General features: G+C 68.1%; 61 protein-coding genes and 1 pseudogene. 31 read left to right on the top strand and 31 right to left on the bottom strand.

The annotated features are described in order from the left end of the window. Positions 1–84: 84 nt before the first annotated feature. The 3 genes from NS2_RS37240 to NS2_RS07815 form a co-directional block, all read right to left on the bottom strand. Positions 85–225 carry a hypothetical protein gene (locus NS2_RS37240; protein ID WP_228102880.1) on the bottom strand — a complete coding sequence of 47 codons (141 nt, stop codon included), beginning with the start codon at positions 223–225 and terminating at the stop codon, positions 85–87. Positions 226–699: 474 nt separating this feature from the next. After that, positions 700–1155: a flavodoxin family protein gene (locus NS2_RS07820; protein ID WP_033086597.1), complete on the bottom strand. Its 456-nt coding sequence runs from the start codon at positions 1153–1155 to the stop codon at positions 700–702. A gap of 52 nt (positions 1156–1207) precedes the next feature. After that, positions 1208–1630 (bottom strand): hypothetical protein, encoded by a 423-nt coding sequence (locus tag NS2_RS07815; RefSeq protein ID WP_033086598.1) that lies wholly within the window; start codon positions 1628–1630, stop codon positions 1208–1210. A gap of 66 nt (positions 1631–1696) precedes the next feature. Here NS2_RS07815 and NS2_RS07810 point away from each other — a divergent pair, with 66 nt between their 5' ends. Continuing rightward, positions 1697–2182: a DnaJ family domain-containing protein gene (locus tag NS2_RS07810; RefSeq protein WP_033086599.1), complete on the top strand. Its 486-nt coding sequence runs from the start codon at positions 1697–1699 to the stop codon at positions 2180–2182. Here NS2_RS07810 and NS2_RS07805 read toward each other — a convergent pair. Next, on the bottom strand, positions 2179–2649 hold the full coding sequence (locus tag NS2_RS07805) for a VOC family protein (RefSeq protein WP_052086142.1): 471 nt from the start codon (positions 2647–2649) through the stop codon (positions 2179–2181). The genes NS2_RS07810 and NS2_RS07805 overlap by 4 nt on opposite strands. A 70-nt stretch (positions 2650–2719) precedes the next feature. Between NS2_RS07805 and NS2_RS07800 the strand changes: the two genes are divergently transcribed. Next, on the top strand, positions 2720–3370 hold the full coding sequence (locus NS2_RS07800; RefSeq protein WP_045436712.1) for a TetR/AcrR family transcriptional regulator: 651 nt from the start codon (positions 2720–2722) through the stop codon (positions 3368–3370). Positions 3371–3392: 22 nt separating this feature from the next. Here the strand turns inward: NS2_RS07800 and arsM are convergent, their stop codons facing one another. Next, positions 3393–4187 carry an arsenite methyltransferase gene (gene arsM / locus NS2_RS07795; protein WP_033086600.1) on the bottom strand — a complete coding sequence of 265 codons (795 nt, stop codon included), beginning with the start codon at positions 4185–4187 and terminating at the stop codon, positions 3393–3395. Between the two features lie 108 nt (positions 4188–4295). On the opposite strand from arsM, the gene NS2_RS07790 reads away from it, so the two are divergent. Beyond that, entirely contained in the window at positions 4296–4661 is a 366-nt protein-coding gene (locus NS2_RS07790) for an ArsR/SmtB family transcription factor (RefSeq protein WP_045436713.1), read from the top strand. Positions 4662–4674: 13 nt separating this feature from the next. Here NS2_RS07790 and NS2_RS07785 read toward each other — a convergent pair whose 3' ends face one another. Genes NS2_RS07785 through NS2_RS07775 form a run of 3 tightly spaced genes read right to left on the bottom strand, consistent with a single transcriptional unit; the run spans position 4675 to position 7232 of the window. Next, on the bottom strand, positions 4675–5163 hold the full coding sequence (locus NS2_RS07785; protein ID WP_045436714.1) for a nucleoside deaminase: 489 nt from the start codon (positions 5161–5163) through the stop codon (positions 4675–4677). Next, entirely contained in the window at positions 5160–5732 is a 573-nt protein-coding gene (locus NS2_RS07780) for a DUF6817 domain-containing protein (RefSeq protein ID WP_045436748.1), read from the bottom strand. The genes NS2_RS07785 and NS2_RS07780 overlap by 4 nt, the downstream gene beginning before the upstream one ends. Before the next feature lie 51 nt (positions 5733–5783). Continuing rightward, positions 5784–7232, bottom strand: a complete 1449-nt coding sequence (locus NS2_RS07775; protein WP_081985740.1) for a DHA2 family efflux MFS transporter permease subunit — start codon at positions 7230–7232, stop codon at positions 5784–5786. A gap of 86 nt (positions 7233–7318) precedes the next feature. On the opposite strand from NS2_RS07775, the gene NS2_RS07770 reads away from it, so the two are divergent. The 6 genes and pseudogenes from NS2_RS07770 to puuE all read left to right on the top strand — a co-directional run bounded on the left by NS2_RS07770 (position 7319) and on the right by puuE (position 12621). Continuing rightward, positions 7319–7765, top strand: a complete 447-nt coding sequence (locus NS2_RS07770) for a MarR family winged helix-turn-helix transcriptional regulator (RefSeq protein WP_033086601.1) — start codon at positions 7319–7321, stop codon at positions 7763–7765. Positions 7766–7842: 77 nt separating this feature from the next. Next, positions 7843–8577, top strand: a pseudogene (locus tag NS2_RS07765) (GntR family transcriptional regulator). A gap of 75 nt (positions 8578–8652) precedes the next feature. Next, the gene (locus NS2_RS07760; RefSeq protein ID WP_033086602.1) at positions 8653–9399 is read left to right on the top strand and encodes an aspartate/glutamate racemase family protein; all 747 of its coding nucleotides are present in this window, start codon (positions 8653–8655) and stop codon (positions 9397–9399) included. Then, positions 9396–10610, top strand: a complete 1215-nt coding sequence (locus NS2_RS07755) for a DUF6986 family protein (protein WP_033086603.1) — start codon at positions 9396–9398, stop codon at positions 10608–10610. The genes NS2_RS07760 and NS2_RS07755 overlap by 4 nt, the downstream gene beginning before the upstream one ends. After that, positions 10607–11635, top strand: a complete 1029-nt coding sequence (gene alc, locus NS2_RS07750; RefSeq protein ID WP_033086604.1) for an allantoicase — start codon at positions 10607–10609, stop codon at positions 11633–11635. The genes NS2_RS07755 and alc overlap by 4 nt, the downstream gene beginning before the upstream one ends. A 65-nt stretch (positions 11636–11700) precedes the next feature. Next, positions 11701–12621, top strand: coding sequence for an allantoinase PuuE (gene puuE, locus NS2_RS07745; protein ID WP_096490648.1), 921 nt, complete (start codon positions 11701–11703; stop codon positions 12619–12621). A gap of 119 nt (positions 12622–12740) precedes the next feature. On the opposite strand, the gene NS2_RS07740 is transcribed toward puuE, so the two are convergent. Together NS2_RS07740 and NS2_RS07735 are read right to left on the bottom strand one after the other, a co-directional pair. Next, positions 12741–12950, bottom strand: a complete 210-nt coding sequence (locus NS2_RS07740) for a DUF397 domain-containing protein (RefSeq protein WP_033086605.1) — start codon at positions 12948–12950, stop codon at positions 12741–12743. Next, positions 12947–13837 (bottom strand): helix-turn-helix domain-containing protein, encoded by an 891-nt coding sequence (locus NS2_RS07735; RefSeq protein WP_033086648.1) that lies wholly within the window; start codon positions 13835–13837, stop codon positions 12947–12949. Before NS2_RS07735 ends, NS2_RS07740 begins: the two co-directional genes overlap by 4 nt. Positions 13838–14015: 178 nt before the next feature. Here NS2_RS07735 and NS2_RS07730 point away from each other — a divergent pair, with 178 nt between their 5' ends. The 4 genes from NS2_RS07730 to NS2_RS07710 all read left to right on the top strand — a co-directional run bounded on the left by NS2_RS07730 (position 14016) and on the right by NS2_RS07710 (position 16930). Further along, entirely contained in the window at positions 14016–14243 is a 228-nt protein-coding gene (locus NS2_RS07730; RefSeq protein ID WP_143161260.1) for a hypothetical protein, read from the top strand. Continuing rightward, entirely contained in the window at positions 14230–14532 is a 303-nt protein-coding gene (locus NS2_RS07725) for a hypothetical protein (protein ID WP_033086607.1), read from the top strand. Before NS2_RS07730 ends, NS2_RS07725 begins: the two co-directional genes overlap by 14 nt. 988 nt (positions 14533–15520) lie before the next feature. After that, positions 15521–16078: a GNAT family N-acetyltransferase gene (locus tag NS2_RS07715; protein WP_081985741.1), complete on the top strand. Its 558-nt coding sequence runs from the start codon at positions 15521–15523 to the stop codon at positions 16076–16078. 75 nt (positions 16079–16153) lie between these two features. After that, entirely contained in the window at positions 16154–16930 is a 777-nt protein-coding gene (locus NS2_RS07710; RefSeq protein WP_081985742.1) for an ATP-grasp domain-containing protein, read from the top strand. A 13-nt stretch (positions 16931–16943) separates the two neighbouring features. On the opposite strand, the gene NS2_RS07705 is transcribed toward NS2_RS07710, so the two are convergent. Next, positions 16944–17978, bottom strand: coding sequence for an AurF N-oxygenase family protein (locus NS2_RS07705; protein ID WP_045436717.1), 1035 nt, complete (start codon positions 17976–17978; stop codon positions 16944–16946). Between the two features lie 159 nt (positions 17979–18137). Between NS2_RS07705 and NS2_RS07700 the strand changes: the two genes are divergently transcribed. The 5 genes from NS2_RS07700 to NS2_RS07680 all read left to right on the top strand — a co-directional run bounded on the left by NS2_RS07700 (position 18138) and on the right by NS2_RS07680 (position 23283). Continuing rightward, complete coding sequence (locus tag NS2_RS07700) at positions 18138–19682, top strand: flavin-containing monooxygenase (RefSeq protein ID WP_081985743.1); 1545 nt, start codon at positions 18138–18140, stop codon at positions 19680–19682. A 343-nt stretch (positions 19683–20025) separates the two neighbouring features. Beyond that, on the top strand, positions 20026–20610 hold the full coding sequence (locus NS2_RS07695; RefSeq protein ID WP_186817584.1) for a flavodoxin domain-containing protein: 585 nt from the start codon (positions 20026–20028) through the stop codon (positions 20608–20610). A gap of 58 nt (positions 20611–20668) precedes the next feature. Further along, entirely contained in the window at positions 20669–22078 is a 1410-nt protein-coding gene (locus tag NS2_RS07690) for a PAS domain-containing protein (RefSeq protein ID WP_158544104.1), read from the top strand. Positions 22079–22123: 45 nt separating this feature from the next. Continuing rightward, positions 22124–22351 carry a hypothetical protein gene (locus tag NS2_RS07685; RefSeq protein WP_033086611.1) on the top strand — a complete coding sequence of 76 codons (228 nt, stop codon included), beginning with the start codon at positions 22124–22126 and terminating at the stop codon, positions 22349–22351. A 209-nt stretch (positions 22352–22560) separates the two neighbouring features. Then, a complete protein-coding gene (locus NS2_RS07680) occupies positions 22561–23283 on the top strand; it encodes a sigma 54 modulation/S30EA ribosomal C-terminal domain-containing protein (RefSeq protein WP_052086148.1) in 723 nt (240 codons plus the stop codon). Positions 23284–23296: 13 nt separating this feature from the next. Here NS2_RS07680 and NS2_RS07675 read toward each other — a convergent pair whose 3' ends face one another. Genes NS2_RS07675 through dapB form a run of 3 tightly spaced genes read right to left on the bottom strand, consistent with a single transcriptional unit; the run spans position 23297 to position 25265 of the window. After that, positions 23297–23944 (bottom strand): hypothetical protein, encoded by a 648-nt coding sequence (locus NS2_RS07675; protein ID WP_052086150.1) that lies wholly within the window; start codon positions 23942–23944, stop codon positions 23297–23299. A gap of 56 nt (positions 23945–24000) precedes the next feature. Next, complete coding sequence (locus tag NS2_RS07670) at positions 24001–24513, bottom strand: membrane protein (RefSeq protein WP_045436721.1); 513 nt, start codon at positions 24511–24513, stop codon at positions 24001–24003. After that, entirely contained in the window at positions 24510–25265 is a 756-nt protein-coding gene (dapB, locus tag NS2_RS07665) for a 4-hydroxy-tetrahydrodipicolinate reductase (RefSeq protein ID WP_228102881.1), read from the bottom strand. Before dapB ends, NS2_RS07670 begins: the two co-directional genes overlap by 4 nt. Before the next feature lie 157 nt (positions 25266–25422). Here dapB and NS2_RS07660 point away from each other — a divergent pair, with 157 nt between their 5' ends. Further along, positions 25423–26991, top strand: a complete 1569-nt coding sequence (locus NS2_RS07660; protein WP_033086613.1) for an esterase-like activity of phytase family protein — start codon at positions 25423–25425, stop codon at positions 26989–26991. Between the two features lie 109 nt (positions 26992–27100). Here NS2_RS07660 and NS2_RS07655 read toward each other — a convergent pair whose 3' ends face one another. Next, positions 27101–27595, bottom strand: a complete 495-nt coding sequence (locus NS2_RS07655) for a P-loop NTPase family protein (RefSeq protein WP_145961839.1) — start codon at positions 27593–27595, stop codon at positions 27101–27103. A 148-nt stretch (positions 27596–27743) separates the two neighbouring features. Continuing rightward, entirely contained in the window at positions 27744–28859 is a 1116-nt protein-coding gene (locus NS2_RS07650) for an alcohol dehydrogenase catalytic domain-containing protein (RefSeq protein ID WP_033086615.1), read from the bottom strand. Positions 28860–28954: 95 nt separating this feature from the next. Here NS2_RS07650 and NS2_RS07645 point away from each other — a divergent pair, with 95 nt between their 5' ends. After that, complete coding sequence (locus tag NS2_RS07645) at positions 28955–29605, top strand: class I SAM-dependent methyltransferase (RefSeq protein ID WP_045436723.1); 651 nt, start codon at positions 28955–28957, stop codon at positions 29603–29605. On the opposite strand, the gene NS2_RS07640 is transcribed toward NS2_RS07645, so the two are convergent. The 3 genes from NS2_RS07640 to NS2_RS07625 form a co-directional block, all read right to left on the bottom strand. After that, on the bottom strand, positions 29606–30373 hold the full coding sequence (locus tag NS2_RS07640) for a hypothetical protein (protein ID WP_033086616.1): 768 nt from the start codon (positions 30371–30373) through the stop codon (positions 29606–29608). 321 nt (positions 30374–30694) lie between these two features. Further along, on the bottom strand, positions 30695–32131 hold the full coding sequence (locus tag NS2_RS07630) for a pentapeptide repeat-containing protein (protein WP_045436725.1): 1437 nt from the start codon (positions 32129–32131) through the stop codon (positions 30695–30697). A gap of 166 nt (positions 32132–32297) precedes the next feature. Then, the gene (locus tag NS2_RS07625; RefSeq protein WP_230464769.1) at positions 32298–33518 is read right to left on the bottom strand and encodes an MFS transporter; all 1221 of its coding nucleotides are present in this window, start codon (positions 33516–33518) and stop codon (positions 32298–32300) included. An 81-nt stretch (positions 33519–33599) separates the two neighbouring features. Here NS2_RS07625 and NS2_RS07620 point away from each other — a divergent pair, with 81 nt between their 5' ends. From NS2_RS07620 to NS2_RS07615, 3 genes are all read left to right on the top strand, one after another. After that, positions 33600–33917, top strand: coding sequence for an ArsR/SmtB family transcription factor (locus NS2_RS07620; protein WP_033086617.1), 318 nt, complete (start codon positions 33600–33602; stop codon positions 33915–33917). A 79-nt stretch (positions 33918–33996) separates the two neighbouring features. Beyond that, positions 33997–34146, top strand: coding sequence for a hypothetical protein (locus NS2_RS35880; protein ID WP_155239788.1), 150 nt, complete (start codon positions 33997–33999; stop codon positions 34144–34146). A gap of 11 nt (positions 34147–34157) precedes the next feature. Then, positions 34158–34811, top strand: coding sequence for a class I SAM-dependent methyltransferase (locus NS2_RS07615; RefSeq protein ID WP_228102882.1), 654 nt, complete (start codon positions 34158–34160; stop codon positions 34809–34811). 494 nt (positions 34812–35305) lie between these two features. Here NS2_RS07615 and NS2_RS07610 read toward each other — a convergent pair whose 3' ends face one another. Next, the gene (locus NS2_RS07610) at positions 35306–36685 is read right to left on the bottom strand and encodes an FAD-dependent monooxygenase (protein WP_147207117.1); all 1380 of its coding nucleotides are present in this window, start codon (positions 36683–36685) and stop codon (positions 35306–35308) included. A 35-nt stretch (positions 36686–36720) separates the two neighbouring features. Between NS2_RS07610 and NS2_RS07605 the strand changes: the two genes are divergently transcribed. Further along, entirely contained in the window at positions 36721–37407 is a 687-nt protein-coding gene (locus NS2_RS07605) for a TetR/AcrR family transcriptional regulator (RefSeq protein WP_033086619.1), read from the top strand. Here NS2_RS07605 and NS2_RS07600 read toward each other — a convergent pair whose 3' ends face one another. The 6 genes from NS2_RS07600 to NS2_RS07575 form a co-directional block, all read right to left on the bottom strand. Next, positions 37408–38115, bottom strand: a complete 708-nt coding sequence (locus tag NS2_RS07600; protein WP_045436729.1) for a pyridoxamine 5'-phosphate oxidase family protein — start codon at positions 38113–38115, stop codon at positions 37408–37410. A gap of 73 nt (positions 38116–38188) precedes the next feature. Beyond that, a complete protein-coding gene (locus NS2_RS35875) occupies positions 38189–39934 on the bottom strand; it encodes a serine/threonine protein kinase (protein ID WP_036545919.1) in 1746 nt (581 codons plus the stop codon). A 132-nt stretch (positions 39935–40066) separates the two neighbouring features. Next, positions 40067–41383 (bottom strand): M16 family metallopeptidase, encoded by a 1317-nt coding sequence (locus NS2_RS07590; RefSeq protein ID WP_373867306.1) that lies wholly within the window; start codon positions 41381–41383, stop codon positions 40067–40069. 130 nt (positions 41384–41513) lie between these two features. Beyond that, positions 41514–43775 carry a polyribonucleotide nucleotidyltransferase gene (locus NS2_RS07585; RefSeq protein WP_033086621.1) on the bottom strand — a complete coding sequence of 754 codons (2262 nt, stop codon included), beginning with the start codon at positions 43773–43775 and terminating at the stop codon, positions 41514–41516. A gap of 396 nt (positions 43776–44171) precedes the next feature. After that, positions 44172–44441 (bottom strand): 30S ribosomal protein S15, encoded by a 270-nt coding sequence (gene rpsO / locus NS2_RS07580; protein WP_033086622.1) that lies wholly within the window; start codon positions 44439–44441, stop codon positions 44172–44174. A 151-nt stretch (positions 44442–44592) separates the two neighbouring features. After that, the gene (locus NS2_RS07575; protein WP_033086623.1) at positions 44593–45552 is read right to left on the bottom strand and encodes a bifunctional riboflavin kinase/FAD synthetase; all 960 of its coding nucleotides are present in this window, start codon (positions 45550–45552) and stop codon (positions 44593–44595) included. Positions 45553–45703: 151 nt separating this feature from the next. Between NS2_RS07575 and NS2_RS07570 the strand changes: the two genes are divergently transcribed. Next, positions 45704–46456 (top strand): metal-dependent transcriptional regulator, encoded by a 753-nt coding sequence (locus tag NS2_RS07570; protein WP_370737284.1) that lies wholly within the window; start codon positions 45704–45706, stop codon positions 46454–46456. A 4-nt stretch (positions 46457–46460) separates the two neighbouring features. Here NS2_RS07570 and NS2_RS07565 read toward each other — a convergent pair whose 3' ends face one another. Continuing rightward, positions 46461–47195: an SDR family oxidoreductase gene (locus tag NS2_RS07565; RefSeq protein ID WP_033086662.1), complete on the bottom strand. Its 735-nt coding sequence runs from the start codon at positions 47193–47195 to the stop codon at positions 46461–46463. An 82-nt stretch (positions 47196–47277) separates the two neighbouring features. Next, positions 47278–47637: a hypothetical protein gene (locus NS2_RS07560; protein ID WP_143161258.1), complete on the bottom strand. Its 360-nt coding sequence runs from the start codon at positions 47635–47637 to the stop codon at positions 47278–47280. 137 nt (positions 47638–47774) lie between these two features. Here NS2_RS07560 and NS2_RS07555 point away from each other — a divergent pair, with 137 nt between their 5' ends. The 4 genes from NS2_RS07555 to NS2_RS07540 all read left to right on the top strand — a co-directional run bounded on the left by NS2_RS07555 (position 47775) and on the right by NS2_RS07540 (position 50568). Beyond that, the gene (locus NS2_RS07555) at positions 47775–48185 is read left to right on the top strand and encodes a hypothetical protein (RefSeq protein ID WP_033086625.1); all 411 of its coding nucleotides are present in this window, start codon (positions 47775–47777) and stop codon (positions 48183–48185) included. Positions 48186–48397: 212 nt separating this feature from the next. Then, positions 48398–49072 (top strand): 4'-phosphopantetheinyl transferase Npt, encoded by a 675-nt coding sequence (gene npt / locus NS2_RS07550; protein WP_033086663.1) that lies wholly within the window; start codon positions 48398–48400, stop codon positions 49070–49072. Continuing rightward, the gene (gene truB / locus NS2_RS07545) at positions 49072–50025 is read left to right on the top strand and encodes a tRNA pseudouridine(55) synthase TruB (RefSeq protein WP_045436736.1); all 954 of its coding nucleotides are present in this window, start codon (positions 49072–49074) and stop codon (positions 50023–50025) included. Before npt ends, truB begins: the two co-directional genes overlap by 1 nt. 147 nt (positions 50026–50172) lie before the next feature. Continuing rightward, positions 50173–50568, top strand: a complete 396-nt coding sequence (locus NS2_RS07540; RefSeq protein WP_033086626.1) for an ester cyclase — start codon at positions 50173–50175, stop codon at positions 50566–50568. A gap of 33 nt (positions 50569–50601) precedes the next feature. On the opposite strand, the gene NS2_RS07535 is transcribed toward NS2_RS07540, so the two are convergent. The 3 genes from NS2_RS07535 to NS2_RS07525 all read right to left on the bottom strand — a co-directional run bounded on the left by NS2_RS07535 (position 50602) and on the right by NS2_RS07525 (position 53338). Beyond that, positions 50602–51198 carry a hypothetical protein gene (locus NS2_RS07535; RefSeq protein WP_033086627.1) on the bottom strand — a complete coding sequence of 199 codons (597 nt, stop codon included), beginning with the start codon at positions 51196–51198 and terminating at the stop codon, positions 50602–50604. After that, positions 51126–51542 (bottom strand): hypothetical protein, encoded by a 417-nt coding sequence (locus NS2_RS07530; RefSeq protein WP_143161256.1) that lies wholly within the window; start codon positions 51540–51542, stop codon positions 51126–51128. The genes NS2_RS07535 and NS2_RS07530 overlap by 73 nt, the downstream gene beginning before the upstream one ends. A gap of 161 nt (positions 51543–51703) precedes the next feature. Continuing rightward, positions 51704–53338, bottom strand: coding sequence for an AraC family transcriptional regulator (locus NS2_RS07525; RefSeq protein WP_052086158.1), 1635 nt, complete (start codon positions 53336–53338; stop codon positions 51704–51706). A gap of 259 nt (positions 53339–53597) precedes the next feature. On the opposite strand from NS2_RS07525, the gene NS2_RS07520 reads away from it, so the two are divergent. After that, positions 53598–53957, top strand: coding sequence for a BlaI/MecI/CopY family transcriptional regulator (locus NS2_RS07520; RefSeq protein WP_033086628.1), 360 nt, complete (start codon positions 53598–53600; stop codon positions 53955–53957). Continuing rightward, positions 53954–54940 (top strand): M56 family metallopeptidase, encoded by a 987-nt coding sequence (locus NS2_RS07515; RefSeq protein WP_052086159.1) that lies wholly within the window; start codon positions 53954–53956, stop codon positions 54938–54940. The genes NS2_RS07520 and NS2_RS07515 overlap by 4 nt, the downstream gene beginning before the upstream one ends. The last annotated feature ends 191 nt before the right edge of the window (positions 54941–55131 follow it).

Raw genomic sequence — 55131 nt, 5'->3', positions numbered from 1 at the left:
CCCATCGAGTATGACGGCCCACCCACCGGATGCGTCAGCCACCAGAATTCGGGGGAAGGCGCAGATCACCCGGATCGTGAAGCACTAGCCGGTGCGGTTGGCAAACGGCCGCTTGCCGTGCATCGCCACGAACTCGGCGATCATCGCCTTCTCCAGCGCGCGAGCATCGACAACCTCGCGCCAGCCCACCAGCAACTCGTCGCTGTCGGCGAGCTGCCAGATCAACCCGCCTCCCCAGTGCCCGGCCCGCCGCCCGGCACCGTGCCGCCGATATTCATCCAGCCGCCTGCGCAACCCGCGACGGCCCGACACCCCGGGTCCGCCTTCCCGATATAGACCACCGGTTCCCCGGCCACCCACGCGGCTCGCAGTTCCGCGAGCGAAACCGAAGGATCCCCCTTGGTCCAACCGGCGGGGCTGCACGCACGGAACACCGGCGCTGTCACCGCAGTCCGTATCACCACGTAAACCCCGGCCCCCGCCGGAACCGCCGGGGTCGGCAACGCACCGAAAGGCACAAACCCCTCGAATCCATCCAACGGGAAGGCCATACCGGCATCATGCCGTCAGGCACCGCAACAGGCAGACGTTCCAGTGCACAACATCCTCCCAATCGATTTCGTGGCGAGCGTATGCCTCACGGCAGTTCCGGGATCTCGTCAGCGAGCGCGTTGATCGGCGCTACATGCGGCTCGCGGCTCAATCCCCCATCAGCTGAGCGGCGACTGTGGCGCCGAGTTCCCAGCACGCTTCGATGTCGCCCTTCGACGGTTTACCCGAGACCACTACGTACTCAGCGGCTTTCGCCCAGCCCAACCCGGTGGTGATGGAGGTGACGCCCTTCTCCGCGCCCTCGGTGCCCTCGTTGCCGTGGATGTAGAGCCCGTACGGCCGTCCCCGGGTGGAGTCCAGGCACGGGTAGTAGATGGTGTCGAACGCATGCTTGAGCGCCCCGCTCATGTACCCCAGATTCGCCGGAGTCCCCAGCACATAGCCATCCGCCGCCAGCACATCGCTCACCGTCACCCCGAGCGCCGCCCGCCGAATCACTTCGACGCCTTCGATTTCCGGGTCGGTCGCTCCGGAGACCACGGCCTCGAACATCTCCTGCATGAACGGCGACGGCGTGTGATGGACGATCAGCAGGGTCGGCATCGGCCGAGCGTATCCGAATTCGCGCTGGTCGATTCGTTTCGCCGAGGCTGCGTCAGGTGTGGGGGGTGGGGGTGAGGTCGTAGGGGGTGGCCATCCAGCGGTTGGCGGGTGGGGAGAAGAGGAGGGTGAGGACTGTTGTGGCGAGGAGCGCGAGGGGGAGGCCGTTGTCGAGGTGGCGGGTGGTGAGGGAGAGGGCGGAGAGGCCGAGTAGGAGGATTTGGGTGATGGTCGCGACAGTGCGGGGCCACCAGCGGCCGCGGATGAGTTCGATGCCGGACAGGAGGACGGCGGCCGCGAGGGCTATGAGCAGGGCCGCGGTGAGGACTGCGCCGACCGGATGCGCCCCGCTCATCAGTCGCGCGCCGGTGTGCACCGCCGCTGCCAGCGCGAGAGCTCCTTCGGCGGCTACCAATACACCCGCCACGCGCACCGTTACCGGCACCCCACCGCGTCCCCCGGGTTTCCGCTCGGCCATTCATCCAGGGTAGGGCAGAGCGGTCGGGCGGGCGGTGCGGTCGGCGATCGCCGGTAGGATCGGGGCATGACCGAGCGGAAGACGCCCGGGATCTCCTTCGAATCGTGGATCGACAAGCAGGTTCGCGAGGCGGTGGAGCGGGGCGAGTTCGACAATCTGAAGGGTGCGGGGCAGCCCATTCCGGCGGGTGCGGCCGATGAAGACTGGTGGCTGCGATGCTATTTGAAACGTGAGAGGGTCGGCGGGGACGCGCTGTTGCCGGAATCCATCGTGCTGCGGCGGGAACGCGAACGGATGCCGGAAACCGTCCGGGGCATGGGGTCGGAGAAGGAAGTTCGGGCTGCCGTTGCCGAGCTGAACGAACGCATCGTGGAATGGCTGCGAATGCCCACCGGGCCTTACGTTCCGATCGGACCCCTGAAGGTGGAGGACGTCGTCGAGACGTGGCGCGCGGAGCGTGCGGCCGCCCGTGCGGCACGTGAGCCGATCGCGCCGGTTTCGGCACCGCCCACCGAATCCCCTTGGTGGCGACGGCTTTTCGGAAGGCGCTAGCGAGCGCCGCCGCGTTCGAGGGCCTCGGCTGTTTCCCGGGGATTATCGATGGTGAGTTTGTCCTCGCCGAGTTCGGTGTGGGATTCGACGGTGTAGAAGCGGATTTCGTGCCCGTCCGGGTCGTGTAGTTCGGGCAGGATCCAGCCGAGCGAGGCCTGGTGGACGCCGGCGTGGGATTCACCCAGGGATTCCAGGTGCCGGGCGAGCGCCTCGATTGCCGGGCGATCGGGCACGCCGATCGAGAAATAGTCGAATCCGGCTGCGGCGGCGGCCCTTTCGGGGGACAGCCGCAGGCCGAGCATGGGACCGCCGACGGGATGGTGCAGGACGCCACCCCTCAGGACGCCCTGCTCGGTGAATTCGACGCCGACGGTGTAGCCGAGCCGCGTGCGGTACCAGTCGATCGAGCGCGGCAGATCCGAAACGGGAAGTTTGAGGTGATGCACCCCGGCCAGAATGGGGATCATTGCTGGTATCCTCTGCAGTACAGATGCAATAGTGCAGTATCACGGTAGTGATGCAGTAAGGATGCAGCGAATGAGCCGTGGTGTCAAGAAGACATCTCCGCTATGGGATGCCCGCAAGGCCGAAACCGAGCGGAGGATCCTCGACGCGGCCGCGCGGCTGTTCATTGCCGACGGCTACGCCGCCACCTCGCTGGCCGCGGTCGCCGACGTCGCCGAGGTCGGCGCCCGTACCGTCTATCTACGCTTCGGCACCAAGGCCGAACTCCTCAAGCGCGCCATCGACGTGGCCATCGTCGGCGACACCCAGGAAATCGATCTGGCCCACCGCGATTGGCACATCCTCGCCGCGACCGCGCCCACCCTCGAGGAACGCATCACCGCCTACGCCCACGGCGCGGCCGGTCTCATGGAACGCGCCGCCCCGCTCATCGCCGCCGCGGCCGCCGCCGAACCCAGCGAACCCCTCATCGCCGAGGCCGGTCACGCGGGCCGCATGGCCACCCAGCAGCACATCGCCGACATCTGGCGCGCTATGCGTGCCGACGGCCTGCTGCACCCAGAGGCCGACCTCGACTGGATCATCACCACCGTCGGCCCCCTCGGACAGGCCGACACCTACAACCTCATGGTCCGAACCCTGGGCTGGAGCTCGGCCGACTACGCGCGCTGGCTGCACGACACCTGGCTGCGCCTGGCCACCATGCCCTCGACGCTCCGATAGCCTACGGACGCCCCGATAGCGTTCAGCAGCAGTCACTTCCACAGCAGGCGGGCTTGACGGCCTTGATGATCGCCGAGTGCATCCCGTCGGCCACCGCATGGGTCGGTTCGATCTCGATCGCCTCGAATCCCGCCTCCGCCAATTGATTCCGGTATTCGGAGAACGACTGCGCACCCGCGATACACCCGACGTAGTCGCCGCGCTCACCGCGCTGAGCCGGAGTCAGGTCATCATCGGCGACCACGTCGGCGATCCCGATCCGACCGCCGGGCACCAGCACCCGCGCCATTTCGGCGAACACGGCGGGCTTGTCGGTCGACAGGTTGATCACACAGTTGGAGATCACCACGTCGATGCTGTTGTCCGGCAGCGGAATCGCCTCGATCGCCCCCTGCAGGAACTCGACGTTGACGACACCGGCCTCGGCCGCGTTGGCCCGCGCGAGTTCGAGCATCTCGTCGGTCATGTCGACCCCGAATGCCTTGCCCGACTCCCCGACTCGGCGCGCGGACAGCAGCACATCGATGCCGCCGCCCGACCCCAGATCGAGCACGGTCTCACCGGCGCGCAGCTCCGCGACGGCGGTCGGATTCCCGCAGCCCAGCGAGGCGGCCACGGCCTGGATCGGCAGCTGGTCACGTTCGGCGGCCCGATACAGGCTCGCCCCGAAGTTCTCGTCGATGTCGATCGCCCCGGTCGCACAGCAGTCGCCGCCCCCGCAGCAATCCTCGGCCGTGCCACCCCCGGCAACCGCGACGGCCGCGGCCGCATACCGCTCGCGCACGGTCTCACGCAGCTCGTTGCCCTGCTCGGACATGGGTCACTCCCTTCCGAAAACCCGGGCCGCGCACCGGCCGACCGGGTTGTATCGATATCTGTCGAATCAAGCTTGCCGCCATGCATCGATATCTGTCAATATTGATGAGTGTCGAAACAGGAACTCCCGGTGATCGCCGCGGCGGACTGCTGCGTCCCATTGTCCGCGCGCCTGGCCCCCGAGGCCGCGACCGCTCTGGCCGCCTCGTTCAAGGCGCTCGGCGATCCGGTCCGCCTGCGACTGCTGTCCCTGATCGCCGCGGCCGACGGCGAGGAGGTCTGCGTCTGCGAACTCACCCCCGTCTTCGACCTCTCCCAGCCCACCATCTCCCACCACCTGAAGGTGCTCCGGGAAGCGGGCCTGCTCACCTCGCAACGCCGCGGCACCTGGGTCTACTACCGCCTGGTTCCCGCAGCCCTGCAACGACTTTCCGACACCCTGGACCCCACCGGCCGCATCCCCACGCCCGCGTGAGCGCCGAGATCCGCTAGTCCCAGAACCCCTCGTGCACGGCACGGGCCTCGGCAAGCTCGACCGGGCCGAGCACCGGGAGCACTCGCTGCCCGGCGGCGAAGACGACCCGGCACGGCAGAGACATGGTGGGGTTGTCCGGGTTGGCTCCCGTCATGGCAAGCAGTTCATCCTCGCCCAGGGCGTACACGACGCGTCCGATATTGCCCCAGTAGATCGCCCCCGCGCACATGGCACAGGGTTCGGTGCTGGTGTAAAGCGTGCAGCCGCGCAGGAATTCCGCTTCGTAGGCGGCGGTGGCCAGCCGCACCAGGTTGGTTTCGGCATGCCCGGTGGCGTCGCGTGCGGTGGTGACGGTGTTCTCGGCCTCGAGCAGCATCGCGCCGTCGGCTCCGACGAGCAGTGCGCCGAACGGGTGATTCCCCTTGCGGCGGGCGCGTTCCGCGATTGCGACGGCGGCACGCAGATGGGCGGTGTCGGCGGCGGTGGCCGGAGTGGTGGTCATGGCCCGCGATGGTAGCGGGCCAGCTGCGCATGGCAGGCGGACCACGCGGCGGGAGTCAGGTGCGGGCGGGCGCGAGCGAAGAGGTCGTAGAGGCCCGCGCCGTGTTGTGTTGCGAGGTCGGCGTTCTGAGCCATGACATCGAGTTCGTTGGCCACCGTCAGTTCCAGGAAGGCGGCGAAATCGGTGGGTGCGGGTTCGAATTCGCGGGCGGTGAATCGGTCTCGGAAGCGCGCTGTGGTGGCGTCGATGCGGGGGTAGAGGGCGGAGCGGTCGCAGCAGGCGTAGAGGTAGATCAGCGCTTCGGCGCGGTCGCCCACGAGATCGACAACCGTTGAGCGGTCCGGCGATTCGACCAGATGCCGGTCGAAACCGTCGGTGCCGTAGACGGCGTGGGCGAGACCGGCGAGTTGGAGGTCGGCGTCGTGACCCCAGGCGGCGAGGGTGTCGGCGACGCGGCCCAGGTGGGCGAGCAGGGTGCCGCCGGGGTGGTCGATGGTGTCCGCGCCGCGATCCCGCAGGAAGCGCTCGACGCGGATCCTGCGGGAGGCGAAGGGGTCTGGATCGTTCACATTCTCAGTGTCGCGCCGCACCCCCGTGGCGGACCGTTGTGTTCGCCACGTTCACGCGCGGCGCTGGTGGCCGTAGAGGACGGTCGAGGCGGCCGAGGCCACCACCGACAGCGCCGCCAGCACGCCGAAGGCGAGATGGTAGCCCGAGACCGGGGACCAGCCGGATGACGCTGCGCGGGAGAGGATCACGGCCACCACGGCCACCGCCACCGCGCCGCCGACGCGCTGCAGGATGTTCACGAACGCGGTCGCGTCGGGCAGCTGTTCGCGGCGGACCGACGCGTAGGCGGACGAAACCAGCGGCATGGCACCGACACCCGTCGCCATCCCCGCGACGAACAGCAGGGACTGGATGAGGACGCCGTTCGCATCGGCGGGCAGGAAGGCGAACGGCAGCACCGCCGCCGCGATGGCGAGGTTGCCGATCACCGCGACCCGGCCGCCGCCGAATCGGTCGGTCAACCGTCCGCCCAGCGGCAGCATGACGATTCCGCCCAGACCGTAGGCGAGCAGATCGACGTCGGTGCAGACGAGGCCGGTGCCGTGCAGGACCTGGAAGTACAAGGGCAGCAACACCATTACCCCGAACATGGCGCCACCGGCGAAGAAGCTGGCGGTGTTGGCGATCCGGAAGGCGCGATTGCCGAACAGCCGGATGTCGAGCAACGACTGCTCGGTCCGCAGGGCGCGGGTCAGGAATCCAGCGAGCCCGGCGAGCCCGAGCACGACCGGCAGCCACACCGACGCGGAGGTCGCCGAACCGGTCACCGCGATCTCACCCAGCCCGTAGACCACCGCGGAGACACCGCCACCCGCGAGCACCACGCCCACGATGTCCAGCTTCTGCGTCGGCATTCCGCTGCTGCGCGGCAGATACCGCGGCCCGAGCGCCAGCCCGGCCAGCCCGAACGGAATGTTGATCAGGAACAACCACTCCCAGCTCCAGTGCGCCAGCATGAGCCCGCCGATGGTCGGCCCGATGGCGGGCGCACCGACCACCGCGATTCCGACCACGCCCATGACGCGGCCCATGCGCTGCGGCCCGGCCGCCTGACCCAGGATGGTCTGCCCGGCCGGAATCATCAGCCCGGCCGCGAGACCCTGCAGAATGCGCGCCCCGATCAGCCATCCCGCGGTTGGCGCGAACGCGCACAGCACCGAGGTGAGAGTGAACGCGACCAGCGCCCCCAGCCACAGCCGCGTCACGCCCACCCGCCGGGCGAGCCAGCCGCACACGGTCAGCGAAACCCCGAGGGCCAGCAGATACGCGCTCGCCACCCACTGGATGGTGGCCAGCGACGCGCCCAGATCCGCGCCGATCGTGCGCAGCCCGATATTCACCAGCGAGGTGTCGAGCATGCCCATGACCGCGCCGAACACCACCACACCGGCGGTGCGCCAGACATGCGCGGGGATCTTGTCGGAAGCGGCGGGGGCCGCGGGCTCGACGGCCACTCCCCCGCTGCCGGATGCCTTTGTGTCCGAACGCATCTGCGTCATCGGACCTCTCCTTCATCAGTAGATGAGCAACTCAATTGCAGACAGTATCAATGATTGATCTACTCAACAATAGATATAATCGGCGGGTGACCGAGGAACCCAGCGCCGCACCCGACTTCCACCCCGCCGGCCTGCTGCGACACCCCACCTACGCACTGGGCAAGCTGCACAAGGCCGTGCACACCAAGCTCGACACGCCGCTGCGCGAGCACTGGGTGCTGACCTATCTCGCCGAGCGCGCCGAGGTCTCCCAGCAGGAGGTGGCCAACACCATGGAGATCGACCGCAGCGAGGTGGTCCGGCTCATCGACAGCCTGGAGAAGGCCGGACTGGTCACCCGCACCCGCGATCCGGAGGATCGCCGGAAATACCGTTTGGCTATCACAGCCGCGGGCAATCGACTGCGGGAGGAAACGGACGCGAAGATCTTCGAGGCCACCGATGTCCTGCTCGCGCGCCTGACCCCGGCGGAACGTGAAACGCTGCACCGGCTTTCGCTCAAGGCCCTCGGCTACGAGGCCGGGGAGAGCTGACCCACACGCATCGACACGATCGGCCCCGACCGGTCGCGGCGTCCGGGCCCGATCGGCGACGCGTTAGGGTTGGGTCCGTGCCTTCTCGCCCCCGCCTACCTCGTCTGCCCCAGCTCAACCCGCCCTTGGACGCCCGCCGCGGCTATTCCCAGCAGGAGATTCTCGGTGAATTGCGCCGGATGATCCTGGAGGGAAATCTGCCGCCCGGCACCGGTCTGCCGCTGGGCGAGATCGCGCGCGCGTTCACGGTGAGTGCGATCCCGGTGCGCGAGTCGCTGCAGACGCTGATCGGCGAGGGCCTGGTCGAACATCGCCCCAACTTCGGCTACCAGGTGACCATGCTCACCGCCGACGAGTTGCGCTAGCTCTACATCGTGCGCGAGCGGCTGGAGTCCGCGGCGCTGGCGGCGGCCGTGCATCACGCCACCGAGGCCGATCATGAGCTGGCCCGCGAGATCCACGCCCGGCTCGAGCAGGCGGTGCTCACCGAGAACGCGGTCGCCTATCACCGCGAGACCCGCAACTTCCACCTCGCGCTGGTGCGCCCGTCGGGTATGCCGCGCGTGGTGCACATGCTCGAATACGCCTGGAACATCACCGAGCCCGTGCAGCCCATGGTGCACGTGACGACCATGGACCGCGTCGTGCTGCACGCCGATCACAGCAAGCAGTTGCAAGCCTTCCTCGCCAGGGATGCTGAAGCGTTGCTGGCAGCCACCGAGCTACATCACTCACGGCTCAACGGTGTTCTGGAACACCTGCCCACCGACACCGGTTTGTTCGCCGAACCCGCAGGTGAAGAAGATATATAACCCCTGAGCCAGGGGCTTTCGAACATATACGGTTCAGGCAACCGCAAAGCCATTCCTGTTCGATAGCGTGGTCTCATGCGGATCCGGGTCATCAATCCCAACACCACCGCCGCGATGACGGCTCTCATCGGGGAAAGCGCGCGTTCGGTCGCGGCCCCCGACACGGTGATCGAGGCCGTCAACCCGCAGATGGGTCCCGCCTCCATCGAGAGCCACTACGACGAGGCGCTGTCGGTGCCCGGGCTGCTGGCCGAGATCGCGCGCGGCGAGGCCGAGGGCGTGGACGGCTATGTCATCGCCTGCTTCGGCGATCCCGGATTGGACGCGGCGCGGGAGCTGGCGCGCGGCCCGGTCATCGGCATCGCCGAGGCCGGTATGCAGTACGCCAGCCACCTGGGCCGCAGGTTCAGCGTGGTCACCACGCTCGCCCGTACCGCGGGCCGGGCCTGGGAGCTGGCGGAACGCTATGGGATGGAACGTTTCTGCGCGAACGTGCACGCCTGTGAGATCCCGGTGCTGGAGCTCGAGGATCCCAAGGCGCGCAAGGTCATCGCCGACGCCTGCCGCGAGGCGGTGGCCGCCGACGACTCCGACGCGGTCGTGCTCGGCTGCGCGGGGATGGCGGACCTGTGTGAATTCCTGACCGCCGAGGTCGGGGTACCCGTGGTGGACGGCGTCGCCGCCGCCACGCTGACCGTGCAGTCGCTGGTCACCATGAAGTTGCGTAAGTCCGGCCGCGGGGAATTCGCGGCCCCACTACCGAAGAAGTACGTGGGATTGCTCGCCGATTTCGGCATCGAAGAAAAGGAGGCGCAGGCGTGACGCTGCCACCGGAGACATTGAGCGGGATCGAATCCCGTTTGCAGGCTGTGGATTCGGAGCTGTCGCGGCTCTACCCGGGTGACCGTCCGGGCCAGCCGATCCACACCGCGTATGTATCCGGCGCGGACGCCTCCGTCGACACTCCGCGTGAATGGGGTTCGGCCGCCCTGGAACTCGCCGAGAACCAGCGCGATCTGCTGGTCGCGCTGGCCAGGGAAGACACCGTGGCACGGGTTTTCGAGACCCTGCGCGAGCGGCCCATCCAGGATCTGCGCTTCGATTTCGAGGACGGCTACGGCACCCGCCCCGACGACGTCGAAGACGCCGCGGCCCTCAATGCCGGTGCGGTGCTGAAAGCCCTTCCGGCCGAGGTGCGTTCGCGCGGCATCCGCACCAAGGGCCTGACCACCCTGGAGTGGGCGCGCGCCATCCGGACGCTGGAGAAGGTCCTCGAAGGCGCGGGCGGGGTGCCCGAGGGCTTCGTGTTCACCGTGCCCAAGATTCGCCACGTCGAGCAGGCCGATCTCACCGTGCAGGTGTGCGAGGCCCTGGAAGCCGCGCACGGCCTGCCGTCCGGGTCGCTGAAGTTCGAGCTGCAGATCGAGAGCCCGCAGGCCATCATCGCCGCCGACGGCAGCTCGCCGGTGTCGCAGCTGATCCAGCGTTCCAACGGGCGCTGCACCGGATTGCACTACGGCACTTACGATTACAGCGCCGCGCTGGGTATCGCGCCGAAGTTCCAGTCGCTGGAGCACCCGGTCGCCGACCACGCCAAGGCCGTCATGCAGGCCGCGGCCGCCACCACCGGCGTGTGGGTGTGCGACGGGTCCACCCAGGTGCTGCCCATCGGCACCGACGAGGAGGTGCGCGCGGCGGTGTCGCGCCACTTCCGCCTGGTCACCCGTTCGCTCGAGCGCGGCTACTACCAGGGCTGGGACATGGGCGCGGGCCACCTGGTGACCCGCTGGCTGGCCACCTTCGCCTTCTTCCGCGAGGGCCTGGGCATCGCCGCCCCGCGCATCGGCCGCTACCTGGATCGCCAGGGCGGCGCGGTCATGGACGAGCCCGCCACCGCGCAGGCGCTTGCCACCGTGGTGCTGCGCGGATTGGAGTGCGGCGCTTTCGATCCCGCCGATGTCACCGCCATCGCCCCCAAAGCCTCTGTCGACGTACTGAATCAACTGCGAGAAAGGAAGATTCCGGCGCTATGAGCGACGACTTCACACTGCTTCCCGATCTGGCCGTGCGCACCCTGGGTGGCGCGGTGCTGTGGGCCAATGACGAGTCCTTCGCCGAGCGCGAGAATCTCATCCGCCCGCAGGCGGCCACCTATTCCCCCGCCACCTTCGGTCACAAGGGCCAGGTGTACGACGGCTGGGAGACCCGCCGCCGCCGCGGCGACGATGGCGGTCACCCGGCCGGGGACGACTGCGATTCGGCCATCATCCGCCTCGGCGTGCCCGGTGTGATCAAGGGCGTGGTCGTGGACACCGCCTGGTTCAAGGGCAACTACCCGCCCGAGATCACAGTGGAAGCCATTGCGGTGGAAGGACATCCGTCGGTCGACGAGCTGGTCGACGCCGAGGGCTGGACCACCATCGTCGAGCGCGCCGAGGTCGCGGGCGACTCGAAGAACCCGTTCGCAGTGGAGTCGGCCGAGCGCTGGACCCACGTGCGGCTGCGCATGTTCCCCGACGGCGGCATCGCGCGGCTGCGCGTGCACGGCGTCGCCAAGCCGGATCTCGCGTGGCTGGAGTCGGGCCCGTTCGACCTGGCCGCGATCGCGAACGGCGGCCTGGTCGCCGACTGCTCCAACATCTTCTTCTCGCACCCGCAGAACATCCTGATGCCGGGCCGCGCCGCCAGCATGGGCGACGGCTGGGAGACCGCGCGCGGTCGCGACAAGACCACCAACGACTGGGTGCTGGTGCAGCTGGCCGCCGAGGGCGTCATCACCGCCGCGGAGATCGACACCTCGTACTTCCTGTTCAACAGCCCCGGTGCGGGTTCGCTCACCGGCATTCGCGCCGACGGCTCCGAGGTGGAGCTGCTGCCGCGTACCCGCCTGCAGCCCGACACCCGCCACCGCTTCCTCATCGACGCCGCCGAGGCGGTCGTGCGGGTGCGCTTCGACGCCTTCCCCGACGGCGGCATGGCCCGGCTGCGGTTGTTCGGCACCCTCACCGACGAGTCTCGCGCGCGCCTGCGCGCCGAGCTGGAAAATGAACTGGCATGAGCGAGCGTAGCGAGCGAGAAATGGACACAGCCGAGCCATCGCTCGTGCCGGAGCGCAGCGGAGGCATGAGCGATTTCGACCTGAACTACCCGCGGGACATGGTCGGCTACGGCCCCAACCCGCCGCACCCGCACTGGCCCGGTGATGCGAACATCGCCGTCAACTTCGTGCTCAATTACGAAGAGGGCGGCGAGAACAACCCGCTCGACGGCGACGAGGGCTCCGAGGCGTTCCTCACCCCCGACATCGTTCCGGGCGCGGCCTTCCCGAACCGCCACCAGAGCGTGGAAACCATGTACGAGTACGGCTCCCGAGCCGGACTCTGGCGAGTGCTGCGACTGTTCGAGCAGCGCGACATCCCGCTCACCATCTTCGGCGTGGCGCGGGCCCTGGAACGCAACCCCGAAGCCGTAGCGGCGTTCAAGCGCCTCGGCTACGACATCTGCTCCCACGGCCTGCGCTGGTTCACCTACCAACTGGTGGACAAGGAGACCGAGCGCGCCCACATGGAAGAGGCCGTCCGCATCATCACCAAGCTCTTCGGCGAAGCACCGAAGGGCTGGTACACCGGCCGCGACTCCCCCAACACCCGCGACCTGGTCGTGGAACACGGCGGCTTCGTCTACGACTCCGACTCCTACGGCGACGACCTCCCCTACTGGGTCAAGGTCGGCGACCAGAACCAACTGGTCCTCCCGTACACGTTGGAAACCAACGACATGCGCTTCTCCTCCCCCGCCGGCTTCGCCAACGGCGAGGAGTTCTTCTCCTACCTCAAGGACGCCTTCGACGTCCTCTACGCCGAAGGCGCCGCCGGTGCCCCCAAGATGCTCTCGGTGGGCCTGCACTGCCGCATCATCGGCAAGCCCGCCCGCGCCAAGTCCCTGGAACGTTTCCTGGACTACGTCCAGTCCCACGAAAAGGTCTGGCTCGCCCGCCGAATCGACATCGCCGAACACTGGTGCACCGTCCACCCGGCCCCGTAACCCGCTGGCAGCCGGGCTGATCGCACGAAATCATCCCGCCCCACCAGCAACCCGAGTGTGGCCCGGAACCAACAGGTTCCGGGCCACACTCGCATTTCCGAACCGAAAGCCTTTGCCCCCTACCGGAACCTATCGAATACACCGGCGGCGACTCCGGCGGCGAACGCGTCCCACTCGCCGGGAGCGAAGACCAGCGCGGGCCCGGTCGGATTCTTGGAGTCGCGTACGCCGACCGAATCCCCCGCAAGCCAGGCCACCTCGACGCAGTCGGTCTGACCGCTGCTGCGGCTGCTCTTGAACCACCGCGCCCCGGACAAGTCGATCTTCATGCCGCGTAACTCCTTGCTACCTGCCGTATCAGGTCTCGCGTCCGTGTCTCGGTCAAGGCCGTATTCCGGATGGCCGAAGCGATTTCATGGTAGCGCCGCACGTCATCGGCGTTCTCCATGTAGAAGTCCGGCCGTCCGGCACCCTCGAGATACACGAGCGGCGGCTCGATCGGGCGTCCCTTGGCGTCGTCACCGAACTCGAGGATCACGAATGGGCCGTGCAGGAGACCCCTGCTGCAACCGCTGCTGAATGGCTGGACGCGCAGCGAAACATTGGGCAGCTTTCCGATTTCCGCCAGATGCCGCAACTGTGCCGCCATCACACGGTGGCCTCCGAACACGCGGTGCAGCGCCGACTCGTGAAGCAGCAGTTCGAGTTTCACCGGAGCGGCCTTGCGCGTGATGATCGTCTGCCGCTCGAGTCGCAGCTCGACCCGGCGTTCGATCTCATCGTGACTGCTGACGTCGTAATACCCGCTGATCAGCGCACGAGCATAGTCGGCAGTCTGCACCAGCCCGAGCATGATCTCATGGTAGGCCGACAATCGGCTCGCGGAGGCGGCCAACCCGACGTACATGTTGAATGTGGCGTCGCCATAGAGACCCGCGAAAGCGGTGTACCACGACGCGGTCTGGGCTTGCTTGGCCAGCTCCACGGCGCGGTCGGTGTCTGCCGGGGTAACTTCGTAAATCTCACACAGTGCTCGAATGTCGCGCAGCCGCAGCTTCTTCACCCCGCCGGTCTCGATGCGATGCAGGCCGGTCTTGCTCAATTCCGCCAGCTGCGCCGCCTTGTCCATCGCAAGTCCACGGTTGTCCCGAGCCTCGCGCAGAAACCGCCCCAACTGCCGCCGAGGCAGGGTCGATGGTTCGTCGTCGCTGGTCATGTCGGCGCCCTCCGCATTATCGGAACGGAAACACACGCCATCGCGGAATAGACGATACGCCGAAGAGAAACTCGCCCTGGCAGTTTGGACCAATCAGTCAGGAACGTCCGGATTTGCTGGTTCCAGCAGAGTGCCGGTGGTGTGCTGGGACCACGGCAACGCCAGAGAGGCAGACGCTATGTCCAGCGGCAACCAGTGGTCGGTGCAGGCGATCATCGACCGACTAGAGCGCGAGAAGCGGGAGACCGCGACCGACGAATTGACCGCCGCACAAGCACTTCAGGCCATCCAATTGCGCCTGGCCAAACCGGCAACGAGGACGCGCAAGTCCTTGTTCACGCTGTTGCGAACCGCGATGTTCGGTTGCGGCACACTGTTTCTCGGAGGCCGCCATGCCCTCCGATGAGCCCGATCAGATCGAAATCCAGGTGATCGTCGACGTCCTCGAAGCCGTGGAATCCGCACTGCGCGATCGCGAACGACACGGCTGGCACCCGACCGTCCCCCGGTCCCGCATCTACGCGATCATCCTGCACTCCGTCATCCTCAGCGCCCGCGCCCACTCCTACCGCAGCACCCTCGACGCCGCCGACATCCTCGACACCATCTTCGACGGCACCGCCCCCTCCCACCCCACCACCTCCGGCCAACCAATCGAAGACACGATCAGGAAACACACGGTGCAGGCGAACTGATCACGGCGGGTTGCTTCGATCCCGCTGCGGGCGCTGCTGAGTCGGCGCACCCGAAACGGCCAAGAAAAGCTGCGGCACAGAAGCATCCGCAACAGCCGAGTTCCGAATACCGGCCTGATCGCACACTTTCCGCCGCCGCACAGGGCAAGTAGGCCGAATCCGCTGCAATAGCGCGCGATCAGGCCGGATGATCTTGCCACAGTCCGCACGCACCAACATCCGCACCAGCCGCGTGGCGTACCGGTTGTATCGGGCAGCGGATGATGTCGGTGCCCGCGTCTACGTTCGGCGCGGGAGGACACCATGAGCCTGACCGAGATGGGCAAAGGTTTCGTCCTCGCCCTCTCAGCACGACGGCCGCAACCCGAACGCGCCTACCGGGACTGGTACCAGCAGCGCGAGTCCAACGACTTCGGCCTGGGCGCGGCACAGTTCGTCCAGGTCGCACCGAATCTCCACGTAGCCAACATGATCGGCCAACACCGCATCCGACCGACCGCTGGCAAACCGCCGATCCGCTATGAGGCCGTCGACCAGACCCTGAAGAAACTCGCCGAATTCGCAACGCCATCAAACGCCTCGATAGGGACTGCCACGAATCGGTTGCGGACTGGCAGGCGGAACCTGGAACCAAACCGAACCCCTCATCCACGCCCGCCTATCCACCCGCGGCCTCAGCGTCCTCGTGCACAACCTGGAATGTCCCCAGCCCCTATAACATCCGGAACCACTAACCAAACTCTCCAGCGTAACTCGGCCGAACACCAACAGGCGGAATCGATCCGAAACCGGTGGACTCCCCCACCCACCGAGCGCCGAGTGGCACAAAATTCGTGATGAAATCGGACGAAAGCCCCAGGATTGTGCCACTCGACGATGAGGAACGGCTGTTGGTTGTGGGGGGCTGCGGCGGGGGTATCGCACGAGTGGTCAGGGGCCGGCGGGTTTTGGGATCGGCACATGCCGCGAAAAGGTGTGGGCGGGAGCCATGCGCTTCTGGTTGTCTTGTTCCATGGCCGGACATCGGCGGAGCGGGGGGGTAACGGGGGAAATCGAGATCCGGCCGGCGCGACCGCGGGATGTCGATGCGCTGGCTGGGCTGGGCATGGCACTCCATCAACTGCATGTCGATGACAGGCCCGATGTCTTCCGGGCAGTGGATCTCAGTGCGCTGCGAGAGTTCTTCAGATCCCAGATGGTCGATGGGATGCATGTTCTGCTCGCCTCGATCGGGCCGGAGGCGGTCGGATACCTGCTGGCCGAGCATCGTCGTCGGGAGGCGGATGCGTTCAGGCAGGAGTTGTCGATTCTGTACATTCATCACCTCGCCGTCTCGCCGAGCGCACGGCGCAACGGCATCGGCGGCCGGCTGATCGACGCGGCGGCTGCGGCGGCTCGTGAGCTGAAGGCGTCGGGGCTGCGTCTCGACGCCTGGCAGTTCAATACCGCTGCTCACGACTTCTTCCGGGCGCACGGATTCTCTCCGATGAATGTGATCTTCGAACGTGACCTACCCCGAGGTCCGCAGCCGTCGGGGGCCGAATAGGGCCAACCGGATCAACGCACTCACCTTTCAGTGGTCGCGCGGTGGTCCCGTCCCGCTCTGTGGTTTCATCGCGGCATGCGACCGCAGTGGCTTATCGATCTTCATGAGGAATTCCCAGGGTCCGCTGTCGTCGCGGGCGCGCTCGAGGATGCTTTGGTTGTCGATGCGCACGATGCGATGTTGGGGCGCTGGCCCGTTGTCGAAGAGGGGCGGGCGGTTGTGGGGTATGGGACTATGCCGACGATGGGGCGGTTGCGGCGGGCGGGGCGGCTCGGTGAGGCGGTCTTCGATGAATATTCGGTGCTGCGGTGTTCGTTCTATTACCGGCATGTCTACGATCTCCTCGGTCGTATCGCCGTGCTGGTGCCGTTCTCGGCGGTGCCAGGTCTGCCGCTGCGGCGAATGTTCGGCGGTGATCAGGTTTTTCTGCGCAGCGATACGAACTTCAAGCTGTTTCCCGCAGGGGTCCATGCGATTTCGGAGCTGGGGAGCTGGCTCGAGACTTACGATCAGTACCGGGACGAGCTCGTTGTCGTGTCCGAGGTGGTGACGTTCGAGCGCGAGTACCGCTGCTTCTGCCGCGACGGCGGATTCGTCTGCGGGAGCTCGTATCCGAACGAGCCCTACCTACCCGTGCCCGATCGCGTGCGCGACTTCGCGGAGACCGCGGCGGCGCGGCTGCTCGCCCACGGTCCCACGATGGTCACCGTCGATGTCGGCGTCGGGCCCGACGGCGCACTCAGGCTGGTCGAGCTCGGGGGCGTGAACAGCTGGGGCATCTACGGTTCCGACGTCGCCGACTTCATCGCCGCGATGGAGGCCGAGGCCCTCGCTCGCGCGGAGGTGTGGTGAAACACGCTGTCCGTCAGATGATTTCGGGCTGGATGGTGCGGTTCGGGGCCGACCGGTAGCGGCTGGCCGGGCCGTCGATGCGCAGCAGCTTCCAGACGCGCTCGGCGACCGGATTCATCAGCCCGAGCTCGGCGGCGAGCGCACGGACGTCGATGAAGTAGTCGCTGAAGACCTGGCGGGCCTCCTTCGAACCGTAGAACAGCTCATTGCGCACCTCGTCGGGGATGTCGAATTCGGTGAAGAACGCCTTGGGCGGCGTCGCGATGGAACGGCCCAGGATCCACATGACGATCGGCATGGCGATCGACAGCGCTGCCCGGCTCACCGGCTTCCGCTGCGGCACATGATGTTTGAGGAACTCGTGCGCGAAGGAGATGTGGCGCGCCTCCTCCGCGATGTGAATGGCCATCACACCCCGCATGATCGGGTGCACGTCCTCGCCGGAGCGCAGCACATCCTTCTGGATGTGGTCGATGGGCTCCTCACCCGCCAGCACGGCCATGAAGAACAGGCTCGGGAACGCGATCGCGACCGGCACGCCGAGGTAGCGCAGTTGGCGTACCAGCGGCCCCATTCCGGGGACGTCGACGCCGACGCGGTTGACCATCTCCTGGAACATGAGGGTGTGGTAGCGCTCCTCGATCATCTCGTGGGAGCAGTAGCGGAATTCGGGTGAGCCGTTCGGCAGGCCGAAGACGTGCTGTTGCATGCCGCTGATCAGGATGGATTCGAACTGCAAACCGACCTTGGCGATATTGGCCTGCCGGTACTTACCGATGGCGATCTTGCGCTCCTCGGGCAGGGCGAGGTACCAGGGGTGGCGGCCGAGCGGATCCGCGGATTCGGGCAGGATCCAGCGCTGCGGGTCGGCGTCGGGATCGAAATCGGGGTTGTCCCAATCGATGTCGACGAACGGGTCGAAGTGCTTGTGCACCGAGCCCTCCGAGAGCAGCAGGAGCTTGCCCGCGTATTCCTGCGCCTCGGCGACCAGCGGGTCCGCATCGGATGTGGTTACCGCGGACGTCGGTGTGGTTGCTACGGACGTCATTGTCACGACCTCTCTGCGAAGTGGATACGTCCGTAAGGCTGCGTCGCGACGAGGCCCCGGGAATAGGGCCATTGGTCACTATACGTGACTGCTATTCACAGATACCTTCTGTTCACCCGCGCAGCGAACACCGGGCACGACCGACGAAATGAGACCTCAATGACGCGGCACGTCGATGTACTGATCATCGGAGCAGGCCTCTCCGGCATCGGCATGGCCTGCCACCTCACCCGCGAGCGAACCGGCCGCAGCTACCTGATCCTGGAGCGCCGCACCGCCATCGGCGGCACCTGGGATCTGTTCCGCTACCCGGGTATCCGCTCCGACTCGGACGTGTGCACCTTCGCCTACAATTTCCGCCCCTGGCCCGGCACCAAGGTGCTCGCGGACGGCCCGCACATCCGCCGCTACATCGAGGACGCGGCCACCGAACACGGCGTGACAGAGCACATTCGATTCGGCCGCAAGGTCGTCACCGCGAACTGGTCCAGCCGCGACCACATCTGGACCGTCACCGCCCTCGACGAGCAGACCGGCCACACCGAGACCTACACCGCCGACTTCCTCGTCGGCTGCACCGGCTACTACGACTACGACCACGGCTACCGCCCGGAATTCCCCGGCGAACACGACTTCCGCGGCCGCATCGTGCACCCGCAGCACTGGCCCGAGGACCTCGACTACCGCGGCAAGCGGGTCGTGGTGATCGGCAGCGGCGCGACCGCCATCACCCTGGTCCCGGCCATGTGCGAGGACACCGCGCACATCACCATGTTGCAGCGCTCCCCCACCTACATCGCCTCACTGCCCGCCGACGATCCGGTCGCGGTGGTCATGCGCAAGCTGAAACTGCCTGCCACACTGGCCTATCGAGCCAGCCGGGCCCGCAATATCGTGCTGCAGCAGGCCAGCTACCGGCTCTCCCGGCGCTACCCCGAGCTGGTGCGCAAGCTGGTGCTCGGCGCGGTGCACCGGCAGGTCGGCAAGATCGACATGCGCAACTTCACCCCCGACTACGACCCGTGGGATCAGCGCCTGTGCGTCGTCCCGAACGGCGACCTGTTCAGGGCGCTGCGCGGCGGCAAGGCCGAGATCGTCACCGACCGCATCGAAACCTTCACCGAGACCGGCATCCGCCTGGCGTCGGGCCGGGAGCTGCCCGCCGACATCGTGATCACCGCGACCGGCCTGACCGTGCAGATGCTCGGCGGCGCGAGCGTGACCGTGGACAGCCAACCGGTGAACACCCGCGAAAAGGTGCTCTACAAGGGAACTCTGCTCGACGGCGTGCCCAATGCGATGGTGGTGCTCGGCTACACCAATGCCTCGTGCACGCTCAAGGCCGACCTGGCCGCGGAGTTCTTCTGCCACATCCTCAACCACATGCGGGCCCACGACTACACGACCGTGGTCGCCACCGCGACCGCAGCCGACCGATCCGACCACTCGCTGATGGGAGACGTCCTGTCCTCCGGCTACGTTCGGCGCGGCGACGCCGTCATGCCCCGGCAGGGCACCCGCGGCCCGTGGCAGCTCGTCAACAGCTACTTCCGCGACCGCGCCCTGCTGCGCCGGACACCGCTGGAGGACGGCATCCTGACCTTCGGCCGCCCACGCCCGGCGGTGCACAGCGGCAATGGCAGCCGCCGCATCGATAAGACTGCCCCGCAACAGGTCTCGCCCCTGCCGTCCAGCAGCTCCTGACCCGATCACCGGTCCGCACGCCGCCCCCGGGACCTTGGCCCTCGGTCGGCGGGCCGTCGGTCACCGATCCGGCCACCGGTCTGTTCACACCCGGCGGTTACCGCATACGGTGCCGATGTCCTACTCGCGTCGGCCGGGATCGAAACGACCGTGACCGCGCGGAGAAAGTCTCCGCAACTCTCTGCCGACGCCTCGAAGCCCGGGTCCAGCAACCGCAGGTCCCGGGCTTCGGGCATTTCCGCTCGACCGCGACACCTGCGCCCGGGCCGAACTGACCTTGGTCACCGCGGCGAGAGGGCCGAATACTCTGACCGGATTTCCGGCGGCCGACGAGGCTGTCCGGGTGGAGTCGGACAAGCACAGCATCGCGGTCGTGTACGCGAGCGGCCGCGGGAGTACCGCGGAGATCGCGGAATTCATCGGCGCGGAACTGACGAGCCGTGGTTTCGACGTCGAGGTGTCCTCGGTGCAGCGCAAACCGGATCTGTCCGGCTTCGACACGGTGGTGCTCGGCAGCGCCGTGTACCACGGCGACTTCATGCCACCGCTGGTCATCTACGCGTATCAGCAGCTGGACTCGCTCGTCGAGCGCGATGTCCGGCTGTTCGGCGTCGGCCTGTCGGCGGGCGATCGGAACAGGCCGTGGCGCGTCTTCGGCGCGGCGGTACCCAAGCGGATCGCCATGTTGCGGGATGCCCTGGGGGCCGAGGATTATCGTCACTTCGCCGGGCGCTACCACCGCAAGCACCTGCCGGTCCGTGCGCAGATCCGCTATTTCCTGCGGGGCGGCCGCCGATTCGGCGATCTGCGCGACTGGGCGGATATCCGGGGGTGGGTAGCGGATCGATCCAATTCACTTACCCCACACGAACTTACAGACGATGTGTCGCTTATCACCCTGTCGCACAGTGTAATTGGCCAGCACTAGGGTGCACATCACAGCGCCGATCGCGCTGTCGCGAGTCGGCTTGCCCTATGGTTGCCACGTGCTGAAGCAAGCGGAGTGCGCTCAGGGGCGGCAAGCCGCCCTCGATCCGGCGGAGTTGTTCTTCTCGATCACCGACAGCCGCGGGTTGATCGAAGTGGGCAATGCCGTGTTCTCCCGGGTATCGGGCTATGCGCCAACCGAATTGGCCGGGAAACCGCACAATATCGTCCGCCACCCCGATATGCCCGCGGGCTTGTTCCGGCTGATGTGGGACCGGCTGGGCGCGGGACGCCCGACCGGCACCTTCGTGCGCAACCTGGCGGCGGACGGCACGGCCTACTGGGTGTTCGCGACGATGAGCCCGGTCGCCGAGGGTTATCTGTCGATCCGGCTCGCACCGCGCAGCGCCTGCCTCGAGCTCGCCGAGCAGGCGTACCAGCAGGCCCGCGCCGCGGAGGAGCGTGCCCGGCAGCTCGGCATCGGGCGGCGCGATATCGCCACCATCGGGCAGAGCGAGATCGAGAAGTCGCTGCACCACAGCGGGTTCGGTTCCTTCGACGAATTCGTGTTCGACGCGCTGGCGGCGGAACTCGCCGCCCGCGACGATCTGGTGCGGACCGCCTACCTGCGCCCCGACGCCACGGGTGCGATCGGCGAGCTGCTCGCCGGGGCGGTGGCGGTGGACGCCACGCTCGGCGACGCCGTCGCCCGGCTGGCCGATCTCCGCGAGCTCTGCGACGAACTCGGCACGGCCGCAGCGCAAGTCGCCGATATCACCCGGCGGATCGATCGCTCGGTAGTGGCGGCCCGGGAGGCCTCCGAACCGGTGGCGGCCGCCCACCCGGTGCTGGCCAATGTCGCCCGGGGCATGGGAGAGCTCATGAGCGAGGCCGTCGAGGTCCTGCACGAGCTGCGCCGCGAGCTGGACGCCGTCCGCGCCGACGTGCGCGATCTGCGCTTCCGCATCTGCCTGGCGTCCCTGCACAACAGCATGGTCGCCGCGTTCGCCGCCGAGGTGGCCGACGGCACCGCGCCGCCGCGCTCGCTGCGCGCGGTGCCGGTGCTGTGCGAGGCGACCGCCGCCGGACTCGCGGAACTGGCCCGGCGGGAAAGCCGGGTGAACGCCGAGTTCGCCGCCATCGCGGCGGTGACCGTGCACGCCCGCGAGGCGCTCGACCGGTTCCGGCGCTTCCTCGGGCAGTGGCGGATCCTCGTGCTGCGCTACCGGGCGGCCGCGATGATCGGGGACAGGCTCGACCCGATCGACGCGGAACCGGCGCTGGGCTGGGAATGGATGAACCTGCTGCACTCGCTGGGCCGCACCTTCGCCGCCGGCGCCGTGACCCTGGATACCGACCGGCTGCGAACACAACTGGCGGCCGTCGAACGAGCCTCGGCCGCAGTCGAATTCGAGGACGACCCGGCAGCCGCGGGGAACGGCGATTCGGGACCTTCGTCCCGTGAATAGCCGTCCGGCACCGCCCGCGCGGCCGACTGCCTATCGTGATGCGCCATGGTTTACCGATTGCGCACCGTGGCTTCCGGACAGGGCCCCGACGGTGTATCCATCCGCGAATACCGCTATCCCGCCGTCGGCGACGTGCTCGAGGCACTGCGCCCCTTCGGCATCAATCTCGGCTCCCGGCAACTGATCACCGAATCCGTTCAGGGGAAGTGGAGCACGACCGTCGACCGGGACGGCACCCATACCGTCATCATGATCTTTCTCCCCGAGACCTGAGATCCGCGAACGAAACCCGGATCTTCCCTTGCCATCTGCTTGCATGAAATAGCAATCAAAGAAGTAAGCAATCAAAGGACTTTCGGCCCTATCTCGACACCGGAGATACATCCGATGCTGGTCACGCTCGTGGAATCCGGTGTCGAGAACAGGGAGGTCCCTCCGTGCTGCCCCCGGCAGAGCCATGGACTTCGAGGTACTTTCCCGAGGTGGTCGTGCTCGCGCGCGGCAGGGTGCGGCTGCTCGAGGGCGAGCGCGTCGCGGGCGCGGTGGGCCGGATGCTCGAACGGTTCCAGGTCGCGGGCGGAGCCCGGGTCCGGGTCGCCTCCGCCGATGGCACGGACGGGCCCATGCTGGTGCAGGCCAACCTGTGCGTGGCCGCGAATCCGGCTCGCATGCAGTCGCTCACCGACGGCCGCGGCAATATCTTCCCCGCCGTGGCCCGGCTGGAACAGCAGATCAAGGCCCTCTCGTCGCCCTGGCAGCCGCGCTCCTGGCCGGACACCGCACGGCGTCCGCTCGACCTGCACGGCCGCAATCCGATCGCCCGGCGCAAGGCGGTGCCATTGCGCACGCTGGATCCGCTGACGGCGGCCCGGCTCATGGACGCCATGGACTACGACGTGCACCTGTTCACCGACGCCCGGACGGGTGTGGACGCCGTCGTATACCGGGCGGGCCCCACCGGAATCCGGCTGCACCGCCAGCACCACGCGAATCCGCCACCACCGCAACCGGATTCCTCACCGTTGCGGATCGATCCCCGCGCGGCCCCGATCTCGACGGAGGCCGAGGCCGTGCATAGGTTGTGCGAGCACGGACTGCCGTTCCTGTTCTACACCGACCGCGGCAGCGGTCGCGGGCACCTGCTCTACCGCCGCTACGACGCCGATCTCACCCTGGTCACACCGGCGACCGGCACCGCGTCGTAGGCGCGAATTCGGCTCAGAGCGTGCCGTTTTCGATATCGGCCTTGACGGCTTGCTGGGAGGCGCGGTGGGCGGCCACACCGTTGTCGGTGGTGAAATCGATCAACGGCTGGTCGGCGATGAAGGTCAGGTGTTCGTTGACCGTGGTGGTGCCGTCGCCGTTGTCGGTGAAGGTGATCAGCTGGTGGGTGGTGACATTGGGGACGTCCCAGCTGTCGGTGGTGTAGTAGTGCTCGTCGGGGTGCAGGCGGGTTTCGGCCTGGGTGTGGCCGGGGAAGGTGGCCGAGCCCATCGGAATGTCTTCCAGCGCTGTGAAATCGGTGGTGTGTACGCCGTCCGCGTCGCAGGTGCGGTGCACGATGATGTCCTTGAGGAACGAGTGGCGGCCGATGCCGTTGCGGACGTCGGTGTACACCGACCAGACCTTGTCCAGCGGGGCGGCGATGGCGACCGGCAGATCCACCTCCGTCACCGCGCGGGCATCGGCCGGATTGCGTTGCCCGGCTTCGAAAACGGCCCAGCTGGCCTGCCACTCCGCTTTGTACCCGTTCTCGAACTCGACGCAGGACGGCTCGGACTCCGCGCGCGCCACCGCCGAACCAGCCGCAGGCGACCCCATCGTCGCGCAGGCGATGGCCAGCGCATAACCCACCATGAACTTCACCGGGCGGACTTTACCCCCGCTAAAGGCTACCGGCAGGTTTCCCCGCGAAACCCGGGCTACTGTTTGCCGGAACGCTCCGCGCGCTCCAATTCCACTGCGCGCTTCATCATTTCGCGCGCGCGGGTGCGGTCCCCGGCGTAGTCGTAGGCGCGGGCGGCGCGGTAGTTGCTGCGCCAGTTCTCCGGGTCCGCCTCGAACTCCTGCTTCACCTGCTCGAAAAGCGCGTCGGCGGCGGCCTTCTCGATGCGGCCGGAGGCGCGGCGCGGCAGCTGCGAGACATCGAGTTCCCGCCCTTCCTCGTGCATGCGCCGGGCCAGCCGCTGATGGTCGAAGGCCGCCCGCAGCGAGGTCACCAGCATCCAGACGCCGAGCAGCGGCAGGATCAGCAGACCCACCGCGAGCGCCTTGAACAACGGCTTGTCGTAGCCGGGATCGTCGGTGGTGAGCAGGAATACCGCGCGCCTGCCCAGACTCAGGAAGTAGAAGACCAGTACCAGCGCGAGCACGGCGATGAACGCCACGAGCTTGGTGACCTCGCGGCGGGCAGCACCGGACTCGGGCGCGCTCACAGGTCGAGCAGCGGGTCGATGCCCACGGTCAGGCCGGGGCGCAGCGGGGTCTTGCGCACACCGAGCAGCACGCCCGGCACGAAGGAGGTGCGGTCCAGCGAGTCGTGGCGGATGGTCAGCGTCTCGCCCTGGGTACCGAACAGCACTTCCTGGTGGGCGACCAGTCCGGCCAGGCGCACCGAGTGCACGCGCACGCCGTCCACATCCGCGCCGCGCGCGCCCTCGAGCTCCTGGCTGGTGGCGTCGGGGCTGCGGCCGACACCGGCCTTCTCGCGGGCCGCGGCGATCAGCCCGGCGGTGCGGAAGGCGGTGCCGGAGGGGGCGTCGGCCTTGTTCGGGTGGTGCAGTTCGATGACCTCGACCGAGTCGAAGAAGCGGGCGGCCTGCTCGGCGAAGCGCATGGACAGCACCGCGCCGATGGCGAAGTTCGGTGCGATCAGCACGCCCACCTCGGGCTTGGCGGACAGCCAGCCCTTGACCTGCTCCAGGCGGCCGGCATCGAATCCGGTGGTGCCGACGACGGCGTGAATTCCATTCGCCACCAGCCATTCCAGGTTCGGCATGACCACGTCGGGGTGGGTGAAGTCGACGACGACCTCGGTGCCCGCGGCGGTGAACGCCTCCAGCGCGTCGCCCTTGTCGACCTGTGCCACCAGCTCCAGATCCGCGGCCGCCTCGACGCCCGCGCAGATGGCCTGCCCGACCTTGCCGCGTGCACCGAGCACACCCACCCGGATCCGGTTCGTGGTCACCTGGTCTCCTTTATTACGCCGATCTGGACTGCCGTCGAGCCTATCGGGTCGGCGAAACGCCGGGACCGAGGGCCGGGGCGGCGTGGTTCACGAGCTGGGCGGGCAGCGTTCAGGCACCGGTCGACAAACCGTTGAATAGGGCAGATAAGACGAGCCGGTGAGAATTCGCCCCGCTACCCGTCGCGCCGTCGTCGCCGTCGCCGTCTGCGCCGCCGCGGTCACCGCCGCCTGCTCGTCCGGATCCGATTCCGCCGACTTCACCGCCACCGCGGGCCAGCCGCTGGTGATCAGCCTGGACCAGTTGCTGGCCAAGACCGGCGGCCGGGCCGCGGTCGCCGTCGCGGACCCGCAGCACGGCACGCTGACCCGGCGCCTCGACGGCGCGCTGGTGTACACCCCGGCGGCCGGGTACACCGGCTCGGACAGCATCACCGTCACCACCACCGACGCGGTGCGGCTGTTCACCACCGATATCGCGCCCATCGGCGAGTTCGGCGGAATCCCGGTGCAGGCCAGCGGATACGGTTCGGCGTTCACGCCGGTGCCGGGGTCCACCGACGAGTTCTACGGGCTCACCGACCGCGGCCCGAACGTGGACGGCAAGGCCAAGAACGAGAAGATTGCTCCCGTACCGGATTTCACGCCGCAGATCGCCCGGTTCAAGTTGACCGGGAACAAGGCCGTGGTGGAATCGACGATCCTGCTGAAGAACCCGGCGGGGCAGCCGTTCAACGGGCTGGTCGACAGCTCGGCCTCCACCGGTGAGACCATGCGCGATCTGAGCGGAAAGGTGTTGCCCGCCACCGATCACGGCATCGACAGCGAGGGCCTGGTCGCCCTGGCCGACGGCAGCTTCTGGGTCTCCGACGAATACGGCCCGTTCCTGGTGCATTTCGACGCCAAGGGCACTGAGCTCGAGCGGCTCGCGCCGGGACGCGGTCTGCCCAAGGAACTTTCGTTCCGCACCCCGAACCAGGGCATGGAGGGGCTGACCGTCACCCCTGACGGCTCCACCCTGGTCGGCGTGATCCAGAGCGCGCTGAACTCGCCGGGCGTCACCAATGCCCGCGAGACCCCCGTCACCCGCATCGTCACCGTGGACCTGAAGTCCAGGGCGGTCAAGGAATTCGCGCTCCCGCTCGAGAACCCCAAGGAGAAGCTCGCGGTCTCCGAGATCACCGCCCTGTCGGCCACCACCTTCCTGATCGACGAGCGCGACGGCAACAAGGCCCCCAAGGCGAACAAGAAGCTGTGGACCGTCGACATCTCCGCCGCCACCGACATCGGCCCTCAGGCGAAAATCCCAGGCGCCCACTACGACCCGGAAAAGGGCCTCCTCATCGACGGCAAGCCCCTCGAGGTCTACGTCGGCACCGTCCCCACCGCCGACGCCATCGCCGCCCTCCAGAAGGCGGGCATCACCCCCGTGGCCAAGAAATCCAACCTCGACCTGTCCGCCCTCCTCGACCGCCTCAACCCCGACGGAAAGTTCTTCGGCCACGACAAGATCGAAGGCGTAGCCACCCTCGACGGCGGCAAAACCCTCTACATCTCCAACGACAGCGACTTCGGCCTCGAAGCCGCAACCGGCGACCAACCGCCCTTCACCCTCAAGGCCAAGATCCTCCCCAACGGCCTCCAGGAAACCGGCGAAATCCTCGCCGTCGACACCACCGAACTCCCCGCCGAGACCGACACCAAGACGGTCTCCATCACCGTCAAATAATCCGGTGGGGTTCGCGGCCACAAACGGCGCGAACCCCCTTCCGCCCCGAACCCCGGCGGACCACCGGCGCACAGGCCATCCCGGCGGCAATCACCTCGCGGCGTGGCCGTCACCTCCCGCAGCAAGCGTTGGCGAGGAGGGACGCGGCATCGGCGTGGGACCGCAGGCGGATGAAGTCGATGTGCTGGTATGCGGGATCGGATTGGGCTGCCAGATAGCGGGTGCGGTTGGTGGAGTGCCTGGTCCAGGCCCACATGATTACCGAACGGTCGGGGTTGAGGGAGAACATGTCTCGCCAGGATTCTCGGTTGCCGTTCCACAGTTCGCGGCCGGTTATTGCCCGGAGCAGGGTTCGCTGGACGATCTGTCGCATGACCGTCGGGCGCGGGAGGTCGAACCAGACGACGGTGTCAGCTCGGGTCCACACCAGGTCGCCGAGTTTGCCGTGGTAGTTGCCGTCGTCCACCCAGGCCGTCCGGGCGAGCCGGTCGGCGACCGCGGAGCGGAACTCGGCCTCGGGCATGGGTGTCCAGTCGGCTTGGTGGTGGATGGCGTCGAGTTCGACGTGGGGAATCTCGAGCAACTCCGAAATGCGGCGAGCCAAGGAACTTTTCCCCGAGCCCGAGGTACCCACCACCGAGATTCGACGCCGCACGGTCACCGGCGCATTATTTCATCCGGCCACTCCGAAGCCAGTTCGACCAACTGCTATTCACAGTTGGTGTGCCTCGGCTCACCCGTTCGCCGGAGGATCAGTCGAAGACGATCACCTGGCGGAGCGCGTGGCCTGCGGCGAGTTCGTCCATGGCGTGATTGATGCCCTCGAGGCGGATGTGGGAGGAGACCAGGCGTTCGACGGGCAGTTTGCCCTCGCGCCACATGCGGACGAATTCGGGGATGTCGCGGGAGGGGACGGCCGAGCCGAGGTAGCTGCCGACGATGGCGCGACCCTGGGCCACCAGGGCGAGGGGTGAGATGCTGGCGCGGGCGTCGGGGGCGGGGAGGCCGACGGTGACGGTGACGCCGCCGGGAGCCGTTGCGGCCACGGCGGTTTCGAAGGCTCGAATATTGCCCACCGCCTCGATGACGGCCTCGGCCACGATCTTCTCGGCGGCGAGCTCCTGCGGGGTGCAGGCGGCGGTCGCGCCCAGTTCCATTGCGATCTTGAGCTTTTCGGGTACGGTGTCGACGGCGATGACCTCGCGGCCGGTGCCCGCCCGCAGGGCGGCCGCGACCAGGACGGCGGCCATGCCGACGCCGCCGAGGCCGACCACCATGATGCGATCGGAGGGGGCGGGTTTCGCCGAATTCAGCAGGGCCCCACCACCGGTCAGCACGGCGCAGCCGAGAATGGCGGCCACTTCCGGGGGTACGTCGTCGTCGACCGGGACCACCGAGCGCCGATCCACCACCGCGTGCGTGGCGAAGGCCGAGACACCCAGGTGGTGATGGACTTCCGCGCCGTCGCGGTGCAATCGCCTTCCGCCGGAGAGCAATTCGCCCGCATTGTTGGCGACGCTGCCGGGCTCACAGGGGGTGCGCCCGTCGGTGGCGCAGCCCGCGCACTCCCCGCAGCGCGGCAGGAAGGTCATCACGACGCGCTGGCCGACACGCAGATCGGACTCCCCCGGCCCGAGCGCCTCGATCCGTCCGGCCGCCTCGTGCCCGAGCAACATGGGCACCGGCCGCACCCGATTGCCGTCGACCACCGACAGGTCCGAATGGCACAGCCCGGCCGCCTCGATCCGGACCAGCAGCTCGCCCGGGCCGGGTTCGCCCAGTTCCAGGTCGGAGATGGTGATCGGCCGCGAGTCGGCGAACGGCGTGTCTGCTCCGATGCGTTCCAGCACGGCACCACGAATCCTCATGGGCCAGACGGTACTCCCACTCCCTCACCGAACGCCGCCGAACCTTCCCAGACAGCTCGATATCTGCTTCGATGAGTACCGGATTAGGAGCACACATGAGCACTTCGCTGACCACCGGCAACCGCGCCTTCAACCATGTGGTGACGCAGTTCTTCGGCAATGTCGCCCGCGCCTACGACACCGCGGCCCTGCAGCACGTCGTCTATCGCCCGCCGCAGGATCAGGTCCTGTCCGAACTCCGCCGGGCGGGTTCGCGCCGGATCGCCGATATCGGCTGCGGCACCGGCATTCTCACCTCCCGCATCCAGCGCGAACTGCATCCGGACGCGGTGTACGGGGTGGACGCCTCCGAGGGCATGCTGGCCCAGGCCCGCGCCCGCTCGACCGAGGTGCAGTGGCGGCAGGCCGCCGCCGAGCATCTCCCCTTCGCCGACGGCGACCTGGACGCGGTGGTCTCCACCAGCGCCTTCCACTTCTTCGACCACCCGGTCGCACTGCGCGAATTCCACCGGGTGCTTTCCGACGGCGGCCTGGTCGCCATCGCCACCATGCATCCCTCCGGCCCGACCTCGCGCCCGATCCAGCGCCTGACCCGCAGCCGGCTCTTCCCGGCGCACGCACCCTCGCCACGGGAGACCCGAAAACTGCTGGAGGACGCCGGTTTCGAGGTGATCGACCAACGCAAGATCACCCGCCCACTCCCGTCCTGGCTGATCCCCGACGTCATCACCGTGGGCCGCCGCTAGTCACTTGCCGGGGTTGTCGCTGCCGCGGAAGCAGACGGTGAGCTGGAGTTTGTGCCAGATGACCCAGACGGCTCCGCGGCCGTCGCGGGGGCACCCGGCGCCCGAGGTGGAGTTCTCGAAGACGGCGGTCGCCTGCACGATGTGCTCACCGGACGTCGCGCAGTCCACCTTGGACGGGGCGTCCATGACGGTGGTGTCGTAGCAGACCCCGGCGCGCCAGTCGAAGGTCAGGCACAGGTGGTAGCGGGCCTTGCCGGTCTTGTCGCGCGGGGCCCGGTCCAGGGTGTAGAGCGGATTGGTGCACGGGTCCGGGCCGTTCTGCACCACCCGGAAATTCGCGTCCATGGAATCGCAGTCCGACGGCTCCGGGGCACCGGCCCGCCAGGCGGGCGCGCCGGAGGCGTCCTTGGTCTGCTCGATCGGCACTTCGACGCAATCGCCGACCTTCAAGGCCGCCATGGGATCCGCGGCCTGCGGCCGCGCCGAGGTGGTGGGCTGACCGGCGGGCACCAGCTCCGGCGGCGCGGCAGTGGCGGTGCCCGCGATCGTGTCGTGGTGCACGAACGGCAGATTCGAGGCCACCACCGAATAGACCAGCAGCCAGCCCGTCACGGCCAGCGCCGAGATCACCACCGGGCGGCGGCCTCCGGTCCGGGGGCTCGCACCGCTCCGATTCGCCGCCGCGCGCCGCTGCCGCGCGATCGCATCGGCACCGAGTGCGGCCGCCGCAGCCAGCAGGACGACCGCCATACCGACCACAACCCACACGCCGCGCGACCCTTCACCAACCCCGACCTCGATCGATTGCAAGCTATCGCACCCGACGACAAGCGGGCAATCCGGCGGTTCGCCCGGGCCGACGGTGGAATGCTGGACAGCGCCGGGGCTTTCCCGGTTCCCAATCCCGAAAAGCAAAGGATTTCCAGTGCTCACAACCGAATTCGTCACGGGTTCCCCTTGCTGGATCGACCTCGGCAGCCCCGAGCCGGGCGCGGCCGCCGCGTTCTATGCGGCCGTGTTCGGCTGGGAGTACCAGGACGCCGGGCCGGACAGCGGCGGCTACGGATTCCTCCAACTCGGCGGCCGGACTCAGGCGGCCGGGTCGCTGGCGGTTTCGGCCAGCGCGGGCGGCCATGGCGTCGGGGCGATATTGGCCGGTTTGGTGTTGGGGCTGGCGTCCCAGTCGAAATGCACGCCGACCCACGCCTTCGGGCGCTCGAAGCTGATGGCGCGGGCGTCGAAGGCGGCGCGGCGGAAGGAGATGTCGCCGAAGAAGTCTCCGCTGGCGAAGGTCACCGAGCGGCCCGAGAACACGGCATCGGCGAAGGACACCTTGCCGTGGTACTCGGTGCGGGCGAAGGAGACCTCCTGGGTGCGGCCGGTGCGCCAGCGCACCTGCGCGCCGAGCTGCGCGCAGTCGAAGGAACTGGAGTCGGTGTAGAAGCGGGAATCTGCGAAAGTGACACGGGTGCCGGTGAATTCGGCTCCGGTGAAGGTGACGCGTTCCCCGTCGAAGACGGCGCGTTCGAAGGTGGTCAGCTCGGCGGCGAAGGCGGTGTTGGCGAAGCTGGCGCGCTCACCGGCGAAGGTGGTGCGGTCGAATGCCGTTCGCGCGCCGCGGAATTGCGCGCCCTCGAAGGTGACGCCGCCGCCGAAGGTGGCCTCGGTGAAGGTGGTGCCGACATTGTCGCGGTCGACACGGTCCACCTCGGTGTGGGCGAAGACCGCCCCGTCGAATACGGCGACGCTGCGGAACAGGGCCCCACGGAAGGTGACCCGCTTGCCCAGGAAGCGCGCCTTCTCGAAGCTCACGGTGCGGCCGCTGAGGAACATGGCGTCGGTGAAGCGGGTATTGCGGCCCGCGAAGACGGCGTAGCGGAAGTCCGCGCTCTCGAAGACGGCGTCGGAGAAGTCGAAATCGCAGGCGGACCAGCGGGTTTCGGCCGATAGCCGGAGGTGCTCGGCGATCACCCTGACAATGGTGTCGCGCACCTGCCGATCGTTCTGGCGATAGCTGTACACCCGCTCGACGGCGGTGCCGTGATCCTCGATGCGCTGCGATTTGGACACCAGGTGGCTGGCGCCCTCCTCCGGCTGATAGGGCAGCCGCAGATAGCCGCACAGCACGTCCACGCACTGCTGGCGCCGCCAGCGGGCCGAGAATTCGTCGGCCACCCCGGCCATGGCGTAGACCCCGGCGATACGCACCGCCACATCCGGGTCGCCCAATTGCCGGGCTGCGGCGCCGAAGACATCGGCGAAGCGCCCTCGTTCGGTATCGCGTTGCCGCCGGTAGGCCACGACCAGTGCGACCGCGCCGCCGACGCCCGCGGCCACCGCGAGCGAGATCCGGCTCAGATCCAGCTGATTCGGCGCCTCGGCCCGGGCACCCAGGAAGTGCCACAGTCCCCACCAGGTCAGGGCCGCGATGCCGAGCCCGCCCAGCACCGCGGCCAGCACCGACATCATCAGACCCGACCGGTGTACCGTCCGGCTCACCACCCCACCGAACCTCCACCGCCGCATAGCGGAAGGATAGCGATACCGGCCCGGTCACGCATCGGATGCGGCGATTCGGTTGCGACTTCGCGCACTCGCAAACCGGGGCTCGCCAATCCGTTTCGCCGGAAATGCCGTATCCGCCCGGCGACACTGGGTCACCGGAGGCGGAGGCGGCCTATTCGGGAGAAAATCAGGCGGCTTCGGTGTTGCGTCGCAGCCCGATTCCCGCAGCGCCCAGGCAGGCCAGCGCGACCGCGACGACGAACCACGGGAACACCGTGCTCAGCCCCCAGGTGGTGGCCGCCCAGCCCGCGACGACCGTCGGAATCGCCATGGCGGAGTAGGCCAGCAGGTAGTAGGCCGACATGGTCTCGCCCCGCTTGTGCTGCGGCACCACATTCGACAGGTGCCGCAGCGACCCGCCGAAGCCGAGCCCGAAGGTGCCGCCCAGCGCGATGCCGCTCAGCAGGACCAGCACCCAGTCGTGGGTGTTCAGCGCCGGAATGGTGAGCAGCAGCGCGACCGCCATCCCGATATCACCGATGATCGCCGCGCGCCGCGCCGGAATCCCGCCCGCGACCGCCTGCGCCAGCGCACCCGCCGTCGCGGTCGAGGCCACCACCGCGCCGCCGAACACCAGATTGTGAATCCCCGTCTCGGCCGCGGCCAGCGACGGATACAGCGACAACAGCACACCCAGCACCGACCAGGCCGCCATCACACCCAGCGCGGAGAACCAGAAGTCACCGCGAATCTCCTGCGGCACCGCCGGTTTCGCAATCGTGATGCGCTGCTTCTGGCGCGCCCCGTGCGGCTCCCGCAGCGCCAGCACTCCCGCCGCGATGAGCACGCACACGATGGTGATGACCACGTACGGCGTGCGCAGCGGATGCGGCGCGTACTGCGCCAGCACGGCCGAACCCAGAATCGCCACGGCCATACCGACATTGAAGGCAACACCGGACAGCTGCCCCGACCGCGCACCGTCCTTCGGCCGCAGATCCAGCAGCGCCGCCGCGCCCGCGACCACGGTCGCACCGACGGCCGCCCCGTGCAGCGCCCGCGCCAGCAGCAGCATGGCCACATTGTCGGCCAGCAGGAACACCACCAGCCCCGCGATCATGGTCGCGAAGGCACCCAGCAGCACCGGCTTGCGCCCCACCACATCCGAGATCCGCCCCGACACCAGCACCGCGCCCAACGCGGCGACCGCGTAGGTGGCGAACACGAAAGTCGTTGTGAGCGGGGAGAAATTCCAGCTCTGCTGATAAATCCCGTAGAGCGGCGCAGGCGCCCCCGACACCCCCAGCGCCACCCCGCTGGCGGCCAGCACCAGCGCGTACGCCCACGTCTGACTGCCCTGTTCGGCTCGAGTCGCAACTGCCGTTGCCGATACCATCGAACCCTCCATCAGGTAAGTTTGATTACGATCGAACCGAAGCCTACATCAAGTTCGATAATTGTCGAACCATCCCCCAGAGTGAGGTAGCTCATGCCCGACACCGACGCGAAGCCCGCGGTCGCCCCGCTGCCCGCGGTGCTCGGCGCCCTACAGGACCCCATCCGCCTGGAAGTCGTCCGCCGCCTCGCCAACGCCGGCACCCCCCTGCGCTGCAGCACCACCTACGAAAACATCAGCAAATCCACCGCCGCCCACCATTTCAAAATCCTCCGCGAGGCCGGCGTAACCGAACGCGTAACCATCGACGGCAACACCCACCTCCGCCTCCGCACCGAAGACCTCGACACCGCCCTCCCCGGCCTCCTCGCCGCCATCCTCACCGCCGCCAACAACGCCACCGCGCCCTGACCACACCGCGTCGAATGTCGCCCACCGCCACTGCGCGAGACCGGCTCTGCCGTCCACCGGGGACCGGTAGGGTTCGGACATGACGGCGGCCCAGTTCCCGCGCCTAACAGAGGTTTTCCCCAACCTCACCACCGAGATCGCCGAGCTACTGCCAGCCGACAACGGACAGCAACTGGGCGGCTGGACGGCCTGCCGGGTGGAGTGGGTGGAGTGGAGTGCGGGGCAGTAGCGTAGGCGACCGTGGGAACGGGTTCGGACACCGGCGGCTGGCTCGATGACACGCGGATGTCCTACGACAGCGTTGCGGATACCTACGCGGAGCTCACCCGCCACCTGCTGGATGAAACCTTCGAAGAGCGCTCGGCTTTGGCGTCATTCGCCGCTGTGGTGCGCGCCCAGGGTGGAGGGCCGGTCGCGGAGGTCGGTTGCGGGGCAGGCCGGATCACCGCTCACCTGTGTCAACTGGATGTGGACGCCTTTGGAATCGACCTGTCGCCCAGGATGATCGAACTGGCCCGCCGTGAATACCCCGGCCTCCGGTTCGACGTCGGCTCCATGACAAACCTCGACCTCCCCGACGCCTCGATAGCCGGGCTGGTCGCCTGGTACTCACTGATCCACATCCCCGACGACGAACTCCGTTCCGTATTCACACACTTCCAGCGAGTGCTCCGCCCCGGCGGACCACTGCTACTCGCCTTCCACATCGGAGACGACTCGCAGCTGAAGACCCAGGGCTACGGTGGACAACCCATGCATCTGCACGTCCACCGCCGCCAGCACAGCCGAATGCGCGACTGGCTCAACGACGCCGACTTCGTCGTCGAATACGACCGCACTGTGACCTCAGCCGAAAGTCCCCTCGGCGGAACGATCCTCGCCCGCCGCAAGTAGTCCCGGCCCGGATGTCCCGATTACCTTGCGCCCCTTCGTAAGCACCAACCCACCGTCCGTCATCGCAACCGGTGACACCGGCCCCTTCCAGCCACACCAGCCGCCACACTCGGCAATATCCTGACTCTCGACGTGCCCATCATCGAACTCCGCGGTGATATGCCAAGCACGAGCAGGATGACCACAGAGCGGACATTGACCGAAGTAGTTCAGGATCTCCTGCACCTCGGAACCGACAACGCCCCGCTTGCGACCGACCCTCATGACCACCTCCCCGCCCGAGCCTATTCCGCGGTCCAGAGAGGGGCCCGAGAAACCGGCATGGCTCCGATCACATATCTCGTTCTCGCTGCGGGCCAACCGGTTCACGCCACGCGGGTGGCGGCACGCGCGGATAGCCGGACCATAGGCCGTCGCGGTGTTCGAATACCAGGATGGATCCCTTTGCGGGCCACCACCGCCGGGGTCGACGACGAGCCGCCGCTTCCGTTCGGTCAGCAGGGTGTCCGGTATGGGTGGCTGACGAAGCCGTCGGGGCGGACCAACAGGGTGCCGTAGGGCCAGTTGTCGATCAGATGGACGGGTAGGTCGGATTTCAGCTCGGGATCGGCTGTGAAGACGCACCATTGGGAGTCGACGAGGTCCAGGGTGGATAGGCCGTCGGTCACCCACAGGTGTGGGAGGCGGGAGCCTGGGGAGCCGTCGAGGTTGAGGGTGATGTCCTCGGTGGAGGGGAGTTCTGCCGTGCTGTAGCGGTAGCCCATGTGGACGACGGGGGCGTTGAGGGCTCCTGCCGCCTTGCGTGCTTCTGCCATGTCCTGGCCCCAGTGCAGGGACGGGTTGTTGAAGCGGAGGTGGGCCTGGTTCATTGTCATGAGGGCCACCGGGTGGCGTTCGGCGTGGTAGGTGTCGAGCAGTTCGGGTACGGCTTCGCCGCGTAGGACGTGGGCGAGTTTCCAGGCCAGGTTGTGGGCGTCAGCGATGCCGGTGTTGAGGCCGAAGGCGCCCAGCGGGGGGATGGCGTGGGCGGCGTCGCCTCCCAGGAAGACTCGACCCGAGCTGAGGCGGTCGGCTACCTGGCCGCGGCCTCGGAACTTGAGGATGCTGCGGATATTCACCTCGATGGAGGGGTCGCCGAGGGCGGTGCGGAGGAGGTCGGGGGTTGGGGTGGTGTCGAGGCGGGTGAGGAAGACCCATTCGCGGTTGCCGTCGACGGTTACCAGGAGGCCGGTCGCGTCGGGGTGGTCGATGTTGCACATTGCGAACGGTTTCGGCGGGTGCAGGTCGGCGTCGAACAGGATGCTCGTGGTTTCGTGGCCGATCACGCCGGGGCCGGTGAGGCCGATGCCGAGAAGCTCGCGGACGCGGCTGCGCACTCCGTCGGCGGCCACCAGGTAGCGAGCCCGCACGATGCGGCCGTCGGACAGGGTTGCCGTGACACCGTCGGCGTCCTGCTCGCAAGAGTCGAGCGCCACGCCGAATTCGACGTCGCCCGCCCTGGTGATCAACACGCGATCGAGGCGGTTCTGTGCGCAGATGCCTCGGATCCGCGCCGGGGTGTAGGTGATCTCGGCCGTGCTCGCCTTCCACGCCGCGCCTTCGGCGTAGTCGGCCTCGGCCAGCGTGCGCCCGCCGATCTTTCCCGCTTGAAGATCGACTGCGGCCTCGTTGACCGTCTGCTCCAAGCCGACCTCGCGCAGGATCTCCATCGACCGCGACCCGACGCCGGTGGCCCTCGGGTGCGGCGACAACTCCGGCCTCCCCTCGACGACGAGCGGCTCGATGCCGTGGTGGCGCAACAGCACCGCGAGCATCAGCCCGACGGATCCGCCGCCGGCGATCAAAACATCAGTGGGCACACCGTTCCCGTTCATGGGTACACTGTATCCATATCTGTAGACTCCTGTCCATGTCGCTCATCTGGGAACGTGATCCGTACCGCCCGAAAAGCCAGGCCCTGAGCGTGGAACGCATCGTGGACGCGTCCATCGCGATCGCCGACGCCGAAGGTCTGGAAGCACTCTCGATGCGCCGCGTCGCCACCGCGCTCTGCACCGGCACGACCACGCTCTACCGCTACGTGGACAGCCGCGACGACCTCCTCGACCTCATGGCCGACGCCGTACAGAACGCCCACGTGCCGCTGACGGGCGACTGGCGCACCGACCTCGAGGCCTACGCCCACCACGAGCGCGAACTATGGCTGCGCCACCCCTGGCTCGCCCCGCTGCTGGCCACCCGGCCGTCCCTCGGCCCCAACGGGCTACGCGGCCTGGAACACGCCCTCACCGCGGCCGCCCCACTCACCACCGACACCGCCGAGGCCGCCTCGGCTGTCGGACTGATCAGGGACTACGTACGCGGCGCGGTCATGCGCGAACTCGCCGAAAAGGAAACCCAAAGGCGCACCGGCCAATCCGAGGACCAATGGCGCGCCGCCGTCGCCCCCTACCTGCGCAAGATCATCGAGAGCGGCTCGTACCCCCGGGTCGCCCGCATGACCGAATCCGCCGACCTGAGCCCGGCCGAACAGTTCTCCTACGGCTTACGCCGCCTCCTCGACGGAATCGCGGCCGTTCAGCAGGCGGCAAAGTGATCACCCACGCGACCCCGCGTCCGGTTTCACCGAAGCACTGCCGACGCCCGCCAATTGCGCACGCAGCGCTTCGTTTTCGCGGCGAAGGTCCTCGATCTGAGCGGTCAGGCGCTGTTGTTCGGTGGCGGCATCGCGGCGTTCCAGGGCGATGGCCTCGTCGAGGCGGGACTTGGTGAAGCGGGGGCGGATGTATTTGACGCAGTTCCAGTTGGCGGCCTCGACGGTGATGAGGATCGCGCGTTCGGTGATTTTCTGGATTGCGCCGTTGTAGGCGGAGGCGACACGGTCGACCAGGGCCGGGTCGTCGATGCGTTCGACCATGCGGGCGCGGCCGTAGACCTTCAGGCGTTCGCGGGTCGGGTAGTCGATGAAGAACAGGGCTACGCGGTCGTTTTCGGTGAGGTTGCCGACTGTCACATATTGGTTGTTGCCCGACAGATCGGCGAAGGCGATGGTTCGGTCGTCGAGAACCTGGACGAAGCCATTGGGGCCGCCACGATGCTGGATGTAGGGCCAGCCGTCGGGGGTGGCGGTGCCGAGGAAGAAGGAGTCGGCGGCGCGGATGAAACCCATGTCGCGCGGCTCGAGGGGCTGCGGCTCGTCGCGACCGTGTTCGAGTTGTGCGCCGTAGTCGCGGTAGCTGCCCGCGATCTTCTGGCGTTCCCGCGACGCCTCCGAAAAGGCGATCTGCGCATACCGATTCGACATCGCGCTCCCTTCGAGGTCCCGCGATCGAATCTAGCAGTACGCCCGTACTGAATTTAGCGGGGTGCGGCCACCGTCACGGTTGGGTGAGCGGCAACGACTTCCACCAGTCGACGACACCGCCGGGTGCGCTCGGCGTGCCCCGGGTGTACATGAGGAACTTCTCGCGCTTGGGGTCGTCGAAGAACGAGGTGGCGAAGGCGGTCGAGGGACGTTCGGAGATCGAGTCGAACCGATAGTTGGTGTACTGCTTCTTGCCGCAGAACTCCTTGAAGGTCTGATCCTCGAACGCGGAGCCGACCAGATGGACCTTCGTGAGCGCGGAGCGAGCCACCGCGCTCGAACTGTAGGAGAAGAGGATGTATTCGTTGACGTCGTGCTCGTTCGAGTACAGGCAGTCCCATGCCGCCATCCAACCCTCGAAGGCCCACGGCGGTGTGAAGCCCTTGGTGTCGTGGTCGACCACGCGGCAGCTCGCGGATGCGAAGCCCGAACCCAATTCCGGTGTGCTCGGAACCAATCCGGGGAACGCGGCACTGATCTGAGCGATTTCGGCGGCAGGGGCCTTCGGTTTCTCCGAATTCCCCGACGACGTCACCAGGAACACCGCCAACCCCAGCGCGGCCGCCAGGCACACGCCGAGCAGGACCACGGCCCGTAACCCCACCAACCATTTGCGAACCGGCCGAGGCGATCTCGCCTCGTCCCGGGGCAACAATGGATGCCGGTCGGAGGCGGGGCCGAAAAGGCCCGGGATATCGGTCAACCGCCCGGAGCGCAGCGCCACCGACGATTGCGGCGCCCGGCGCTGGGCATGAGCGCCCGAGTGCAAGGCACTGGCCTCCGACTGCGATGCCCGAGCCTCCGACTGCAACGGCCGGGCCCCCGCGCCGCCCACGCTCGCCCGCCGTCCGGCCGGAGCCGACTTCACCTGGCGCGCAGGGGTTTCCGGAGTCCGATCCCGGATCGATATGGTGGACGAACCCACCGGATCCCCCACCGCGAGCGCTCGCCGCGCCGCCTCCGCGAACTCGGTACACGACGGGTACCGCTCCGCCGGATTCTTCGCCAGCGCCCGCGCGCGCACCGAGTCCAGGGAGGCGGGCAGTCCCGGCCGGATGCTCCGCACCGGCGGCGGATTGTCGTACAGATGCGACTTCACGATCGCCCCGAGATCACTGGACGGGAACAACGGCACCCCGGTCAGCAAGCGAAACAGCGTGCAGGCCAGCGAATATTGATCCGACCAGGGACCGATCGGCTCGTTCTGCAACTGCTCGGGCGAGGCGTAGGCGAGGGTCGCCATGACCGAACCCGAGCCGGTCAGCCGCGCGGTGTCCTCCTGTAGTCGCGCGATGCCGAAGTCGGTGAGCAATACTCCCGCCTGCTGGTCGCGGGTCTCGCGGGCCAGCATGATGTTGGCGGGCTTGACATCTCGGTGCAGCACCCCGACCCGGTGCGCGTAATCGAGGGCGTCGGCGGTGGCGACGACGATCTCCACGGCCTGCTCGGCGGTCATGCCGGTGACGGACTCGGCCTCCACGCCGTCGACGTACTGCATGGCGATCCATAGTCGCCCGTCCTCGACTCCGCGGTCGTAGACGGTGACCACGCCGACGTGATTCAGCCGCGCGGCCAGATCGGCCTCGCGCTCGAAGCGCACGTGAGTCTCGGTGTTGCCGTGGTATTCCGGATTGAGCAGCTTCAGCGCGATCCACCTGGGCAGGCGCGGGTGACGAGCCAGGTACACGGCACCCATCCCCCCGCGTCCGAGCTCGCGCTCTATGAGGTACCCGGCGAAGATCTCACCTGGTCTGAGCACTGACCCCTCCCATCTGCGAGGTGATCATAGCCACAAACCGGCATCCCTCACAGGATGTGCGGAGCTACTGGCGAGTAGCCGTCTCAGTCGGTGAGACGGCTACTCGCACAGGCAAACAGATACCCGCCGCGCTCAGGGCACGAGACGGCGCACGGCGGCGGGCAGGTCGCGGGTGCGGCGGTACGGACCGGCGACCGCCACACCCAAGGGGCGGGCGAGCAGGGTCGCCGCGATCCGCGACACCTCGTCGGTGGTGACTTCGTCTATGCGGGCGAGGGTTTCGGAGACGCTGCGGTGGTTGCCGTAGCTGAGTTCGGAGCGGCCGATGCGGTTCATGCGGGAGCCGGAGTCCTCGAGGCCGAGTACCAGGCCGCCGCGCAACGAACCCTTGGCGCGGGCGCACTCGGCGTCGGTGATGCCGTCGGCGGCCACCTCTTCGAGCACCCCGCGCGCCAAACTGGCCACGTGGCCCAGGTTTTCGGGCTGACAGCCGATGTAGACCGAGAACGCTCCGGTGTCGGCGAAGGTGTCCACGCTGGAGTACACCGAGTACGCCAGGCCGCGCTCCTCCCGGATGCGCTGGAACAGCCGCGAACTCAGGCCGCCGCCGAGCACGGTGTTGAGAACCGAGAGCGGCCAGCGCTTCTCGCCCTCGTGCCGCCCGAAGGCTCGGGTGCCGAACACCAGGTGCGCCTGCTCGCTGTCGCGCGGGATGCGCAGCAACTCCGGATTGCCGCGCGGGCGGAACTTGCCCTCGCGCCGCGGCGCGGGCTCCAGACCGGGCTCGAGCCGATTCGTGAAGGCGCGGTACACCAATTCGACGACGTGCTCGTGCTCGATATTGCCCGCGACCGCCACCACCATCCGGTCGGGCCGATACCGCCGCAGATGGAACGAGCGCAGCTGCTGGGCCTGCATGGACTCGATGGTCTCGACGCTGCCGATCACCGGCCGCCCGATCGGATGATCGCCGAACAGCGCGGTCAGGAAGGCGTCGCCGACCATATCCTCGGGATCGTCGTCGCGCATGGAGATCTCCTCCAGCACCACCTGACGCTCCACCGACACGTCCTCGACGCGGCACAGACCGTTGAGCACCACATCCGAGACCAGGTCCACCGCCAGCGGCAGATCCTCATCCAGAACGTGTGCGTAGTAACAGGTCTGCTCCTTGGCGGTGAACGCGTTCAGCTCACCGCCGACGGCATCCATGGCCTGCGCGATATCGAGCGCCGAACGGGTCGGCGTGGCCTTGAAGAGCAGATGTTCGAGGAAGTGCGCGGCCCCGGCCACGGTCGGTCCCTCATCACGCGAGCCGACCCCGACCCACACGCCGACCGACGCCGAGCGAACCCCCGGCACATGCTCGGTGACCACCCGTAGCCCGCCGGGCAGCACGGTGCGCCGGACTCCGATGTCCGTGGCGGCAGCCTCTTTCTGAGCGATCACCAGTGAAGAGCCCCCCTGCTCCAGATTCCGGAGCAGAGGGGCAAGGTCCTTCGCGCCGTGCGCGGAGTCTGTCGCGGTGCGCGCGGATCCCGCGCGCACCGCGGACTGCTTCTTCGTCACAGAGAAATAATTACTCTGCGTTGGCCTCGACCGCAGCCGAGGCTTCGGAGTTGTCCGAATCCTCGTCGATCGGCACCAGCGAGATCTTGCCGCGGTTGTCGATGTCGGCGATCTCGACGCGGATCTTGTCGCCCACGTTGACCACATCCTCGACCTTGGCGACGCGCTTGCCGTTGCCCAGCTTCGAGATGTGGACCAGACCGTCGCGGCCCGGCAGCAGCGAGACGAACGCGCCGAAGGCGGTGGTCTTGACGACCGTGCCCAGGAAGCGCTCGCCGACCTTCGGCAGCTGCGGGTTGGCGATGGCGTTGATCGCGTCGATCGCGGCCTGCGCCGACGGGCCGTCGGTCGCGCCGACGAACACGGTGCCGTCATCCTCGATGGAGATGTTGGCGCCGGTGTCCTCGGTGATCTGGTTGATGACCTTGCCCTTGGGCCCGATCACCTCGCCGATCTTGTCCACCGGGATCTTGATGGCCGTGACGCGCGGAGCGTAGGGGCTCATCTCGTCCGGGGTGTTGATGGCCTCGGCCATGACATCCAGGATGGTGTAGCGCGCGTCCTTGGCCTGGTTCAGCGCACCGGCCAGCACCTGCGACGGGATGCCGTCGAGCTTGGTGTCCAGCTGCAGCGCGGTGACGAACTCGCGGGTACCGGCGACCTTGAAGTCCATGTCGCCGAAGGCATCCTCGGCGCCCAGGATGTCGGTGAGGGCCACGTAGCGGACCTCGTCCTCACCCTTGTCGTTCTTCACGGTGTCCGACACCAGGCCCATGGCGATACCGGCGACGGGGGCCTTGAGCGGCACACCGGCGTTCAGCAGCGACAGGGTCGAGGCGCACACGGAACCCATCGAGGTGGAACCGTTGGAGCCCAGCGCCTCCGACACCTGACGGATGGCGTAGGGGAACTCCTCCTGCGACGGCAGGACGGGCACCAGCGCACGCTCGGCGAGCGCGCCGTGGCCGATCTCGCGGCGCTTGGGCGAGCCCACGCGACCGGTCTCACCGGTGGAGAACGGCGGGAAGTTGTAGTGGTGCATGTAGCGCTTGGAGGTCTCCGGGCCGAGCGAGTCGACCTGCTGCGCCATCTTCACCATGTCGAGGGTGGTGACGCCCAGGATCTGGGTCTCGCCACGCTCGAACAGCGCCGAACCGTGGGCGCGGGGAACCACCGCGACCTCGGCGGACAGGGCGCGGATGTCGGCCAGGCCACGGCCGTCGATGCGGAAGCTGTCGGTCAGGATGCGCTGGCGCACCAGCTTCTTGGTGACCGAGCGGAACGCCGCGCCGATCTCCTTCTCGCGACCGGCGAAGGACTCGGCCAGCTCGGAGAGCACGGCGAGCTTGATCTCGTCGATCTTGGCCTCGCGCTCCTGCTTGTCCGCGATGGACAGCGCCTCTTTCAGCTCACGCTTCGAGGTGCCCTCGACCGCCTCGAAGGCGTCGGCCTGGTACGGCAGGAAGATCGGGAACTCTTCGGTCGGCTTGGCGGCCAGGGCAGCCAGGTCGGCCTGCGCCTTGCACAGCCGCGCGATGAACGGCTTGGCGGCCTCGAGGCCCTCGGCCACAACGGTTTCCGTCGGCGCGGTGGCGCCGTCGGCGATCAGGGCGAGCACCTTGTCGGTGGCCTCGGCCTCGACCATCATGATGGCGACGTCACCGTCGACCACGCGGCCCGCGACGACCATGTCGAAGACGGCGCCCTCGAGCTGCTCGACGGTCGGGAACGCGACCCACTGGCCCTCGATCAGCGCGACGCGCACGCCGCCGACCGGACCGGAGAACGGCAGGCCCGCGATCTGGGTGGACGCCGAAGCGGCGTTGATCGCGACCACGTCGTAGAGATCCTTGGGATCCAGCGACATGACGGTCACCACGACCTGGATCTCGTTGCGCAGGCCTTCGACGAAGGACGGGCGCAGCGGCCGGTCGATCAGGCGGCAGGTCAGGATCGCGTCGGTGGAGGGACGGCCCTCGCGACGGAAGAACGAGCCGGGGATGCGACCCGCGGCGTACATGCGCTCCTCGACGTCCACCGTCAGCGGGAAGAAGTCGAACTGGTCCTTGGGCTGCTTGGAGGCGGTGGTCGCCGACAGCAGCATGGTCTCGTCATCGAGGTAGGCGACCACGGAACCCGCGGCCTGCTTGGCCAGACGGCCGGTCTCGAAGCGGATGGTGCGAGTTCCGTAGCTGCCGTTGTCGATCAGGGCGACGGACTCGAAAACGCCGGGCTCGACCTCGGCGGCGGCACTGGTCTGGGTGTCAGACATGTGTTTTATCTCAACCTCTCGTCTTCGCCGGTGGTCGCACATTCCTCTCGTGCGATCCGGCTCGTCGACCGTACCCGGCATGGGCGCGCGCCGACCCTCGTGGTCAGCGGCACGCACACCCGGCCCTATCCCCCCTGGGATACGGCGACGCGGAGGCGGTCATCGATCGAAGCCCTCCGGGCGCGCATGGTTCATCTCTTGCCACGCCCCGAAAAGCCACTACCGAAGACCGACGCCACGCGGCGGGTGCATACGGCTTCTGTTGGCGTATACACGTCTCGACCTCCCCCTCGTGGGGAAATCGGACACATATGCGAAAGGCCAACGAGGAGATTCTATGCCTCCTCGTTGACCGGTTCGTCAACTACCTCTGCTGGCAGAGGCATGTCACTGAAATCAGCGACGCAGGCCCAGGCGCTCGATCAGCGAGCGGTAACGCTCGATGTCCTTGGCCTGCAGGTACTTCGAGAGCCGGCGACGACGACCGATCAGCGCCAGCAGACCGTGGCGGGTGTGGTGGTCGTGCTTGTGGGTCTTGAGGTGCTCGGTCAGATCCGCGATCCGCTTCGACAGCAGCGCGATCTGCGCCTCCGGGGAACCGGTGTCGGTCGGGTGGATCCGGTACTCGGCCAGAATGGCCTGCTTCTGCTCGGTGGTCAGAGCCACTGATATCTCCTGGTGTTTCAGTCCGCGCTCGATAAGGAACCTCGGGAGGTTTCCTTCGGGTGCCGCCGCGAACCGCAGCAAACCCGACGAGCCAGCTTACCGGAGGCCGCACGCTCGCGGAAATCGGCCTCGGCTCGGCGTATTCGCGGCCTTATTCGCCGGTCTCGTCGTCGAGGACCTTGCGCGCCTGGTCGACGTCCTTGCCGATGGCCTCGACCAGTGCCTCGATGGACTCGAATTTGCGCATGCCGCGCAGTTGCTCGACGAAGTCCACGCCGACGTGCTTGCCGTAGAGGTCGCCGTCGAAGTCCAGCAGGTGCGGCTCGACCGTGCGATTGCGACCGTCGAAGGTCGGGTTGGTGCCCACCGAGATGGCGGCCATATAGCGCTGACCGGCGAATTCGTCGCCGGGCTCGACGACGGTGAACCAGCCCGCGTACACCCCGTCGGCGGGAATCGCGGCGTGCATGGTCGGGGCCACGTTCGCGGTCGGGAAGCCCAGGCCCTTGCCGCGGCCGTCACCGTGCACGACCACGCCCTCGACGCGGTGCGGGCGGCCCAGCGCCTCGGCGGCCGCGCCCACATTGCCCTCGGACAGGCAGCCGCGGATGTAGGTAGAGGAGAAGGTGACCGCGTGCTCGCCCAGCAACTGCACGCCGTCCACGTCGAAGCCGTACTGCGCGCCGAGCTCACGCATGGTGTCCAGGGTGCCCGCGGCCTGCTTGCCGAAGGTGAAGTTGTCGCCGATCACCACCTCGGCCACGTGCAGCCGGTCCACCAGCAGGTTCTGGACGTACTCCTGCGGGGTCAGCTTCATGAAGTCGCGGGTGAAGGGCATGACGACGAACACGTCGATGCCGAGCTCCTCGACCAGCTCCGCACGCCGGTCCAGGGTGGACAGCTGCGACGGATGCGAACCGGGCCGCACCACGTCCAGCGGGTGCGGGTCGAAGGTCATGAGCACCGACGGAACGCCCCGCACTGCAGCGGATTTCACCGCGCGGCTGATGAGCTGGGCGTGACCGCGATGAACGCCGTCGAACACCCCGATCGTGAGGACACACCGGCCCCAGTCCGCGGGCATCTCCTCGAGGCTTCGCCATCTCTGCACACCGGAAGCCTACGCAAAGCGCGTGTCGGACAATATTCGGCGGTGCGGATCTTCCCGGCCGGAAGCACGGCCGTCACCGCGAGTTCACCCGGGACGCGACCGCCGCGAGCCGATGTGTGAAACCGCGCGGGGTGTGCATAAGCTCGGTGACGTGCCCGGAAAACGAGACATCGCTACCCGCCGCGAGTTGGCCGATCCGTCCGCACCTTCCGAACTCGACGGCAAGATCACCACGGTCGCCCCGGTGCTGTCGTCGGTCGCCCAGGACTATTTGAAGGTGATCTGGACCGCGCAGGAGTGGTCGCCGGAGAAGGTGTCGACCAAGCTGCTCGCGGAGAAGATCGGGGTGTCCGCGTCGACGGTGTCCGAGGCCGTCCGCAAGCTCGCCGACCAGGGGCTGGTCGAGCACGCGCGCTACGGGTCCATCACGCTCACCGAGGACGGCCGCCGCGCCGCCATCGCCATGGTGCGCCGGCACCGGCTCATCGAGACCTTCCTGGTCAACGAGCTCGGCTACGGCTGGGACGAGGTGCACGACGAGGCCGAGGTGCTCGAGCACGCGGTCTCCGAGACCCTGGTGGCGCGCATCGACGCCAAACTCGGCCATCCCGACCGGGATCCGCACGGCGACCCGATCCCCTCGGTGGACGGCGCGGTGCCCACTCCCCCGGCCCGCCAGCTCAGCGACTTCGACGCCGGTGAATCCGGGCGGGTGGCCCGGATCTCCGATTCGGATCCGGCCATGCTGCGCTACTTCGACTCCCTCGGCATCGCCCTGGACACCCCGATCGCGGTGGTGGAGCGCCGCGATTTCGCGGGCACCATCGCGGTGCGGGTCGAGGAGAAGACCATCGACCTCGGCAGCATTGCCACCGAGGCCATCTGGTTGAGCGAAGCGCACTAGCGGATCAGACCAGGCGGTGGCCGCCGTCGACGTGCAGCACCGTGCCGGTGACGAATTCGCTGCCGAGCAGTGAGAGTACCGCCGCCGCAATGTCTTCCGGCTTGCCCAGGCGGCGAGCGGGCAGCTTCTCGGCCATGGCGGCGAGACGCTCGTCCTTGTCCTCCCAGGGCATCTGATCCCAGATTCCGGTCATCACCCAGCCCGGGGAGACGGCGTTGACGCGGATCGGCGCGAGCTCTACCGCGAGTGCGCGCACCAGGCCCTCGAGTGCGGCGTTCACCGAGGCCACCATGGCCCCGCCCACGGCCGGACGGTAGGCGGCGATGCCGGAAATGTAGGTGAGCGAGCCGTTCTCGGTGAGGCGGGCGTGCTTGGCCAGCAGCATCGAGCCGATGAGCTTGGTCTCGATGAAGCCGCGGCCGTGCTCGAAATCGAAGGTGGCGATCGGGCCGTAGGCCCCGGCCAGGTCGGCGGCGGTGCTGATCACGTGATCGACCGTGCCGACCGTCTCGAACAGCCGCGACACCTGGTCCTCGTCGGTGATGTCGGCCGCGACGGCGCTGAGTTTCCCGTCGCCGAGTTCGCGCACCGCGTCGGCCAGGCGCTGCTCGGAGCGGCCGACGATGATCACCTCGTGGCCGTGGGTCAGCAAAGCGTCGGCGATGGCCTGACCCATGCCCGACCCGCCGCCCACGACCACGACGCGGCTGGACTGTTCCGTAATTCCCTTGTTCGTCATGGTTTTCAGCCAACCGTGGGCGGGCGGCATCGTCCACGACGCAAGATCGAAGGCGTGTGAGGCCGAGGCTAACGGCCCTTGTTCACGCCCCGGCGCGGCGCATGTAGCAGTTGGTTTCGATGACCGCGCCGGGATCCAGGCGCTCGGTCCATCCGGCGGGTCCCACCGCGCGAATCGTGTCCGTCCACGGCGTGTACGGCTTGCCCGCGGCGTCGTGACCCGGATACGGCACGTATCCCCAGTAGCAGGCGAGCCCGCCCGCGGGCGGCGCGAACACCCAGGTGTCGGCCCCGATGTCCGCCCCGACCGCGACCTGCCGGATCTGCTGCTGCGCAACGACATTCGGATCACCGTTGCTGACGTCCCCCGGGGCCGCGCCCGCCACCCCGATCGTCATCACGAAAGTCGCTCCCGCCGCTCCCGCGCCGAATACCCGTCTCATCCCCACCCGTTCCTTCGCAAAGATTCCAACGACACCTATTTCACATCAGCGAACGTGTCAGCGCAGTGTCAGGTCCATATCAGCGCGGACGGCGAAGGTTGGTCACATCGACACGAACTCCCAAGGAGCGCAACATCATGACCATCACCCTCACCGACCAGGACAAGCTGACCCTGCGCACCGCCGCCTTCGGCGCGGTCTCGCTGATCGCCGCCGCCGGCGCGGCCGGTGGCTCGCCGCACAAGGCGGCCACCCAGGGCAGCATCACGCTGGGCACCGCGACCGGACTGGTCGGGCATGTGCTGGCCGAGAAGGCCAAGAGCGTCAAGCTCGACGGCAAGAACGTCGCCGAACTGGCCGACCTGGTGCTGCCCGCGCTGACCGCGTCCATGAGCCTGCTCGCCCAGCAGGCCCCGGCCGAGGCCGACAACTTCCGCGGCACCGTCCTGGTGGCGGTCGAGGCGGCCGTCCAGGCGCACAAGGGTCGGCTCAGCCCGGCCATCACCGAGATGAGCCGCAAGATCACCGCGGCCCTCGACGCCGCGTAGGCGCGACGGTTATCGGTACAGCGGACCGGACAGGGCTCACCCCCTGTCCGGTCCGCCGCGTTTTCGCCACCACCGGCCGGGGTGGGTGGATACGGCCGGGCGAGCGGGCGACCGGCTCCGGTCTGCCCGGTAGGCTCGATTCGGCAGTGCAGGATGCGAGCAGGAGGCGGGTCATCGAGGAGCGGGCGGGCGCGGCGACGGAATCGGCGCGCATACTCGGCAGGATTCTGCCCAACGGGGTGGCCGCGGCCGAGCTGACGGCATACCCGGAGGACCTGAAACCGCATCCCGGAGAGGAACATCTGATCGCCCGGGCGGTGGAGAAGCGGCGGCGCGATTTCATCGGCGCGCGGTATTGCGCGCGGCAGGCGCTGACCCAGCTCGGTGAGCCAGCGGTGGCCATCGGCAAGGGCGGCACTGGGGAGCCGGTGTTTCCGCGCGGCATCGTCGGCAGCCTCACCCACTGCGACGGGTATCGGGCCGCGGCGCTCGGGCACCGGTTGCGCTTCCGGTCCATCGGCATCGATGCCGAACCGCACGACAAGCTGCCGGACGGGGTCATCGATTCGGTGAGCCTGGCCCCCGAGCGGGAATGGCTGACGACCGTGCTGCCGGGCACCGGCCTGCATCTGGACCGACTGCTGTTCTGCGCCAAGGAGGCCACCTACAAGGCGTGGTTCCCGCTCACCGGCCTGTGGCTGGGTTTCGAGGACGCGCACATCACCTTCACCGTGGACGAGGAGTCCGCGGGCGGCGGGTCGGGCACCTTCCACAGCGACCTGCTCATCCCCGGTCCGGTGACCGACGGCGGCACCGCGCTGAGCTCGTTCGACGGCCACTGGCTGATCAGCGACGGCCTCATTCTGACCGCGATCGTGGAGGCCTGATGGGAGCCGTGCAAGCCAAGCGCGAAAAGCTGCCGCCGCGCGTCGACGCCTTCGGCGGGCTGGTCATCGTCGACAAGGACGGCGGCTGGACCAGCCACGATGTGGTGGCCAAGTGCCGAGGTCTGTTGCGTACCAAGAAGGTCGGGCACGCGGGCACCCTCGATCCGATGGCCACCGGCGTGCTGGTGCTGGGCGTGGAGCGGGCCACCAAACTGCTCGGCCAGCTGATCCTGACCACCAAGGCCTATACCGCCACCATCCGGCTGGGACAGTCCACCATCACCGATGACGCCGAGGGCGAGGTGACCGCCACCGCGGCGGCCGGGCATCTCACCGACGCCGAGATCGCCGCGCGCATTGCCGAATTGACCGGCGACATCCAGCAGGTGCCCGCCACGGTCAGCGCCATCAAGATCAATGGTGAGCGCGCCTACGCCCGCGCCCGCGCCGGTGAAGAGGTGGAGCTGGCCGCCCGGCCGATCACCGTGAGCCGCTTCGAGGTCCTCGCGCGCCGTGATATCGACACCGGGGCAACGCAATTCGTGGACCTGGATGTCGAGGTGGAGTGCTCCTCGGGCACCTACATCCGCGCCCTGGCCCGCGATCTCGGTGAGAAGCTCGGCGTCGGCGGGCATCTCACGGCGCTGCGCCGCACCCGGGTCGGCCCGTTCACCCTCGAGCACGCCCGCACCCTGGATCAGCTGGCCGCGTCCGCCGCGGCGGACGAGCCGATGCTGAGCCTGGATATCGACGCGGCCGTGCGTGCCGCGTTCCCAGTTCGCGACATCACCGACGCCCAGGCCGGGGATCTGCGCAACGGCCGCTGGCTGGAGCCGATTGGTCTGCAAGGGGTCTACGCGGCCATCGATCCGGCCGGGCAGGCGGTCGCGCTACTGAAGGAGTCCGGCAAGCGTGCCTCCTCGGTCATGGTGGTCCGCCCCGCCAATCTCTGACCCGGGACTGCCCAACCTCTGACCCGGTGCCGCCCAATCGCTTACGCGGTGCCGCCCAATCGCCTCGTGGTGCCGCCCAATCGCTTACGCGGCGGTATCCGGCGGAGGACCATGGAGAGGTCGTTCGGCCGCCAAAGGAGGCGACTCGTGCCCACCGACCTCTCCCTCGAGTCCATGAAGCAGTTCGTCGCCGACCACTTCGAGGAATTCGTCAATCGCCGCAATGCCGCGGTCATCCACCGCAATATGACCCCGGACTTCCTCGACCACGACGGCCCCGGTGGTCAGCCCACCGACCTCATCGGCGACGAGAAGATGATGCTCGGCATGTACGAGGCCCTGCCCGACCTGCACGTCACCATCGTGGACATGCTCGCCGAGGGCGATCGGGTGATGTGCCGCAATATCTGGCGCTGGACCGATCGCACCACCGGCCGGCCCATGACCTTCCAGGGTTTCGTCCTGTGGCGCTTCCAGGGCCGCCGCATCGCCGAACGCTGGGCCACCGTCACCCAGCCGTCCGCGCACCCGGGCTGGGCGTAGCACCCTGGCTGGGCATAGCGCCCGGGTGCGGCCTCACCGAAATCGCCCCAATTCCCGGACCAGCCCGCACATTCCGGCCGCGGCCAGCGCCACGCAGCCCGGAGCCGCGGTGATCCAGGCGATATTGAAGATATTGCGGCGCCAGAACGCGTAGTGATGGCTCAGCGCCACCTCGATCATCAGCATCCCGACCGGGTACACCAGGGCGACCAGGATGGCGAAGATGAGTCCCAGCATGGATTTCCGCAGCCGTTCACCGGCGGCGGGATCGGCGCGGGTCTGCAACGCGGTGAACAGCAGCAGCACGCCCGCGGTGATCAGGGTTAGGGAGAAGACCGCGGTGTAGGCGTCGCTGCCGATCGAATCGACCGCGACGATGGCCGCGGCCGGCACCCGCGACGCGGCGCCGGCCAGGTACAGCGTCGTCATCGCGATCAGCACCAATCCGATTGCGAGCAGCCGGGTTTCACCGAAACCGCCCCGGCCGTGCACCCGCTGGATGAACACCAGCAGCGAGTAGACCGCGAGGACGGCCGGCACGTCGGACAGGAAGCAGGTCACATTGGCCAGGCCGATCTGCCCGTAGACGAACCGGTCGATCTGCTCGTCCATGGGCGGCACGCGCAGCATGAAGGCGGCTCACCCATCGCCAGTCCGGCCTGCTCCTCGGCGCCGTCGCGGTCATCGACGACCGGATCATCGCCGCGCCCCGGATCGGCCTCACCCATCGCCAGTCCGGCCTGCTCCTCGGCGCGGCCGAACGCGCCTTTCACCACCCGCCCCGCAAGGCCGACGGCTGGCGGCACGGCGTCCGCCGCGGTGTCGGCGGCATCTGGACCTCGCTGATCTCGGTGCCGGTCGACGAATTCCTCGACCGGGCCACCGTCATCCGCCGCTCCCAATCGGTAGCGGGTGCCTGTCTCGCCCCGCGCTTCGAAATCGCCCGGCTCACTTAGCAGTTCGCGGGGAGCCACCCGAAATCCGCGTCGGCTCGACCGCAGTTCTCGACGGCACCAACGCAGTTCGGAAAAGCTCCACGGCAGTTCGCAACAGCTCCACCGCAGTTCGCAGCACCTCCACGGCAGGACCGCATCGGAAGGTTGTGCAGATGGCGAGACCGCGCGCGCTCGGATATCTACGGCGGGATGTCGCCGGAATCCGCCAGCAATGGCACGAAGGCCGAATCCGCAGCCTGGCGTCGAGACTCGGTTACGACCTCTGCAAGACGCTGGTCTTCGGCCCCGACACCGATCACCCGGTCGAACGCTTGCGCCGCGCGGTCGACCGCACCGGGGCCGCGGCCGTATTCGTACCCGGCACAGACCATTTCGACGACGGGGTCCCCGCCGAGCTGCTGCACCGCGCCGACGTGATCGCCGTCGACACCGGCAAGGTGCACACCCATCTGGGCGGGCGGCACCGGGCGCATCTGCTGCCGGTCGAGGATCGCGAGCACCGGGGCATGCGGCTCGGGAATCTCCGCCCGGCCGAACGCGGACCGGCCTATTCCACCCGGCTGCTGAATCTGCTCGACACGGCGGCGGCCATCGCCGACACCGCCGGGCAGCCGCGCACGAGTACCGAGCACATCCCGCTGGCACTGCTCCAGTGCCCGGACGCGATCGGACCGGAGGCGATCGAGCGCACCGGACTCGAACCCTCGATCTACTAATCGCGCCTGACCGCGCTCATCTGCCGGGCCGACGCCGGGCGCGGACGCGCACCGTTCGCGTGGTTCGGCGGCCGGGCCCAGCGCGGCGGTCCGGGTCCGGCTCGGCGGCTCACCGTTCCATCTGATGTAGGCGCGCCGGAACTCACGGGCATCGCCGAATCCGGTTTCGGCCGCGATGCGCGCGATCGTCATCCCGGTCTCGCGCACCAGGCGCGAGCCGCGCTGCCGTCGGACCCGATCGCGGATATCGGTGAACGACTCCCCCGAGACCTGCAACTGCCGCCGCAGCGTCCGCTCGGTCACGAACAGCCGATCGGCGACCTCCACCATGGTCGGGGCCACGCGCAGGTTCTCCCCGAGGATGGATTCCACCGCCTTGACGGTGACCGGCCGGGGATCGATCACGCCGCGCATCCGGCGGCAGGTCTCGAGCGCGATGGTCAGGCTGGCCGCGCTGCGGGTCGGGATCTCCCGCTCGAGCAGCCCGGCTGGAATGACCAATTCGTTTCCGGCGCAGTCGAACTCGACCGGACAGCGGAAGAAGCGCCGATACTCGGCCGAGTAACCCGGCTCCGGGCAGCTCAGCCTGATCAGGACGGGATCGATGTCCTCGCCGAGCAGCGAGCGGCCGAACGCCGCCACCGCCGACATCGCCTCCTCGCAGAAGAAGCGGACGAGCTCCGGGTCCGGCACGCGTTCGAGCACCCGCATCGCGGGCGAGCCGCCACGCTCGGTGAGGGCGACATCCACCAGACTGCCGGTCAGCCGGTGCCACTCCAACCCGATGGCCAGGGCGTCGGCGAGGGTGCGCGCGGAGCGCATCGCGAATCCGACGATGCCGAAGCCGACGGCCACGTCGCGCGATCCGATCGCCAGCCCGATCGGCGCCTCCGGCATGGCTCGCAGCGCGCGGCGGATGACCGTCGTCGCCTGCCGATAGGACACCAGCGCCTGCGGCGCGTCCAGAACCGCGACCGAGACGCCGGTGCCCTGGAACCACGGCCGCGCGTCGACGCCGCTTTCGGCGGCGAGCGCGCACAGCCGCACCAGCGTGGTCGGCGGGATGGTCGCGAGGTCTGCGGGTGCAACTACTTCCATTAGTGGTGATCCTCCGGTTCCTCACCTGCGCGAGTTCTGCGTGCGGCGCCGAATGGCCGAGACCCCGACAACCATGCACTTCCGGCCGGCACCCAACCGTTTCCAGTTCAGGACGCTGTTCGATCTCGATCGAATACTATGCAACATAGTTTTTATGAGCCGAGCCTGAGAGCAGGGCAAGTTTTTCGTGGGAGCAGTGGGCCGTCGGTACTATTGCGGATAGTAGGGAGAAGCGAGCAACGAAGGAGCAGGTCGGCGCATGCAAGGATTGGGTCCCCTGGAGGCACGCGTCATGAACGTGCTCTGGGGTACGACCGAGGCCCTGAGCGTGCGCGACCTCGTCGAACGACTACCCGGCGAGCCCGCCTACACCACCGTCCTCACCGTCGTCACCCATCTCTACGAGAAGAGCTGGGTCGACCGGCTCAAGCATCGCCGGGCCTACCTCTATCGCCCCGCCCACAGCCAGGTCGAGGCGACCGCGCGGGCCCTGCGTGAACTCGTCGACAACAGCGACGACCCGGCGGCGGTCCTGCTGCACTTCGCCCGCACCGCCAGCGAGACCGAATCCGAGGCCCTGCATCGCGGACTGCGGGACGGAGGCGGCACCGACCGGTGATCATCGCGTGCGCGTTCCTGCTGTGCGCCGTCGTCCTGGGTTTCGCGGGACCGCCGGTGCTGCACCGTACGCACCACGCGTTCCGGCCCGGGTCGGCGATCACTGTCTGGCTGGCCTCGGTGGCGGCCGCGGTGGTCTTCGGCGTCGGTGGGATCGTGCTGCTCGTCCTCGCCGAGCCGACCCGGCCCGAGCACCTGGCCGAGCGCGCCGCGCCCAGCCTGTCCGCCATCGAATGCGGTCTGCCCGCTTGGGTTTCACTCGGGGCGGCCGGGATCGGCGCGGGCCTCGCGGCGGTCGTGGCAGGCCGCTGGATCGGCGCGGCACGCCGGGCGCGGCAAGCGCACGCGGCGGCCCTGCGCAAGCACCGGGCGTTCGCGTTGCTGACCGGCACGGAAATCGAGGCGACAGAAGTCATCTGGCTCGAGCACGACCGCCCGCTGGCCTACAGCCTCGACGGCCGGCCCGGCCTGGTGGTGGCCAGCGACGGGCTCGCCCGGCGACTCGGCGACGAGCAGCGGCGCGCCGTCATCGCGCACGAACACGCGCATCTGCGACGCCGGCACCACCAGCTGTTGCGTGCGAGCCGGGCCATCGCCCATGCCGCACCGAGGGTTCCGCTCTTCGCGGCCGCGCCGGGGGCGATCGAGTCGCTCATCGAGCTCGACGCGGACGCCCACGCCGCGGACGCCACGAGTCCGGCCACGGTGCGTTCGGCCCTGACCGCCATGACCGGCCGCACCAATCGGACCAGCGGGCGACTGCCCACGGACCTGGTCGATCTGCGGCTGCGCAGGCTGGAGTCCGCGGTGCGGCCCGCACGCCGGGGGCTCGGCTGGATCGTGGCGCCGGTGCTGCCGGTCTGCGTGGCGCTCGTCATCACCGCGCTCACCCTCGGCATCGTGGGGTACACCGCGTGCCTGGCATTCGGTGAGCATCATCAACGGCCGGGCCAGTCGGCCGGAATCGAGTACCGCCACGGCTAGGGCGTTCGACGACCACGCCCGCGCGGACGAAAGCGGCAGTGCCGCAGGCCGAAACACGGCAGTGCCGCCGGGATGATGAGGCATCCCGGCGGCACTGCGGGTGGGATGCAGCCGGAGGGGGTTCAGTGCGGCTGCGGAGGGGTGGGCCGGCAATTGCCGGACTCATTGCCGACCCATTGCTACGTTAATAC

It is taken from the genome of Nocardia seriolae NBRC 15557, assembly GCF_007990715.1.
GTDB classification, from domain to species: domain Bacteria; phylum Actinomycetota; class Actinomycetes; order Mycobacteriales; family Mycobacteriaceae; genus Nocardia; species Nocardia seriolae.
Note: the sequence above shows the minus strand (reverse complement) of the source record. Positions and strands in the feature narration are given on the sequence as shown.

Excerpts from the sequence above, each read along its gene's own strand:
- NS2_RS07820 (WP_033086597.1), bottom strand. The coding sequence starts at position 1,155 with ATGCCGACCCTGCTGATCGTCCATCACACGCCGTCGCCGTTCATGCAG.
- NS2_RS07815 (WP_033086598.1), bottom strand. The coding sequence starts at position 1,630 with ATGGCCGAGCGGAAACCCGGGGGACGCGGTGGGGTGCCGGTAACGGTG.
- NS2_RS07810 (WP_033086599.1), top strand. The coding sequence starts at position 1,697 with ATGACCGAGCGGAAGACGCCCGGGATCTCCTTCGAATCGTGGATCGAC.
- NS2_RS07805 (WP_052086142.1), bottom strand. The coding sequence starts at position 2,649 with ATGATCCCCATTCTGGCCGGGGTGCATCACCTCAAACTTCCCGTTTCG.
- NS2_RS07800 (WP_045436712.1), top strand. The coding sequence starts at position 2,720 with ATGAGCCGTGGTGTCAAGAAGACATCTCCGCTATGGGATGCCCGCAAG.
- arsM (WP_033086600.1), bottom strand. The coding sequence starts at position 4,187 with ATGTCCGAGCAGGGCAACGAGCTGCGTGAGACCGTGCGCGAGCGGTAT.
- NS2_RS07785 (WP_045436714.1), bottom strand. The coding sequence starts at position 5,163 with ATGACCACCACTCCGGCCACCGCCGCCGACACCGCCCATCTGCGTGCC.
- NS2_RS07775 (WP_081985740.1), bottom strand. The coding sequence starts at position 7,232 with ATGACGCAGATGCGTTCGGACACAAAGGCATCCGGCAGCGGGGGAGTG.
- NS2_RS07760 (WP_033086602.1), top strand. The coding sequence starts at position 8,653 with ATGCGGATCCGGGTCATCAATCCCAACACCACCGCCGCGATGACGGCT.
- alc (WP_033086604.1), top strand. The coding sequence starts at position 10,607 with ATGAGCGACGACTTCACACTGCTTCCCGATCTGGCCGTGCGCACCCTG.
- puuE (WP_096490648.1), top strand. The coding sequence starts at position 11,701 with ATGAGCGATTTCGACCTGAACTACCCGCGGGACATGGTCGGCTACGGC.
- NS2_RS07740 (WP_033086605.1), bottom strand. The coding sequence starts at position 12,950 with ATGAAGATCGACTTGTCCGGGGCGCGGTGGTTCAAGAGCAGCCGCAGC.
- NS2_RS07735 (WP_033086648.1), bottom strand. The coding sequence starts at position 13,837 with ATGACCAGCGACGACGAACCATCGACCCTGCCTCGGCGGCAGTTGGGG.
- NS2_RS07730 (WP_143161260.1), top strand. The coding sequence starts at position 14,016 with ATGTCCAGCGGCAACCAGTGGTCGGTGCAGGCGATCATCGACCGACTA.
- NS2_RS07725 (WP_033086607.1), top strand. The coding sequence starts at position 14,230 with ATGCCCTCCGATGAGCCCGATCAGATCGAAATCCAGGTGATCGTCGAC.
- NS2_RS07715 (WP_081985741.1), top strand. The coding sequence starts at position 15,521 with ATGCGCTTCTGGTTGTCTTGTTCCATGGCCGGACATCGGCGGAGCGGG.
- NS2_RS07710 (WP_081985742.1), top strand. The coding sequence starts at position 16,154 with ATGCGACCGCAGTGGCTTATCGATCTTCATGAGGAATTCCCAGGGTCC.
- NS2_RS07705 (WP_045436717.1), bottom strand. The coding sequence starts at position 17,978 with ATGACGTCCGTAGCAACCACACCGACGTCCGCGGTAACCACATCCGAT.
- NS2_RS07700 (WP_081985743.1), top strand. The coding sequence starts at position 18,138 with ATGACGCGGCACGTCGATGTACTGATCATCGGAGCAGGCCTCTCCGGC.
- NS2_RS07685 (WP_033086611.1), top strand. The coding sequence starts at position 22,124 with ATGGTTTACCGATTGCGCACCGTGGCTTCCGGACAGGGCCCCGACGGT.
- NS2_RS07650 (WP_033086615.1), bottom strand. The coding sequence starts at position 28,859 with ATGAGGATTCGTGGTGCCGTGCTGGAACGCATCGGAGCAGACACGCCG.
- NS2_RS07645 (WP_045436723.1), top strand. The coding sequence starts at position 28,955 with ATGAGCACTTCGCTGACCACCGGCAACCGCGCCTTCAACCATGTGGTG.
- NS2_RS07630 (WP_045436725.1), bottom strand. The coding sequence starts at position 32,131 with ATGCGGCGGTGGAGGTTCGGTGGGGTGGTGAGCCGGACGGTACACCGG.
- NS2_RS07625 (WP_230464769.1), bottom strand. The coding sequence starts at position 33,518 with ATGGAGGGTTCGATGGTATCGGCAACGGCAGTTGCGACTCGAGCCGAA.
- NS2_RS07620 (WP_033086617.1), top strand. The coding sequence starts at position 33,600 with ATGCCCGACACCGACGCGAAGCCCGCGGTCGCCCCGCTGCCCGCGGTG.
- NS2_RS35880 (WP_155239788.1), top strand. The coding sequence starts at position 33,997 with ATGACGGCGGCCCAGTTCCCGCGCCTAACAGAGGTTTTCCCCAACCTC.
- NS2_RS07610 (WP_147207117.1), bottom strand. The coding sequence starts at position 36,685 with ATGAACGGGAACGGTGTGCCCACTGATGTTTTGATCGCCGGCGGCGGA.
- NS2_RS07605 (WP_033086619.1), top strand. The coding sequence starts at position 36,721 with ATGTCGCTCATCTGGGAACGTGATCCGTACCGCCCGAAAAGCCAGGCC.
- NS2_RS07600 (WP_045436729.1), bottom strand. The coding sequence starts at position 38,115 with ATGTCGAATCGGTATGCGCAGATCGCCTTTTCGGAGGCGTCGCGGGAA.
- NS2_RS07585 (WP_033086621.1), bottom strand. The coding sequence starts at position 43,775 with ATGTCTGACACCCAGACCAGTGCCGCCGCCGAGGTCGAGCCCGGCGTT.
- NS2_RS07565 (WP_033086662.1), bottom strand. The coding sequence starts at position 47,195 with ATGACGAACAAGGGAATTACGGAACAGTCCAGCCGCGTCGTGGTCGTG.
- NS2_RS07560 (WP_143161258.1), bottom strand. The coding sequence starts at position 47,637 with ATGAGACGGGTATTCGGCGCGGGAGCGGCGGGAGCGACTTTCGTGATG.
- NS2_RS07555 (WP_033086625.1), top strand. The coding sequence starts at position 47,775 with ATGACCATCACCCTCACCGACCAGGACAAGCTGACCCTGCGCACCGCC.
- truB (WP_045436736.1), top strand. The coding sequence starts at position 49,072 with ATGGGAGCCGTGCAAGCCAAGCGCGAAAAGCTGCCGCCGCGCGTCGAC.
- NS2_RS07535 (WP_033086627.1), bottom strand. The coding sequence starts at position 51,198 with ATGCTGCGCGTGCCGCCCATGGACGAGCAGATCGACCGGTTCGTCTAC.
- NS2_RS07525 (WP_052086158.1), bottom strand. The coding sequence starts at position 53,338 with ATGGAAGTAGTTGCACCCGCAGACCTCGCGACCATCCCGCCGACCACG.
- NS2_RS07520 (WP_033086628.1), top strand. The coding sequence starts at position 53,598 with ATGCAAGGATTGGGTCCCCTGGAGGCACGCGTCATGAACGTGCTCTGG.